The organism is Caulobacter sp. CCNWLW153, from assembly GCF_036889365.1.
GTDB classification, from domain to species: Bacteria; Pseudomonadota; Alphaproteobacteria; order Caulobacterales; family Caulobacteraceae; genus Caulobacter; species Caulobacter radicis.
In genome coordinates, this window is the sequence record NZ_JBAKFV010000014.1 from 114488 (window position 1) to 171196 (window position 56709).

The 56709-nt window shown below is 69.1% G+C and carries 51 protein-coding genes and 2 tRNA genes (2 of these 53 only partly in view); 15 read left to right on the plus strand and 38 right to left on the minus strand.

The features are described 5' to 3' along the window. On the minus strand, positions 1 to 742 hold the 5' portion of the coding sequence (locus tag V6S85_RS20470) for a phosphatidylglycerol lysyltransferase domain-containing protein (protein ID WP_116568423.1). The gene continues 917 nt to the left of window position 1, outside the view; the window shows 742 of its 1659 coding nt (coding positions 1-742); the start codon lies at positions 740 to 742; its stop codon lies off the left edge, out of view. A gap of 191 nt (positions 743 to 933) precedes the next feature. Here V6S85_RS20470 and V6S85_RS20475 point away from each other — a divergent pair, with 191 nt between their 5' ends. The 5 genes from V6S85_RS20475 (at position 934) to V6S85_RS20495 (ending at position 5542) form a co-directional block, all read left to right on the plus strand. Further along, positions 934 to 2157 carry an acyl-CoA dehydrogenase family protein gene (locus V6S85_RS20475; protein WP_334350072.1) on the plus strand — a complete coding sequence of 408 codons (1224 nt, stop codon included), beginning with the start codon at positions 934 to 936 and terminating at the stop codon, positions 2155 to 2157. 31 nt (positions 2158 to 2188) lie between these two features. Further along, entirely contained in the window at positions 2189 to 2800 is a 612-nt protein-coding gene (locus V6S85_RS20480) for a 2-hydroxychromene-2-carboxylate isomerase (protein ID WP_116568420.1), read from the plus strand. Between the two features lies 1 nt (position 2801). Then, positions 2802 to 3935 carry an acyl-CoA dehydrogenase family protein gene (locus V6S85_RS20485; RefSeq protein ID WP_334350073.1) on the plus strand — a complete coding sequence of 378 codons (1134 nt, stop codon included), beginning with the start codon at positions 2802 to 2804 and terminating at the stop codon, positions 3933 to 3935. 85 nt (positions 3936 to 4020) lie between these two features. Beyond that, positions 4021 to 4524, plus strand: coding sequence for a pyridoxamine 5'-phosphate oxidase family protein (locus V6S85_RS20490; protein WP_116568417.1), 504 nt, complete (start codon positions 4021 to 4023; stop codon positions 4522 to 4524). 319 nt (positions 4525 to 4843) lie between these two features. Beyond that, a complete protein-coding gene (locus V6S85_RS20495; RefSeq protein ID WP_243410574.1) occupies positions 4844 to 5542 on the plus strand; it encodes a Crp/Fnr family transcriptional regulator in 699 nt (232 codons plus the stop codon). Between the two features lie 129 nt (positions 5543 to 5671). Here V6S85_RS20495 and pyk read toward each other — a convergent pair whose 3' ends face one another. From pyk to zwf, 10 genes are all read right to left on the minus strand, one after another. Continuing rightward, positions 5672 to 7102 carry a pyruvate kinase gene (gene pyk, locus V6S85_RS20500; protein ID WP_058347870.1) on the minus strand — a complete coding sequence of 477 codons (1431 nt, stop codon included), beginning with the start codon at positions 7100 to 7102 and terminating at the stop codon, positions 5672 to 5674. Between the two features lie 28 nt (positions 7103 to 7130). Further along, the gene (locus tag V6S85_RS20505; RefSeq protein ID WP_334350074.1) at positions 7131 to 9614 is read right to left on the minus strand and encodes a glycoside hydrolase family 3 protein; all 2484 of its coding nucleotides are present in this window, start codon (positions 9612 to 9614) and stop codon (positions 7131 to 7133) included. Between the two features lie 384 nt (positions 9615 to 9998). Continuing rightward, the gene (locus V6S85_RS20510; protein ID WP_334350075.1) at positions 9999 to 11516 is read right to left on the minus strand and encodes a tryptophan halogenase family protein; all 1518 of its coding nucleotides are present in this window, start codon (positions 11514 to 11516) and stop codon (positions 9999 to 10001) included. Positions 11517 to 11612: 96 nt separating this feature from the next. Continuing rightward, entirely contained in the window at positions 11613 to 14576 is a 2964-nt protein-coding gene (locus tag V6S85_RS20515; protein WP_334350076.1) for a TonB-dependent receptor, read from the minus strand. A 306-nt stretch (positions 14577 to 14882) separates the two neighbouring features. Beyond that, positions 14883 to 15146, minus strand: a complete 264-nt coding sequence (locus tag V6S85_RS20520; RefSeq protein WP_334350077.1) for a hypothetical protein — start codon at positions 15144 to 15146, stop codon at positions 14883 to 14885. 137 nt (positions 15147 to 15283) lie between these two features. Beyond that, positions 15284 to 16303: a LacI family DNA-binding transcriptional regulator gene (locus V6S85_RS20525; protein ID WP_116568409.1), complete on the minus strand. Its 1020-nt coding sequence runs from the start codon at positions 16301 to 16303 to the stop codon at positions 15284 to 15286. Between the two features lie 290 nt (positions 16304 to 16593). After that, positions 16594 to 17583 (minus strand): glucokinase, encoded by a 990-nt coding sequence (glk, locus tag V6S85_RS20530; protein ID WP_334350078.1) that lies wholly within the window; start codon positions 17581 to 17583, stop codon positions 16594 to 16596. A 16-nt stretch (positions 17584 to 17599) separates the two neighbouring features. Next, positions 17600 to 19411 (minus strand): phosphogluconate dehydratase, encoded by a 1812-nt coding sequence (gene edd, locus V6S85_RS20535; protein ID WP_334350079.1) that lies wholly within the window; start codon positions 19409 to 19411, stop codon positions 17600 to 17602. Between the two features lie 6 nt (positions 19412 to 19417). Next, positions 19418 to 20104 carry a 6-phosphogluconolactonase gene (gene pgl, locus V6S85_RS20540; RefSeq protein WP_334350080.1) on the minus strand — a complete coding sequence of 229 codons (687 nt, stop codon included), beginning with the start codon at positions 20102 to 20104 and terminating at the stop codon, positions 19418 to 19420. 15 nt (positions 20105 to 20119) lie between these two features. Beyond that, the gene (zwf, locus tag V6S85_RS20545; protein WP_243410573.1) at positions 20120 to 21586 is read right to left on the minus strand and encodes a glucose-6-phosphate dehydrogenase; all 1467 of its coding nucleotides are present in this window, start codon (positions 21584 to 21586) and stop codon (positions 20120 to 20122) included. A gap of 210 nt (positions 21587 to 21796) precedes the next feature. On the opposite strand from zwf, the gene V6S85_RS20550 reads away from it, so the two are divergent. Beyond that, positions 21797 to 22309, plus strand: a complete 513-nt coding sequence (locus tag V6S85_RS20550) for a GNAT family N-acetyltransferase (RefSeq protein WP_116568398.1) — start codon at positions 21797 to 21799, stop codon at positions 22307 to 22309. Between the two features lie 190 nt (positions 22310 to 22499). On the opposite strand, the gene V6S85_RS20555 is transcribed toward V6S85_RS20550, so the two are convergent. The 3 genes from V6S85_RS20555 to V6S85_RS20565 all read right to left on the minus strand — a co-directional run bounded on the left by V6S85_RS20555 (position 22500) and on the right by V6S85_RS20565 (position 24541). Beyond that, positions 22500 to 22652, minus strand: coding sequence for a hypothetical protein (locus V6S85_RS20555; protein ID WP_165828876.1), 153 nt, complete (start codon positions 22650 to 22652; stop codon positions 22500 to 22502). A 62-nt stretch (positions 22653 to 22714) separates the two neighbouring features. Continuing rightward, positions 22715 to 23593 (minus strand): transglutaminase family protein, encoded by an 879-nt coding sequence (locus V6S85_RS20560; protein ID WP_334350081.1) that lies wholly within the window; start codon positions 23591 to 23593, stop codon positions 22715 to 22717. 279 nt (positions 23594 to 23872) lie between these two features. Then, complete coding sequence (locus V6S85_RS20565) at positions 23873 to 24541, minus strand: TetR/AcrR family transcriptional regulator (RefSeq protein ID WP_334350082.1); 669 nt, start codon at positions 24539 to 24541, stop codon at positions 23873 to 23875. Between the two features lie 192 nt (positions 24542 to 24733). On the opposite strand from V6S85_RS20565, the gene V6S85_RS20570 reads away from it, so the two are divergent. From V6S85_RS20570 to V6S85_RS20580, 3 genes are read left to right on the plus strand one after another with little or no spacing between them, the layout of a single operon-like run. Continuing rightward, positions 24734 to 26428, plus strand: a complete 1695-nt coding sequence (locus V6S85_RS20570) for an MFS transporter (RefSeq protein WP_334350083.1) — start codon at positions 24734 to 24736, stop codon at positions 26426 to 26428. Further along, complete coding sequence (locus V6S85_RS20575) at positions 26425 to 27585, plus strand: HlyD family secretion protein (protein ID WP_116568390.1); 1161 nt, start codon at positions 26425 to 26427, stop codon at positions 27583 to 27585. The genes V6S85_RS20570 and V6S85_RS20575 overlap by 4 nt, the downstream gene beginning before the upstream one ends. After that, positions 27585 to 28958: an efflux transporter outer membrane subunit gene (locus tag V6S85_RS20580; protein ID WP_334350084.1), complete on the plus strand. Its 1374-nt coding sequence runs from the start codon at positions 27585 to 27587 to the stop codon at positions 28956 to 28958. The genes V6S85_RS20575 and V6S85_RS20580 overlap by 1 nt, the downstream gene beginning before the upstream one ends. A 107-nt stretch (positions 28959 to 29065) precedes the next feature. Here the strand turns inward: V6S85_RS20580 and V6S85_RS20585 are convergent, their stop codons facing one another. The 14 genes from V6S85_RS20585 to hisD all read right to left on the minus strand — a co-directional run bounded on the left by V6S85_RS20585 (position 29066) and on the right by hisD (position 37666). Then, positions 29066 to 29305 carry a hypothetical protein gene (locus V6S85_RS20585; protein ID WP_133244771.1) on the minus strand — a complete coding sequence of 80 codons (240 nt, stop codon included), beginning with the start codon at positions 29303 to 29305 and terminating at the stop codon, positions 29066 to 29068. 282 nt (positions 29306 to 29587) lie between these two features. Further along, positions 29588 to 29664, minus strand: a tRNA-His gene (locus V6S85_RS20590). Positions 29665 to 29854: 190 nt separating this feature from the next. Further along, positions 29855 to 30595 (minus strand): energy transducer TonB, encoded by a 741-nt coding sequence (locus V6S85_RS20595; protein WP_334350085.1) that lies wholly within the window; start codon positions 30593 to 30595, stop codon positions 29855 to 29857. A gap of 10 nt (positions 30596 to 30605) precedes the next feature. Continuing rightward, complete coding sequence (locus tag V6S85_RS20600) at positions 30606 to 31040, minus strand: biopolymer transporter ExbD (protein WP_058347885.1); 435 nt, start codon at positions 31038 to 31040, stop codon at positions 30606 to 30608. Between the two features lie 5 nt (positions 31041 to 31045). Continuing rightward, positions 31046 to 31954 carry a MotA/TolQ/ExbB proton channel family protein gene (locus V6S85_RS20605; RefSeq protein ID WP_116568384.1) on the minus strand — a complete coding sequence of 303 codons (909 nt, stop codon included), beginning with the start codon at positions 31952 to 31954 and terminating at the stop codon, positions 31046 to 31048. Positions 31955 to 32600: 646 nt separating this feature from the next. Then, positions 32601 to 32676, minus strand: a tRNA-Phe gene (locus V6S85_RS20610). A gap of 101 nt (positions 32677 to 32777) precedes the next feature. After that, positions 32778 to 32948 (minus strand): DNA gyrase inhibitor YacG, encoded by a 171-nt coding sequence (yacG, locus tag V6S85_RS20615; protein ID WP_116568382.1) that lies wholly within the window; start codon positions 32946 to 32948, stop codon positions 32778 to 32780. Then, positions 32945 to 33985 carry a ribonuclease E/G gene (locus V6S85_RS20620; RefSeq protein WP_334350086.1) on the minus strand — a complete coding sequence of 347 codons (1041 nt, stop codon included), beginning with the start codon at positions 33983 to 33985 and terminating at the stop codon, positions 32945 to 32947. Before V6S85_RS20620 ends, yacG begins: the two co-directional genes overlap by 4 nt. Continuing rightward, positions 33982 to 34581, minus strand: a complete 600-nt coding sequence (locus tag V6S85_RS20625) for a Maf family nucleotide pyrophosphatase (protein ID WP_334350087.1) — start codon at positions 34579 to 34581, stop codon at positions 33982 to 33984. The genes V6S85_RS20620 and V6S85_RS20625 overlap by 4 nt, the downstream gene beginning before the upstream one ends. Before the next feature lie 13 nt (positions 34582 to 34594). Then, complete coding sequence (infA, locus tag V6S85_RS20630; protein ID WP_004617696.1) at positions 34595 to 34813, minus strand: translation initiation factor IF-1; 219 nt, start codon at positions 34811 to 34813, stop codon at positions 34595 to 34597. A 98-nt stretch (positions 34814 to 34911) separates the two neighbouring features. Then, a complete protein-coding gene (locus V6S85_RS20635; protein ID WP_116568375.1) occupies positions 34912 to 35373 on the minus strand; it encodes an arsenate-mycothiol transferase ArsC in 462 nt (153 codons plus the stop codon). Next, a complete protein-coding gene (locus V6S85_RS20640) occupies positions 35373 to 35849 on the minus strand; it encodes a UPF0262 family protein (protein WP_116568373.1) in 477 nt (158 codons plus the stop codon). The genes V6S85_RS20635 and V6S85_RS20640 overlap by 1 nt, the downstream gene beginning before the upstream one ends. A gap of 18 nt (positions 35850 to 35867) precedes the next feature. After that, positions 35868 to 36383 (minus strand): hypothetical protein, encoded by a 516-nt coding sequence (locus V6S85_RS20645; protein ID WP_116568371.1) that lies wholly within the window; start codon positions 36381 to 36383, stop codon positions 35868 to 35870. Next, positions 36383 to 37666 (minus strand): histidinol dehydrogenase, encoded by a 1284-nt coding sequence (gene hisD, locus V6S85_RS20650; RefSeq protein WP_334350088.1) that lies wholly within the window; start codon positions 37664 to 37666, stop codon positions 36383 to 36385. Before hisD ends, V6S85_RS20645 begins: the two co-directional genes overlap by 1 nt. Positions 37667 to 37813: 147 nt before the next feature. Between hisD and V6S85_RS20655 the strand changes: the two genes are divergently transcribed. Next, on the plus strand, positions 37814 to 39514 hold the full coding sequence (locus V6S85_RS20655) for an Hsp70 family protein (protein ID WP_334350089.1): 1701 nt from the start codon (positions 37814 to 37816) through the stop codon (positions 39512 to 39514). After that, on the plus strand, positions 39511 to 41241 hold the full coding sequence (locus V6S85_RS20660) for a J domain-containing protein (RefSeq protein ID WP_334350090.1): 1731 nt from the start codon (positions 39511 to 39513) through the stop codon (positions 41239 to 41241). The genes V6S85_RS20655 and V6S85_RS20660 overlap by 4 nt, the downstream gene beginning before the upstream one ends. 4 nt (positions 41242 to 41245) lie before the next feature. On the opposite strand, the gene V6S85_RS20665 is transcribed toward V6S85_RS20660, so the two are convergent. Next, a complete protein-coding gene (locus tag V6S85_RS20665) occupies positions 41246 to 42091 on the minus strand; it encodes an enoyl-CoA hydratase-related protein (RefSeq protein WP_334350091.1) in 846 nt (281 codons plus the stop codon). A 183-nt stretch (positions 42092 to 42274) separates the two neighbouring features. Then, positions 42275 to 43867 (minus strand): carboxyl transferase domain-containing protein, encoded by a 1593-nt coding sequence (locus tag V6S85_RS20670; protein ID WP_116568361.1) that lies wholly within the window; start codon positions 43865 to 43867, stop codon positions 42275 to 42277. Positions 43868 to 43980: 113 nt separating this feature from the next. On the opposite strand from V6S85_RS20670, the gene V6S85_RS20675 reads away from it, so the two are divergent. After that, positions 43981 to 45714, plus strand: a complete 1734-nt coding sequence (locus V6S85_RS20675) for a patatin-like phospholipase family protein (RefSeq protein ID WP_165828883.1) — start codon at positions 43981 to 43983, stop codon at positions 45712 to 45714. 39 nt (positions 45715 to 45753) lie between these two features. Here V6S85_RS20675 and V6S85_RS20680 read toward each other — a convergent pair whose 3' ends face one another. Then, a complete protein-coding gene (locus V6S85_RS20680) occupies positions 45754 to 46527 on the minus strand; it encodes a methyltransferase domain-containing protein (protein WP_334350092.1) in 774 nt (257 codons plus the stop codon). 145 nt (positions 46528 to 46672) lie between these two features. Between V6S85_RS20680 and V6S85_RS20685 the strand changes: the two genes are divergently transcribed. Continuing rightward, positions 46673 to 46822 (plus strand): hypothetical protein, encoded by a 150-nt coding sequence (locus V6S85_RS20685; RefSeq protein WP_158278063.1) that lies wholly within the window; start codon positions 46673 to 46675, stop codon positions 46820 to 46822. A gap of 1417 nt (positions 46823 to 48239) precedes the next feature. Then, complete coding sequence (locus tag V6S85_RS20690) at positions 48240 to 51380, plus strand: TonB-dependent receptor (protein ID WP_334350093.1); 3141 nt, start codon at positions 48240 to 48242, stop codon at positions 51378 to 51380. A gap of 229 nt (positions 51381 to 51609) precedes the next feature. Here V6S85_RS20690 and V6S85_RS20695 read toward each other — a convergent pair whose 3' ends face one another. The 5 genes from V6S85_RS20695 to V6S85_RS20715 all read right to left on the minus strand — a co-directional run bounded on the left by V6S85_RS20695 (position 51610) and on the right by V6S85_RS20715 (position 53583). Continuing rightward, positions 51610 to 52014 carry a DUF1801 domain-containing protein gene (locus V6S85_RS20695; RefSeq protein ID WP_334350094.1) on the minus strand — a complete coding sequence of 135 codons (405 nt, stop codon included), beginning with the start codon at positions 52012 to 52014 and terminating at the stop codon, positions 51610 to 51612. Between the two features lie 14 nt (positions 52015 to 52028). After that, on the minus strand, positions 52029 to 52463 hold the full coding sequence (locus tag V6S85_RS20700; protein WP_116568351.1) for a DUF1801 domain-containing protein: 435 nt from the start codon (positions 52461 to 52463) through the stop codon (positions 52029 to 52031). A gap of 3 nt (positions 52464 to 52466) precedes the next feature. After that, entirely contained in the window at positions 52467 to 52673 is a 207-nt protein-coding gene (locus tag V6S85_RS20705; RefSeq protein ID WP_101719470.1) for a hypothetical protein, read from the minus strand. A 170-nt stretch (positions 52674 to 52843) separates the two neighbouring features. After that, positions 52844 to 53263, minus strand: coding sequence for an SRPBCC family protein (locus tag V6S85_RS20710; protein ID WP_334350095.1), 420 nt, complete (start codon positions 53261 to 53263; stop codon positions 52844 to 52846). Then, on the minus strand, positions 53260 to 53583 hold the full coding sequence (locus V6S85_RS20715; protein ID WP_116568347.1) for an ArsR/SmtB family transcription factor: 324 nt from the start codon (positions 53581 to 53583) through the stop codon (positions 53260 to 53262). The genes V6S85_RS20710 and V6S85_RS20715 overlap by 4 nt, the downstream gene beginning before the upstream one ends. Before the next feature lie 729 nt (positions 53584 to 54312). On the opposite strand from V6S85_RS20715, the gene V6S85_RS20720 reads away from it, so the two are divergent. Continuing rightward, on the plus strand, positions 54313 to 54489 hold the full coding sequence (locus V6S85_RS20720; RefSeq protein WP_334350096.1) for a hypothetical protein: 177 nt from the start codon (positions 54313 to 54315) through the stop codon (positions 54487 to 54489). Here V6S85_RS20720 and V6S85_RS20725 read toward each other — a convergent pair. Both V6S85_RS20725 and spmX read right to left on the minus strand, forming a co-directional pair. Next, on the minus strand, positions 54456 to 55616 hold the full coding sequence (locus V6S85_RS20725; protein WP_334350097.1) for an isovaleryl-CoA dehydrogenase: 1161 nt from the start codon (positions 55614 to 55616) through the stop codon (positions 54456 to 54458). The genes V6S85_RS20720 and V6S85_RS20725 overlap by 34 nt on opposite strands. A 111-nt stretch (positions 55617 to 55727) precedes the next feature. Beyond that, positions 55728 to 56709, minus strand: the 3' portion of a protein-coding gene (gene spmX / locus V6S85_RS20730) for a lysozyme-family localization factor SpmX (protein ID WP_334350098.1). Its footprint extends 293 nt past the window's final position; only the last 982 of its 1275 coding nucleotides appear in the window; the start codon falls outside the window, past its right edge; its stop codon occupies positions 55728 to 55730.

Consider the following 56709-nt stretch of genomic DNA (forward strand, 5'->3'; position numbering starts at 1 on the left):
AGGCCGAGAACAGGAAGCGCTTGTCGCCCAGCAGGGCCAGGTTAGAGGCCGGCTCAGCGGCCTCGGCCTTGGCCAGGATGGCGCGCACGCGGTCGAAGTCGGGGTCGGTGTCGTCGACGACGGGCGGCGTGGCCGGGGTGGCGATCAGCCGCCACACGCCGATGCCCATCAGCACCACCGCCGCGGCGATCGACGAGCGGATGGCCCGGGCGGCCTCGCGGTCGCCCATGATCCGCATCCACGAGCGGTCGGCGTACTCGACGTGGTTGAACATCCACCAGCCCAGGAACGCGGCCCCGCCAATGGCCGCGGCCGCCGACAGCAGCCAGCCGGGCGTGATCTCCATCCGCGACAGGGCCGCCTTGCGCGGGAAGGCCTCGTGGAACGGCAGGATGGCCACGAAGAAGGCGGTCAGGGTCGCCGTCTCCTCCCAGTTCAGGCCCTTGAAGATCGCCAGCACCGCACCGGCGGCCAGCATCACCAGGCTCGCCCACCAGGCTGCGTCGAGGCGCGCGCGCAGGCCGAAGGCCAGCAGCACCAGGACAAGGCCGATGATCGACGAGACGAAGTGGCTGATCTCGATCAGCGCCGACGGGGCGAAGGCCAGCAGGATCGCGAAACGCGTCGGCTCCGACGGGGTCGCGCCGGACGCCAGCAGCAGCACGCCGGCCGAGGCGGCCAGGATGGCGGCGAGAGTCGGTGCGACCGCCAAAGCGGCGGGTCTCAGTTCTGGCGCGGACATCAAGACCCCTGAACGGCGAATCCCGGACCGGGAAACGTCATCGGCGCTTCTATAACGCGTCTGCGAGCATCTCGTCGCGCACGGCGATGCGAACGATTGTTTGAATCGACTTGCTCCCGGCGTTCCGTGGCGTAGTCTGGCAGCCGAAGCGGGCCGCCAAGCGCCCGGCACGATCCAGGGAGAGCCCCGCCATGGCCGACTTCGGCGCCACCGAACTCGACACCTTCCGCGCCGAGACGCGCGCCTGGCTGGAGGCCAACTGCCCGCCGTCGATGCGCACGCCGATGACGGACGAGAAGGAAGCCCCCTGGGGCGGCCGCAAGGCGGAATGGAAGAACCCCGACGCCAAGCTCTGGCTCGACCGCATGGCCGACAAGGGCTGGACCGCGCCGATGTGGCCAAAGCAATACGGCGGCGGCGGTCTCTCCAAGGCCCAGAACAAGGTGCTCGAGCAGGAACTGCGCCGCATCAAGGCCCGCCCCGCCCTGATGAGCTTCGGCGTCTGGATGCTCGGCCCGGTGCTGCTCGAATACGCCACCGAGGAGCAGAAGCAGCGCTTCCTGCCCGGCATCGTGCGCGGCGAGACCCGCTGGTGCCAGGGCTACAGCGAGCCCGGCGCGGGCTCCGACCTCGCCAGCCTCCAGACCAAATGTGAAGATGTTAAGGACGAAAATGGGGGCGACCACTGGCTGATCAACGGCCAGAAGGTGTGGACCAGCTATGCCGACCAGGCCGACTGGATCTTCTGCCTGGTGCGCACCGACACCTCCAAGAAGCACGAGGGCATCTCGTTCGTGCTGTTCGACATGACCTCGCCCGGCGTCGAGGCCCGGCCGATCAAGCTGATCAGCGGCTCCTCTCCGTTCTGCGAGACCTTCTTCGACAATGTGAAGGTCCCCAAGGAGCAGTTGGTCGGCAAGGTCAACGGCGGCTGGGAGATCGCCAAGCGCTTGCTCCAGTACGAGCGCCAGAACATCTCGGCTTCCGGCTTCGGCGGCGGCGCGGGCCTGGACGTGGTCGAGGCGGCCAGGACCCATGTCGGCGTCGACGACCAGGGCCGCATCGCCGACGGCGACCTGCGCGCCCGCATCGCCGCCCACAAGATGGACGCCCACGCCTTCCTGCTGACCGTGCGCCGCGCCGAGGCGGAGTCCAAGACCGGCTCGGGCCCCAGCGCCGCCGTCTCGATCATCAAGTACGCCGCCGCCAAGATGAACCAGGAACGCACCGAACTCTTGGTCGAGGCTCTCGGCCTGCAAGGCCTGGGCTGGGAGGGCGAGGGCTTCACCCCCGACGAGATCGCCGCCCTGCGCGCGATGCTGCGCGCCAAGGGCAACTCGATCGAAGGCGGCACCAGCGAGGTCAATCTGAACGTTGTCGCCAAGCGGGTGCTTGGCCTGCTCGATCACCAGTGAGAGCCTTCCGCCACGCAGCGGAGACAAGGTCATGATCGAGTTCTGGTACGAGTTCGCCTCCACCTACTCCTACCCCGCCGCCATGCGGGTGGAGCACCTGGCCGACCAGGCCGGGGTGGTGGTGCATTGGCGGCCGTTCATCGTCGGCCCGCTGTTCAACGAGCAGCAGGGCCTGACCGACAGCCCGTTCAACGCCTTCCCGGTGAAGGGCGACTACATGTGGCGCGACCTGCAGCGGGTCTGCGACCGCGAGGGCCTGCCGCTGCACCATCCCAGCCAGTTCCCGCGCAACAGCCTGCTGGCGGCCCGCGTGGCGATCTGCGGGCTGGAAGACGGCTGGACGCCGGCCTTCAGCCGCGCGGTCTACCAGGCCAATTTCGTCGACGACCTCGATATCTCCAATCCGGAGGTGCTGGCGCCCTTGATCGCCAGTGTCGGGGCGGGCCCCGAGCACGTCCTGGCCGCGGCCGCCTCGGCGCCGGTCAAGGACCAGCTGAAAGACCACGTGCGCCAGGCCCGCGAGCGCGGGCTGTTCGGCGCCCCTTCCTTCGTCACCGCCGACGGCGAGCTCTTCTGGGGCAACGACCGTCTCGAACAGGCCCTCGACTGGGCCGTCCGCCATCAAGACATGGAGAGCGCCTGACATGGCCGTCCTGACCGAAGAACAGACGATGCTGCGCGACGCCGCCAAGGCCTGGTCGCAGGAAAGCGCCCCGGTCTCGGCCTTGCGCAAACTGCGCAACGAGGGCTCCAGGCAGACCTTCGATCCCGCCGCCTGGAGCGAGATGGGCCAGATGGGCTGGGCCGGCGTGGTCGTGCCCGAAGCCTACGAGGGCTCGGGCTTCGGCTATCTGGGCCTGGGACTGATCCTGGAGGAGACCGGCAAGACCCTGGCCGCCTCTCCCCTGCTCTCCACCGCCCTGATCGCGGCCTCGGCGCTGGAACTGGGCGGCTCCGACGCCCAGAAGGCCGCCTGGCTGCCCAGGATCGCCACCGGCGAGGCCGTCGCCACCCTTGCCGTCGACGAAGCCGCCCATCACAACCCCGCCCGCATCGCCCTGACGGCGACCACCAGCGGCGACGGCTGGGCCCTGAACGGGACCAAGACCTTCGTCCTGGACGGCGAGGCCGCAGACCTGCTGATCGTCGCCGCCCGCACCGGCGGCAAGAGCGGCGACACCGACGGCGTCACCCTGTTCCTCGTGCCGGGCGACGCGCCGGGCGTCGTTCGCACCCACCTGTCGCTGGCCGACAGCCGTGGCGCGGCCCAGATCGCGTTCGACGGCGTCGAGGTCGGCGTCGAGGCGGTGCTGGGCGAGGTCGGCAAGGGTTGGGCGATCCTCGAACCGGTGCTCGACCGCGCCTATGCGGGCCTGGCGGCCGAGATGCTGGGCACGGCCAGCGCCGCCTTCGAGATCACGCTCGACTACCTGAAGACCCGCACCCAGTTCGGCCAGATGATCGGCACGTTCCAGGCCCTGCAGCATCGCGCCGCCAAGTGGTTCACGGATCTCGAGACCACCCGCTCCTGCGTCGAGGCCGCGCTGGAGGCCCTGGACGCCGGCGCCGACGCCCGCGCCCTGTCGTCCCTGGCCAAGGCCAAGGCCAGCGAAGTGCTGCACCTGGCTTCCAACGAGATGGTCCAGATGCACGGCGGCATCGGCATGACCGACGAGCACGACTCCGGCCTCTACATGAAGCGCGCCCGCGTGGCCGAGGCCCTGTTCGGCGGGGCCTCGTTCCACCGCGACCGCTATGCCCGGCTGATGGGTTTCTAGAAGGAAGAGGCGGAGCTCCACCCTAGGAACCGCCTCTCACGCGACCGGTTCTCCTGCCCTAATCCGTGAAGGCAGGAGATACTCCATGAGCACCGATCCCCACGACAAGGCCGACGTCGAAAAGCGCCTCTGGAAGGAAGTCGAGCATGCCCGCTTCGGCATGCTGGGCCTCGTTCACAGCCACCAGCACTACCAGCCGATGACCGCCTTCGCCGAGCCGGAGACCGGCCAGATCTGGTTCTTCACCCGCGACGACACCGACCTGGCCCAGGCCGTGGCGGCCGACGGCGGCGACGCGATGTTTGTGGTCCAGGCCAAGGACGGCGACTTCCAGGCCTGCATCGGGGGCCGCCTGAGCCGAGACCACGACACCGCCCGCATCCAGCGCTGGTGGTCGCCGATCGTCGCGGCCTGGTATCCGGACGGCCAGGACGACCCGCACCTGACCTTGCTGCGCCTCGACGCCCGCGACGCCGAACTGTGGATCTCCAAGGGCGGGGCCATCCGCTTCGCCTGGGAGATCGCCAAGGCCAACCTCACCGACAGCCAGCCCGACCTCGGCGACCGGGCCCACATCGGCATCGCCTGAGTCCGTTCACGGACTTAACCAACGACCAGGGCCGCGCCGCCGACGGCGCGGCCATTTCGTCGGGGCGAACAAGCCGCACCCGTTGATTTCTCTGTAGTTTCAGGCCCCATCAAAACTCTTTGTCGGGAACCCGACATAGCCGAGATAGTAAGAGCTATTCCCACTATGGGAGCCACAATATAGCCCCATCTCGATTTAGGCCCGACAGCGACTGCATTGCGTCGGCTACCTGACAGCGCCACACCTCAGCCTTGCCTATAGCTTGCAACCCTTGCCGCAAGCCGGCGTTCGATTCGCCATGACAGGGCCTCTACATCCCTTGAAGAACCGTCTGCTCGCTTCCCTGCCCCCCGAGGATTTCGGCTACATCGCCGCCCAGCTGTCCCATCAGGACCTGGAGAAGGGGAAGCTGCTGTACGATCCCGGCGATCAGATCGACACGGTCTACTTCCCGCACGACTGCGTCATCTCGCTGATGACGCTGATGGAGAACGGCGCGGCCATCGAGTCCGCCACCATCGGCCGCGAAGGCGGCATGGGACTGATGGCGGCGATCTCGCCGCGCCAGTCGCTGTCGCGCGCCATCGTTCAGGCGCCAGGCGGGGTCTCGCGCATTTCGGCCTCGGCCCTGCGCGAAGGCGTGGAGCGCAGCGCGATCCTTCGCGACCTGATCGAGCGACACAACGACGCCCTGTTCGGCCACGCCATCCAGTCGGTGGCCTGCAACGCCCTGCACGCGGTCGAGGCGCGCTTCTGCCGCTGGCTGCTGGGGTTCCGCGACCGCATAGACGTCGACACCATAAGCCTGACCCAGGAGTTCCTGGCCGACATGCTGGGCGTGCAGCGGACCACGGTCACCGCGGTGGCCGGCGCCTTGCAGGCCAAGGGCCTCATCCGCTATCGCCGCGGCGTGGTCGACATCCTCGACCGCCCCGGCCTCGAGGCCATCGCCTGCGAATGCTACGGCGCGGTTCGGAAGGGATACGAGCGGCTGCTGCCCGAACCGTTCGGGACGTAAAGATCCTCCCCCTTCTGGGGGAGGTGGCCCAGAGGGCCGGAGGGGGGACGTTTTCAGCCGCCGAGGCGCTGGCCGTCCTCCCCCCACCGATCGCAAGGCGATCGCCTCCCCCAGAGGGGGAGGTTCCTGCTACCGCTTCCTCACCGGAAACGGCGCGTGGGCCAGGCGCAGCAGGTTGGCCGCGCCGGGGGCGCCGAAGGGCGTGCCGGCGACGATCAGGATGCGCTCGCCGGGCTTGGCCAGGTCCAGCTCCAGGGCCCGGGCGGCGGCGTCGGTGGTGACGACCTCCAGGCTGTCGGGCTGGGCGCTGACGCGCGGCTCGACGCCCCAGACCAGGGCCATGCGGCGCACGGCCTCGATCTTCGGCGACAGGGCCAGCACCGGCTGCAGCGGCCGTTCGCGGGCCAGCCGGCGAGCCGTGGCGCCCGTGGTGGTGAAGGCCACCAGGCACTTGGTCGAACCCGACTTGGCCGCGCCGGCGGCGGCGACCACCAGCACGTCGGCGTCTTCGTCGACATGCGGCTGCTCGGCCTGCATCAGCTCGGGCCAGCGCGGGTCGCGTTCGACCCGCTCGATGATGCGGTTCATCATCGCCACCGACTCCTCGGGATAGTCGCCGGCGGCGCTTTCGGCCGACAGCATCACCGCGTCAGCGCCTTCGTAGACGGCGTTGGCCACGTCGGAGGCCTCGGCCCGCGTCGGGGTCGGCGAGCTGGTCATCGACTCCAGCATCTGGGTGGCGACGATCACCGGAATGCCGCGCTCACGGGCGGCGCGCAGGATTTCCTTCTGCGCCACCGGCACTTCTTCGGGCGCCATTTCGACGCCGAGGTCGCCGCGGGCCACCATCACCCCATCGCAGAGGTCCAGGATCGGACCCAGGGTCTGGAGCGCCTGCGGCTTTTCGATCTTGGCCAGCACGGCGGCGCGGCCTTCGACGATGCGACGCAGCTCGGCCATGTCTTCCGGGGCCTGCACGAACGACAGGGCGATCCAGTCGACGCCCAGGCGCAGCGCGAACGCCAGGTCCTCGCGATCCTTCGGCGTCAGGGGCGACATCGGGATGATGACGTCCGGCACGGCGACGCCCTTGCGCTCCGACAGCTTGCCGCCGTTGACGACCGTCGTGTTGGCGTAGCCGGGGCCGGCTTCGGTCACGGTCATCCGTAGCTTGCCGTCGTCGAGCAGCAGGGTCGCGCCCGGCTTCATCGCGGTCAGGATTTCGGGATGGGGAAGATGAACCCGCGTTTCGTCGCCCGGGGTCGGATCGGAATCGAACCGGAAGGCCTGGCCGGGCTTCAGCTGAACCGGACCGTCGGCGAACTTGCCGACGCGCAGCTTGGGCCCTTGCAGGTCGGCCAGGATGCCCAGCGGACGGCCGACCACCGCTTCGGCCGCGCGGATGGCGGCGTAGACGGCGGCGTGGGTCTCGTGGGCGCCGTGGCTGAAGTTCAGGCGGAAGACGTCAGCGCCGGCCTTGGCCAGCTTGACGATCATTTCCGGCGAACCCGAGGCCGGGCCGATGGTGGCGACGATGCGGGAACGACGCGCGCGGATCATGCGGCCGCTCCTTTGTCTGTTTGGGGGATTATTTGGGACAGAAAGCGTCGCCCTCGTTGGACGCCAGCTGGATTTCGGTGAGCGAAATCGCCAGCGGCCCCGAGGTGCTCAGGCCGAACGGAGACGAAACGTGCGCCATTTGGGCGCCCGCCGCCTGGAAACAGGAAAGTTTGATCTTGGCGGATCGCCATTCGCCGATTTTCGAACCTGACAACGTTGACGTTACGTCTAGCCTCCCACCGCAGGATTCGCCACAACCGACAGTCAGATAAACCGGCGCAACCGGCGCCTTGTCGACTCGCCACCGGACGAGCACGGCCATGTCACCGGTCGTCTGGCGCGACAGGTCGACCGGCGGGCCCTGCACGGCCAGAAGACCTTCGCCCTCGCCGCTCCAGGTCGCCTGGCGGCCGTTCTCCTGGGCTCCGGCGTCGATCGTCTTGACCGCGCCCGCGCCCGAGAAGCTCAGCATCCACGGGGCCGGCACGCGGCCGGCGACGAAATAGCGGTCGACACTGGCGGCGGTTCCGAGGTCGCCGGCGCTCTCCGACAACTGCCCGACCTTGGCCGGCTTGGCGTAGGACAGGCCGTAGCCATAGGCGAACTGCGGGTCGTAGCCCGGCTGGCCGCGGTTCAGCGGGCCCTGGTCGGCGCGCTTGGGCCAGCTGAACGACAGCTTGCCGGTGAAGTCGCGCCTGGACTTGCCGTCCTTGCCCGCCACCAGCACGTCGGCGACGCCGCCGCCTTCCGAGCCCGGCAACCAGGCCGCGACGAAGGCGTCCGAGGCGTTGATCTCGGGGTTCACCCACAGCGGACGACCCGACAGGAACACCGCCACCACCGGGATCCCCTGGGCCTTGAGCGTCTTTAGCAGCTCCAGGTCGGTCTTGCCGTTCGGCTGATAGGCCAGGTTCGCAACGTCGCCCTGGAACTCGGCATAGGGGTCCTCGCCGAACACCACGATGGCGACATCCGGCTTTTCGCCCGCGAACTTGCCGTCCTTGGCCAGGGTCGCCTTGCCGCCGGCCGCTTCCACGGCTTCCTTCAGGCCGCCCCAGATCGACTGACCGTTGGGGAAGTCGCTGTTCTTGTTGCCCGTGCCCTGCCAGGTCAGGGTCCAGCCGCCCGAGGCCTTGCCGATGTCGTCGGCGTCGCCGGCCACCAGCACCTTGGCGCCGGCCTTGATCGGCAGCACGCCGTCGTTCTTCAGCAGCACCAGCGACTTCGAGACCGCCTCGCGGGCGATGGCGCGGTGATCGGCCGAGCCCAGGCGATCGAACTTGCCCTGCACCTGCGGGGCGACGCGGTCGAACAGGCCCGACTTGACCTTCACCCGCAGGATGCGGCGCACCGCGTCGTCCAGGCGCGCCATCGGGATCTCGCCCGACTTCACCTGCTTCACCGTGTTCTCGTAGAGCCCCTTCCAGCTGTCGGGGGCCATGTACATGTCGAGCCCCGCGTTCATCGCCTGCGGGCACGAGACGTTCGAGCAGCCCTGAAGCTGGCCGTGGGCGTTCCAGTCGCTGACGACGAAGCCCTCGAAGCCCATGCGGCCCTTGAGGACGTCGGTGATCAGGGTCTTGTTGCCGGTGATCTTCTGGCCGTTCCAGCTGGAGAACGAGGCCATCACCGTCAGGATGCCGGCGTCGATGCTGGGCGGATAGCCCTGGGCGTGGACGGCGACCAGCTCCTGCTCGGAAATCACCGCATTGCCCTGGTCGCGACCGTCCTGGGTGCCGCCGTCGGCCAGGAAGTGCTTGGCGCTGCCGGCGATGCGGCCCGGCGCGATCGGCTTGCCGGGGAAAAGCTTGCCTTGCAGGCCCAGGGTCATCGGGCCCGAATAGCTGGCGACGATCTCCGGATCCTCGCCATAACCCTCGTAGCTGCGGCCCCAGCGGTCATCGCGGGGAACGGCCACGGTCGGACCAAAGGTCCAGTCGCCGCCGACCACCGCCACCTCTTCGCCGGTGGCCTGGCCGATGCGCTCGATCAGGGCCGGGTCGCGCATGGCGCCAAGGCCGACATTGTGCGGGAAGATGGTGGCGCCGACGATGTTGTTGTGCCCGTGCACGGCGTCGATGCCGAACATCAGCGGGATCGGCGTGCGACCCGGGCGCTTGGCCAGGGCCTCCTTGCGATAGGCGTCGATCAGGTCGGTCCAGGCCTTGGGCGTGGCGCGGTCGTTGCCGTCGGGGGCCGAGTTGCCGCCGGCCAGGATCGAGCCCAGCGGATAGGTCGCCAGGTCCGCCGGGGTCATCGAGGCGATGTCGCCCTGGATCGTCTGGCCGACCTTCTCCTCGACGCTCATCTTGCTCATCAGCTGCGTGATGAAGGCCTCGGTCTTGGCGTCGGTGAGGCTGGCCGGGCTCTTGGCCGCCGGCCACAGTTCCGGATGGGCCGTCGTCTGCGGGGTCGTCGCGACCAGGCTCGGCTCGGCGGCCAGCACCGGCAGGGCCAGGCCCACGGTCAAGGCCAGCGACGAGGCGCGAAGGAGCGGACGGCGAAGGTTCATGACGGGGCCCTTGAAAGCGAGAAATCGGAAAAGATCGGCGCGGCGAGCCCGCCGCGCCGTAGTGGGAGCAACCCCTTGCAGGAGGGGCCTCCAGCTGACGCCAGCGGCCGGAGGGGGGACCGACGGCCGAAAGCGGCATCCCATCGACGAAACAGCGTCGACGCTGGAGCGGGATGAGTGGCGATGGGTGACGACAAGGCCCCGGCGCGGTCGCGCGCCGATCGGCCCGAAGCGGTTTCCTTCCCTGGTTTCGTTGCGCGACCGGCTCGCCCGCCGCCCCTTCGAGGCGCGTCGCGATAGCGGTCACATCGATCAGACACCATTTATTGACAGCGCTGTCTATCCTCTTTTTGTATCGTTTCGTTTCGCGGGTCAGCCCCGTGCTCAGGCCGCCGGTCGCCGCCGGCCAGCCACCACGTCCAGGGCCGCATCGTGCAGGGAAGAAGCCTGGACGATCTCGGCCACGCGTCGCCGCCAGCCGGCCAGGCCCTCGCGCACCTGCGACAGGTTGGAGAGGTCCACCAGCGGGTCATAGGCGTCCGGGCGCACGCCCATGCCTTCCAGCACGTAGAACCACGACGGCTCGGTGAAGAGCTCGGTCGGCCGGTGCGGGATGCGCCCCGTGCCGCGATAGAGCGCCAGGCGTTCGGCCAGGTCCGCCGGCAGCGCCGCGGCCGCCCGCTCGCGCCAGAACGGCTCGTCACGTCGGGTGGGCTGATAGTGCAGCACGATGAAGTCGCGCGCGGCCTCGTACTCGGCGATCAGCGCCTTGTTGTAGTCGGCGATGTTGGCGGCATCGAAGTCCTTGTCCGGGAAGTGGTCGAGCAGCTTCATCAGGCCGCTGGTGACGAAGTGGATGCTGGTCGACTCCAGGGGCTCGATGAAGCCAGAGGCCAGGCCCAGCGCCACGACATTGCGGTTCCAGAACGCCCTGCGGCGGCCGCCGGTGAACTTCAGCACGCGCGGCTCGGTCAGCAGCTTGCCGGCCTCGCGCTCAAGGTCGGCCAGCGCCTCGTCGTCGCTGACATGGGCGCTGGAATAGACGTAGCCGTTGCCGGTGCGGTGGCGCAGCGGGATCCGCCAGCGCCAGCCGGCCGGCCGCGCCGCGGCCTGGGTGAAGGGCGGCGGATTGGCGTCGCGCGCGGTCAGGCCGGCCACCGCCCGGTCGCAGGGCAGGAAGGCGCTCCAGTCCTCGTAGCCGGTCTTCAGCGCGCCTTCGATCAGCACGCCCCGGAAGCCCGAACAGTCGATGAAGAAGTCGGCCGCCAGCCGCTCGCCGCCGTCCAGCACCAGCGCCTCGACGAAGCCGTCGTCCTTCAGGGTCGCGCCCTCGACGCGCCGCTCCAGCCGGCGCACGCCGCGCTGTTCGGAATAGGTCCGCAGGAACCGGGCCACCAGGCCGGCGTCGAAATGCAGGGCGTGGCGCATGCCGCCCAGGGGCCCTGCTCCCCTCCCCTCGCCTTGCCCGTCGGCGAAGGCCATGCGGCCGGCGTCGCCCAGGGCCGCAGCCAGGCTGTAGGCCTCGACGCGGGGATCGTCGCCCGCCGCTCGCAGCCGATGCCACATGTGATGGAAGGGCCGGCGGTCGACCGACGGCCCGAAGGTTCCGAACGGGTGCCAATAGCGCTCGCCCAAGACCCGCCAGTCGTCGAAGCGGATGCCCAGCTTGAAGCTGCCCTCGGTGGCCGCCATGAACTGGCCCTGGTCGATCTCGAGCAGCCGCAGGAAGTCGATGATCGGCGGGATGGTCGCCTCGCCCACCCCGACGGTGGGGATCTCGGCGCTCTCGACCAGGGTGATGGTCGTCTTCGTTCCGCGCAGCACCTGGGCCAGCACGGCGGCGGCCATCCAGCCGGCGGTGCCGCCGCCCAGGATGGCGATCGAGCCTATGGCGCGATCCATGGCGTTTCCTCCCCGTTCGCGCCCTCTGGCGGAGCGCGTGTCAGGAAAAGAGCCGGCGGCGGGCTCGCAGATCGTCCGCCGCCGGCGTGAGAGGCCTTACATGCCCAGCTTGAACCGCGCGCCCAGCACGATCCGGCGATCGGCCGTGGCGTAGCGGAACGGCAGGTTCTCCCACTGCAGGTAGCGGCCGGTGGGCTCCTCGGTCAGGTTGATGCCCTCCAGCACGACCTTGATCGCCGGGGTCACCTGGTAGCCGACCTGGGCGTCGAGCTGGCCATAGGCCCGCTCCCACGTACCCAGGCTGTGGCGGTCCGCGCCCGAGCCGAACGAGAAGTCGCCCTGGTAGCTCTTGTCGCGCCAGGCATACGAGACGCGGGCCTCGAAGCCGTGGCCTTCATAGAAGCCTTGCAGGTTGAAGGCGTGCTTGGCCACGCCCGGGATCGGCAGGTTGTCGTCATAGTCGTTCGACTTCGAGGTCTCGGAGTCCGAGAAGGTGTAGTTGGCGTTGAAGCCGAACCCGTTCTCGAAGGCGTACTGCGCCGCCAGTTCGATACCCTTGATGCTGCCGCCGTCGCCGTTCACCGGCGCGGTGTAGACGCCCAGGGTCGCGCCTTCGACCGAGCCGTCGGCGACGGTGCGCGGCACGGTGTCGGTCTGGATGAACGAGTCGACGCTCTTGTAGAAGAACGCGCCCGAGATGATGCCGCTACGACCCAGGTAGCGCTCGTAGGCGATGTCGAACTGCGAGGCGCGGTACGGGTCGAGGTCCGGGTTGCCGCCGCTGCCGTTGGTGTAGAGGAAGCGGTTGAGGTTCGGACCCGGCGTCGAGCTGCGGGTGAAGTTGAAGGCCGAGCCCTGGCCCAGCTGGAACAGGTCCTGACGCGACACGACCCGGGCCGCCGACACGCGCACCTTGTCGCTGTCGTTGACGTCGAACACCGCGCTCGCGCTGGGCAGGACGTCGGTATACTCGCGGGTGGTCTTGATGGCGTCCGGATTGCCGATGACGCCGTTCCAGCTGTCGGTGCCCCAGTACCAGGGCGAGGTCGGGGTGCCGCTGGAGTCGATGGTCAGCTCGGTGCGGACCACGCGGACGCCGGCGTTGACGTGATAGCGATCGTCCGAGCCGCCCAGGTCGACCATGCCGTAGCCGGTCGTGGTGCGCTCCTTGATCCGGAACGACTGGATCGGATCGGCGAACTTCTTGAACGGCGTCGAGGAATAGAGGTTCGACAGCCAGGCGACCGGGTTCTCCATCTGGCTGCGGTTCTGGAACAGCGCCGTGATGCCGCCGACCGTCAGGGTCTCGAACCGCTCGGGGTTCGACGCCGCCGTCTGGTAGGGCGTGATCAGGGCCGGCGAGGCGCCGAAGCGGCCGTCGTCGGTGGCGGTCTGACCGCAGTTCGGACGACCCGGCGTGCCGGCCGGCAGGCCGCACGACTTGAAGCCGATGGCGCCGTCCTGGAAGTAGCCGTACGGGGTCCAGTCCTGGCCAAAGGAGCGGCCGTTCAGTTCGCCCTTCCCGGAGTAGTCGGCCAGCAACTGCCAGAACTCAGAGTCGATCTTGCGCTCGGCGTAGCGGAGGCCGGCGCTGATCACCAGGTCGCCGCTCTCGCCGAACTCGGGCCGCCACTTCAGGTCGCCGCGGATCGAGGTGTTGTCGATCTGGGTGTCCTCGCCGAACACCCAGTGCGATTTGGCGAACACGCTCGACGGCGTGGTGAACTGGGCGGCGTTGGCCGGCGTGAAGCGCGGGTTGTCGCCGTTGGCGTAGCTGTAGGTGAAGGTCGCCGGCGCGGTGGCGTTGGGCACGAGGCCCGCGGCCGTGCCGTTGCGCACGGTATACTGGGTGTAGCGCACGTCGTTGTTGGCGCTGGCGCTTTCATAGTCGGCGGTGGAATAGGCCGCGCGCACGCTGCCGGTCACCCGCCCGCCGTTGTCCCAGTTCAAGGCGACCTGGAAGTTGTCGGTCTTGGCCTGCGAGTCCTGCAGGTACGAGGTGCCCTCGGCCGAGTTGGCGGTGACCGTGCCGCTTTGCAGCACGCCGTTGCTGTCGACGCTGGCGCCGGGCGCGTAGGTGGCGTTCTCGTTGGCGAACGGGAACTTGATCGAGGCTTCGCTGGTCTTGATCTTCAGGTCCGAATGGAACCAGTCGCCGGTCAGCTGCAGCGACTCGGTCAGGGCGAAGTCGAGGTTGATCGAGGCGCCCAGGCGCTTGCGCTCCTGGTCGCGATAGGTGGCGTAGCGGTATTCCGGCGACCACACGTCGAGGGTTCCGCCGCCGACCACCGGCCGGTCGTTGAACGCCCAGCCGCCGCGGTTCTCGCCGCCCAGAACGTCGGTGTGCAGCTCGGTCTTGTCGTAGGACAGCGTGCCCAGCACGGCGAAGCGGTCGCTGAACTTGTAGCCCAGCACCAGCGAGCCGGTCGGGTTCCAGTCGGTCTCGCCGGCCTTGTTGCCGCGCAGGTCGCCGGCGATCGTGACGTCGTCGCGCAAGGACCGGGCGTTGCGGGTCTTCAGGTTGATGATGCCGCCCAGGCCGCCTTCCAGCAGCGAGGCGTCCGGCGACTTGTAGACGTCGACCCCGCCGATCAGTTCGGACGGGATGCCTTCCAGCGAATTGGTCTGGTTGATCTTGCCTTCGCCGAGCCGGAACAGCTCCATGCCCGAGACGAAGATGTCGTTGTTCAGGACGGTGACGTTCTGGTCGAGGCCGCGGATGCGCACCCGGGTGCCCTGGCCGTTCTCGCGGTCGATCTGCACGCCGGGCAGGCGCTGCAGCGACTCGGCGATGTTCTGGTCGGGGAACTTGCCCATGTCCTCGGCGGTGACCGACTCGATGATCAGGTTCGAGTTCTTCTTGGCCGACAGTGCGCTCTGCAGCGAGGCGCGGAAGCCGGTGACGATCACCTCTTCAACCGCAGATGGTTCCTGGGCCGAGGCCGGAGTCGCCGCGTCGGTCGCGGCGGTCTGGGCCAGGGCCTGGCCCGCGCCCAGCAGAACGACCGAGGACGCCGCCGCCATCAGCGCGTACCGGGTCGCGTAAGTCTTCGAAATCATGAGCATTCCCCTAGGTTACGGCCGCAGAGAGCCGATCTCCGCCGACGGTGTCGACGTGAGCAAGTTCGCCAGTTTTGCGGGATGCCTTGCGCATCCTCCCTTGTTCTCCGACCCTTCTCGGGGGTCGGCGGATGCAACCTAGGAGTAACGCGACAGCGCTGTCAATGGACAACGCTGTCAACCACGTAACAAAATTCGATTTCGATATTTGTGTGATTTATCGGCTGAAAGCCGCGAAGCCTTGCAGGAAAAGGCTTCGCGGCGCCGAGCATGCGGCCGGCCTAGCGCCGGCCGCGAGGGCCGTGATCAGCCGATCTGTTCGATGATGTGTTCGCGCAGTTCGGCGCGGGTGAGTCCCGGCCACGCCCACTCGGTGCGGGCGGGCGGCGTCACGGCGCGCGAATGCGGTTGGGTGCGGGGCTTGCGCTGAGCGGCGGCCGCACGGGCGGTATTGGTGTTCATATAATTCCAGACAGGGCTCGGCGCATCGCCGAACCAAAAGTTCAACAGAGGGTGGAAAGCCCGAAGGCGGCGTTCGAAACGCCGCGCGAGATGGGCGATGGAGCGCATCGCACGGCCTGCATGAGAAGCAGGGGGCGATCAGCTCTGACGCTCATATGGTGAGCCGATCGCAATGTTCAACCCCGCCGCAAGCAGCGGCGAGCAGATTCTTTCATGAAGACGAAACAGGGAGCGACAGTCGCCCCCTACTCCGCCGCCGGTCCGGTGCTCTCGCGCACCACCAGTTCGAAGTCCAGAAGTCGCGAAGGCGCCACGCCGTCCTCGCCCTTCAGCGCGCCGCTGAGCAGCAGGTCGGCGGCGGCGGCGGCCATGGCCTGGATCGGCTGGCGCACGGTGGTCAGCTGCGGCCAGACGACCTTGGCGCCGGGCGTATCGTCGAAGCCGGCCACCGACAGGGTCTCGGGAACGTTCAGCCGCAGGCGGTTGGCCACGGCCATGACCCCGAGCGCCATGTCGTCGTTGGAGGCGAAGATCGCCGTCGGCCGGTCCTCGCCCGCCAGCAGGGTCTCGGCCGCCTCGAAGCCCGAGCGGAACGAGAACCAGCCCTGGGCGACGCGATCCTCGCGCACGATCAGGCCGTGCTCGGCCATGGCCTTGGCGTAGCCTTCGTAGCGCAGGTGGGCCGCGCCGTGGTCGGGGTGGCCCTTGATGAAGGCGATGTCCTTGTGGCCCAGCTTGATCAGGTGGGCGGTCATGTCATAGGCCGCGGCCACGTCGTCCATCCGCACATAGGCCGAGCGGTCCAGATCCCTGTCCGGCGACAGGCGCACGTACGGCACGCCCTCGGCGTCCAGCACGTCCAGCACGCGCACGTCGTCGCAGACCGGCGGGGTGAGGATCACCCCGTCCATGCGCAGGGTGGCCAGCATCGGCGCCACCTGCTCCTCGACGTCGCCCTCCGAATCGAGCGGCTCGACGATCAGGTGATAGCCCTCGGTCCGGCACCGGCCGATCGCCCCCAGTTGCACGTCGGTGACGTAGGCGGGGCTCGGGTTGTCGAAAAACACCCCGATCAGATAGGCCTTGGAGCCCGCCAGGCTGCGGGCGGAGATGTTGGGCCGGTAGTTCAGCGCCGCCACGGCCTCCTGCACCCGGTCGCGGGTGTCGGCCTTGACGTTGGGCTCGCGGTTCAGCACCCGCGACACGGTCTTGATCGAAACGCCCGACATGCGGGCGACGTCGTGGATCGTAACCTTGGCGTTCAAGAAATGGCCTCGCGCGGCGTTGATTCAGCCTTCAAGCGAGACAACAAGCCATGACAACCTTGTCAAGGCGACCCCTTTTTGAACGAAGGGACTGAAAGCGGAGGTCCTAGCGGCGACTTCCGCGGCGGAAACCTCGTCCTTCGACAGGCTCAGGATGAGGTTTCTATACGTCCCGAACGCCGGCCACGGTCCTCATCCTGAGCTCGTCGAAGCATGCCCTCGGGCGGGCCGCGCCAAAGGCGCGAACCGATGGGGACGAGGACCACGCACCGGCGCCAGGAAAACCAGCCCTACGAAATCGACGCCTGACCGTCCGGCGTCATCGCCACCGCAGCCCCGATCAGGGCGGTGTGCGGGTGCAGGATCACGTGGGTCGGGATGTCGCGCACATAGTCGCTCAGCCGGCCCTTGGCCTCGAAGCGCTCGCGGAAGGCGCTGGCTTCCAGGAGGTCGATGATCCGGGGAGCGATGCCGCCAGCGATGAACACGCCGCCGCGCGCGCCGAGCGCCAGGGCCAGGTCGCCCGCCACCGAGCCGAGAATGGCGCAGAAGCGCTCGACCGTGGTCTTGCAGCATTCGCGGCCCGCCACGGCGCCTTCGGTGATGGCCTTGGCGGCCAGTTCCTCGACCGGGCGGCCCTCGATCTTGGCCAGGAGGACGTGCAGGTCCTCCATGCCGGGGCCAGCCAGGATGCGCTCGACCGACACGCGGCCGTACTTGGCCTGCAGGCCGCGCAGGATCTCGATCTCCAGCTCGTCGACCGGGGCGAACGAGATGTGGCCGCCCTCGGTGGTCAGCGGGGTGTCGCAGCCGTGGCGGCGCACCATGCCCGCGGCGCCGAACCCGGTGCCCGGGCCGATGATCGCCAGGTCGCCCTCGCCCGAGGTCGGCAGCGGGCCGATCTGGCGCAGGTCCTTGGGCGAAAGGCGCGGCGCGGCCAGGGCCTGAGCCGTGAAGTCGTTGATCAGGCGGGCGCTCCGGAAGCCGCCCGCGCGGCGCAGGCTGTCTTCCGACAGGCGCCAGTCGATGTTGGTGAAGTGAACGGCGCCATGCTCGATCGGGCCCGCCACCGCGACCACGGCCTGGTCGGGGTGCTTGACCCCCACCTTGGCCAGATAGTCCTCGATGGCGTCCTCGGCCGTGTCGTAGTCCTCGCCCTTGTAGGCGGTGGGCTCGATCAGGCGAGGATCCGGACCGTCGAAGTCGACCAGGGCGAAGCGCGCGTTGGTGCCGCCGATATCGCCGACCAGACCCAGCCCGTGTGCGTTGGCGCCGTTCATGGGTTTCCCGTTCCCTTTAAGCAAACAGCACGGACGCGCCGACGTCGGCGGCGCCGACCCCGTGTCGCATCCAGCTGAACAGTTCGCGCCCGAAGCCCGGCTTGGACGCCGGGACTGGTGCAGGCGTGCGGGCGAGGAGCTGCGCCTCGTCCACATGGATGAAAAGCTCGCCGGTGTCGGCGTTCATGGTGATCACGTCGCCATCCTGGACGTAGGCCAAAGGCCCGCCCTTGGCGGCTTCCGGCGTCACGTGGATGGCGGCCGGGGTCTTGCCCGAGGCGCCCGACATGCGGCCGTCGGTGACCAGGGCCACCTTGTGGCCGCGGTCCAGCAGCACCGAGATCGACGGCGACAGATTGTGCAGTTCGGGCATGCCGTTGGCCGACGGGCCCTGGAAGCGCACCACCACCACGACGTCGCGGTCGAGCTCGCCGCGCTTGAAGGCGGCGATGAAGTCTTCCTGCTCCTGGAACACGGCGGCCGGCGCGGTGATCACGTGGTGCTCGGGCTTCACGGCCGAGATCTTGATCACGCCGCGGCCCAGGTTCCCGGCCAGCAGCTTGAGGCCGCCTTCCTTGCTGAAGGGGTTCTCGACCGGGCGCAGGATGGCCTCGTCGAGCGAGGTCTCCGGGCCTTCGCGCCACTTCAGCTCGCCGTCCTCGAGGTAGGGCTCCTGGTGGTAGTTCGACAGGCCGGGGCCGGCGATGGTCAGCACGTCCTCGTGGGCCATGCCGGCCTTCAGCAGTTCGCGCACCACGAAGGCCATGCCGCCGGCGGCCTGGAAGTGGTTCACGTCGGCCGAGCCGTTTGGATAGACCTTGGCCAGCAGCGGCACGGCCTTGGAGATGTCGTCCAGGTCTTCCAGCGTCAGGATGATCCCGGCCGCCCGGGCCATGGCCACGATGTGCAGGGCCAGGTTGGTCGAGCCGCCGGTGGCCATCAGGCCCACGACGCCGTTGACCACGGCCTTCTCGTCGATGACGCGACCGACCGGGATCCACTCGTTGCCCTTGTGGGTGACGGCGGCCACGCGGCGGGCGGCTTCCTTGACCAGGGCGCTGCGCAGCGGGGTGTTGGGATGCACGAAGGCCGAGCCCGGCAGGTGCAGGCCCATCAGCTCCATCAGCATCTGGTTGGTGTTGGCCGTGCCGTAGAAGGTGCAGGTGCCCGGGCCGTGATAGCTGGCGCTCTCGGCGGCCAGCAGTTCGTCGCGGCCGACCTTGCCCTCGGCGTAGAGGGCGCGGATGCGGGCCTTCTCCGAATTGGGCAGGCCCGAGGTCATCGGACCGGCCGGCACGAACACCGCCGGCAGGTGGCTGAAGGTCAGGGCGCCGATCACCAGGCCCGGAACGATCTTGTCGCAGACGCCCAGGTACATGGCCGCATCGAACGCGTCGTGGGTCAGGGCGACGGCCGTGGCCATGGCGATGACGTCGCGCGAGAACAGCGACAGCTCCATGCCCGGACGCCCTTGGGTGACGCCGTCGCACATGGCCGGCACGCCGCCGGCGAACTGGGCGGTGGCGCCGGCCTCGCGGGCGGCCTCCTTGATCAGCGCCGGATACTCTTCCAGCGGCTGGTGGGCCGACAGCATGTCGTTATAGGCCGAGACGATGCCGAGGTTCGGCGCGTTCGGGTCCAGCGCCCGCACCTTGTCGGCGGCGGGCGAGGCGGCGAAGGCGTGGGCCCAGTTGGCGCACGACAGCTTGGCGCGACCCGGCTGGGCCAGGGACGCGGCCTCCATCTGGGCCAGATAGGCCTCGCGGGTCGGACGGCTGCGATCGATGATCCGCTGGGTGATCGCGGCGATGACGGGATTGAGGGCCATCAGAACTTACTCCGCCCAGAGGATGCGGACCGGGGCGCGGTCCTGCTTCAGGATCCTGGCGATCGGCAGGTCGGGATCGACCTCGCCGGCCAGGAGCTCACGCTTGGCCTCGCCCGTGACCAGCAACACGATCAGCGACGCCTGAATCAACGCCTGGAAGGTCAGGCTGATCCGGGGCAGGTCGGGGGCCGGCTCGCCTTTCGGCACGGCCACGACCAGGCGGTCGGTGTCGGGATCCAGGCCCGCGGCCAGGGCCGGGTTGCCCGGGAACAGCGAGGCGAAATGGCCGTCGGCGCCGACGCCCAGCAGCACCACGCCGAACGGCAGGGCCTGGGCCACGCCTTCCTGCGCCTTGGCCGCCGAGGCTTCGTGCTCGACGCCGTCGAAATAGAGCGGCGCAAAGGCGGCCTTGGCCGCGTCGCCCGTCAGCAGGTGACGGCGCACCAGGGCCTCGTTGCTGCCCGGGTGGTCGATCGGCACGAAGCGATCGTCGCTGAGAGTGACGGTGACCTTGTCCCAGGGAACGGTCAGGGTCGCCAGGCGGTCGTAGACCGGCGCGGGCGTGGTGCCGCCGGTGGCGGCGAACCCGGCCTTGCCGTGGGTGGCCACGGCCGTGGTCAGGGCGCCGGCGATGGTCGAGGCGGCCGCGTCGTACAGGGCTTCGCGCGTCGGGAAGACTTCGATCTTGGGCATGTTGCGGATACCCCCTTACGACTTCCAGCCGCGGCCTTGCGGCGCGATCAGCGAGGCCGCGCTGGGCGGCCCCCAGGTGCCGGCGGCGTAGGTCGCCGGTTCGATGCCCGCGTCGGCCCAGGCCTTGGCCACGCCGTCGACGAACCGCCACGCGGCCTCGACCTCGTCGCGACGGACGAACAGGGTGCGGTCGCCGCGGAACGCGTCCAGCAGCAGCTTCTCGTAGGCGATCCGGCGACGGGCGCCCGGCGCGGCCATGTTCAGCGACAGCGGCAGCGACTGCAGGCGCATGCCCTCTTCCGACAGGCCCGGACGCTTGGTCATCACCGACAGCGAGATGTCTTCTTCCGGCTGCAGGTCGATGACCAGGCGGTTGGCCTGCATCTCGCCCTGGGTCACCTGGCCGAAGATGTTATGCGGCACGGGCTTGAACTGCACGACGATCTGGGTGCGGCGATCAGGCAGGTTCTTGCCGGTGCGCAGGAAGAACGGCACGCCCGCCCAGCGCCAGTTGTCGATGGCCACCTTCATGGCCACGAAGGTCTCGGTCCTGGACGGCTGGCCGACCTCCTCGGCATAGCCGGCGCGCGCCGTGCCCTCGACCACGCCCGCCACGTACTGGCCGCGGACGGTGTCGTGGGCCACGTTGTCCTTGGTGAAGGGCCGCAGGGAGCGCAGCACCTTGACCTTCTCGTCGCGGACGGCGTCGGGGTCGAAGCCCGAGGGAGCCTCCATGGCCACCAGGCAGAGCAGTTGCAGCAGGTGGTTCTGCAACATGTCGCGCAGGGCGCCGTACTCGTCGTAGTAGGGCCAGCGGTCGCCGACCTTCTCGGTCTCGGCGATGGTGATCTGGACGTGGTCGATCGACTTGTTGTCCCACAGCGGCTCGAACAGCACGTTGGCGAACCGCAGGGCGGTGAGGTTCTGGACCGTCTCCTTGCCCAGGTAGTGGTCGATGCGGAAGATCTGGCTCTCGTCGACCACGGCGCCGACGGCGGCGTTGGTGGCCTTGGAGCTTTCGAGGTCGCGGCCGATCGGCTTTTCCAGCACCAGGCGCGTCGACGGGCCGGTCAGGCCGGCGGCCTGCAGGGCCTGGCAGGCGGACGGATAGAGGCTGGGCGAGACGGCGAAGAACACCGTCAGCTGGTCGTGGCCGCCGATCTTGCCGGCCAGGGCCTTGGCCCCCTCCTCCTTGGTGATGTCGACCGAGAGGTAATCGAGGCGGGCGGCCAGGCGCTCCCAGGCGGCTTCTTCGACATTGGCGCGCTTGCCCAGGTGCTCGCGCACAAGCTTGCGGTAGCCCGCGCCGTCCAGGTCGCCGCGCGCGACGCCGAAAATGCGCAGGTCGCGCGGCAGCAGCCGGTCGACTTCCAGGAAATACAGCGACGGCAGAAGCATCCGCAGGGCCAGGTCGCCGGCGCCTCCGAGCAGCACCAGGACGTCGCGGCCCGTCTCACCGTTCTCGGCTTTTTTCTTGGTCAATTTCGTCCACCCTATGACAACGTTGTCATGACATGCCCGTGCGCGCTTGGCAAGCATGGGGGTCGGTCCGGCCCGAGGCCGACCCCAAAAACCGCGCTGTGGCGGCCCCTACCTAGGCCCTTTGTCGGTCGGTCGCCATAAGACCAATCGCATTTCAAGAACGCGTCACACGGCTTGTCCGCACCGCCTTTTTCGAGGCATCACCTGCCCATGAGCACGACCCTGCGCCGCGCCGTCCTCGGGGACGCCGAGACCCTGTCCGCCCTGGGGGCGCGCACCTTCACCGAGACCTTCGCGCACCTGTATCCGCCCAAGGACCTGGCGACCTTCCTGGCCTATGCCTACGGCCTGGAGCGCACCTGCCGCGACCTGGCCGATCCCGAAAAGGCCAGCTGGATCCTCGAGCACGACGGCCAGGCGATCGGCTACGCCCTGGCCGGTCCCTGCGATCTGCCTCACCCGGACGTGGAGCCGGGTCATGGCGAGCTGAAGCGAATCTACGTGCTGAAGGAACACCAGGGCGGCGGCCGCGGCTCGCTGCTGCTGAACACCGCGCTGGAATGGCTGGAGCAGGATGGCCCGCGCCCGCTGTGGATCGGCGTCTGGTCGGAGAACTTCGGCGCCCAGCGCCTCTACGGCCGCATGGGTTTTGCCAAGGCCGGCGAATACTTCTTCCCCGTGGGCGAGATCCAGGACCTGGAGTTCATCCTGCGGCGGGGGTGAAGTTGCGAGCGCTCCAGGAACCGTCGCCTCATCAAAAGTCCGCTTTCCTCGCCCTTGTGGCGAGGACCCATCGTTTAGCCTGCTCAAACCTTTCGCGGATGTCCGCCATCTGAGACATCGCCGCCATGGACCCTCGCCACAAGGGCGAGGGAAGCGATGCAGGGGGCCGTGGAAAGCGTAGCGGACGCCCTCAATGCCCCGGGCGCGGCTCGAACGAGCGCTTCTCGTCCTTCAGCTCGACGCATTCCTTGTCGGGCTTCTGGCCGTGCTGGGCCTTGGGCTCCGATTTCGGGACCGCGTAGTTGGTCATCGGATTCTGGTGCTGGAACGGCTTGGTCATCATGGCGGCGCCTCCCGTCTGAACATCACTCTACGCCTTATGGCGGCGTTTTTCATTGATCGGCCTCAAGCCGCCTCGCACAGCGCATCGAGCTGCTGCACGTCGACGGCCACGCTGAGTTCCGAAAGTCCCGGATCGCCGAGCACCGTGCCCGAAACCGGCAAGGCCTCGGCCGGGGTGCGCGTGGCGGCCACCCGGATCAGATCCTCGGACTCGGCCAGGCCGTTGGTCGGATCGAATTCGGTCCAGCCCAGGTCGGGCAGGAAAACCTCGCACCAGGCATGGGTCGCGCCCGCGCCCCGGATGCCGCCATGCGCGGAACTATAGATGTAGCCGGTGGCGAACATCGCCGCGTAGCCCAATCGCCGCAGCGCCTCGACCATCAGCCAGGCGAAGTCGCGGCAGGTGCCCGCCCCGCGCGCCACCGTCAGGGCCGGGCTCTGGGTGCCCTCGGCGGCGCGGGCCTGGTATTCGAACTGGTCGTGGATCGTGGCGTTCAGGCGCAGCAGGAAATCGAGCGCCGGCTCGTCGGGCCGCTCCATCTGCTCGCGCAGCCAGCGCAGCAGCACCCGGTCGGCGTCTTCCGTGGCCGGGCGGATGAACGGGTCCAGCACCGCCCGGTCCTCGCGGCCATAGACGATCGGCGAGACCGTGTGCGGGTCGTCGATCGCCTGGTCGCTCAGCGGCGCGGGAAAGCGGTCTATGATCAGGCTGCTGGTGATGGTCAGGAAATCGGCCTGCCCCTCCGGCTGGAAGGTGCAGACGCAGTTGCCGCTGGCGTCATAGCTCCAGCGCGTCTGGCCGGGCAGCGAGGTCGCAAGCCTGGCCTCGACGATGCGGATGGCGTGGCTGTCGCGCGGCCGGATCAGCAGCCGGTGCGGCCCGAACGCCACCGGGCGCTCGTAAGCGTAACGGGTCTCGTGAGTGATGCCGAGCCGAGCCATGGGGCCACCTTAACCCTCAGGCCCGGCGATCGTTCCTCACATGCCGGTGATTCGTGCAGGTGATCGGAAGTTGAGTTGGTGCGCGCTGGTTACAAGGCCCGCTTCGCGCATTCCTTTTAAGCGCCCGTCATTCCCGCCCTTGTGGCGGGAACCCCTGGTGCCGTTCGCGCGGGAAGAGCCTGCGGCGTGCTGAGCACGCCGCCCTAGCCGCCCTTGCGGCTGACAGAGGGGTTCCCGCCACAAGGGCGGGAATGACGGGATGCTAGGGTGGAGCCGACCTCAAGCCGCGAACCCTGCTTCGGCGAAGGCCAGCATCCGCTCCAGCAGCGAGACCACGTCGGCCTCGCTGGTCTGGCCTTCCGACAGCACGTTCAGGCGGTCGAACTCGGCGAAGCGGTTGTTGTGCAGCATGCCCAGGGTGAAGTGCAGCCGCCAGTAGACGTCTTCCGGCGACAGGTCCGGGCGGGCCTTGAGCAGGGCGTCGGAGAAGCGGCGCAGGTGCGAGACGTCGGTCTTCAGGACCTGGCGGATCTCGTCGGTGCCCTCGCTGCGGGCGCGGATCAGGAACTGCAGCGAGATCCGGCGCTCGTGGTCGGGAGCCAGCCAGCGCAGCGGCGGGGTCAGCAGGGCGGCCAGGATCTCGCGCACCGGCGGGCCCCCCGCGTTGCGGTCGTTGGCTTCGTGCAGCATCCGGGCCCGCTCGCGGTTGAGCTCGGCCGTACGGCGCTTGAAGATCTCGAACAGCAGGGCGTCCTTGGAGCCGAAGTGATAGTTCACCGACGCCAGGTTCACGCCCGCCGCGGCGGTGATGTCGCGCACCGACACGTTCTGGAAGCCGTGCAGGGCGAACAGCCGCTCGGCCGCCGTGAACACCAGGTTCTTGGTGACGGCTTCGGTTTCCTGCGCCTCGGCGTCCTGGCCGGCGGCGATCTCGGTGGTCGAACTCAAGACTTCAATCCCCTTTACCCCTAGGGAACCCTTACAAGCGTTCGAATTTGGCGCAAGCGTCAAGATGCGCCGAGGTCTGAGGAATTTCGTTCAAGACGCATGGCGGCCACGCCCCCAAGCCTGCGTCACCGACGACATTTGACCGACGACGCGGCGCATCCCACAGTGACGTCGTCAGCATCAAGAGGCGCGATGCCCCGGCACGGCGAGACGATCGGCCAGATCCCGGATTGGCTGCCGCACGAGCGGCCGATGATGCCCGGCTCGCCCTCGACGCCGGACTTCCCCCTGCCCTTCCGCGTCGTCCACGCCCTGATCTCGGTCCTGATCGGCGTGACCGGCTCGCTGGGCACGGCGCTGATCTCGGTCAACCTGCCGGCCATCCAGGGCTCGCTGGGCCTCACCCCCACGCAGGGGGCCTGGCTGACCACGATCTACATCATGACCAACATCTCGATGAACCTGCTGCTGGTGAAGTATCGCCAGCAGTTCGGCATCCGCCGGTTCACCCTTGTGTTCCTCAGCCTCTACACGGTGGCCGCCTTCGCCCACCTGTTCCTCGACAACTATCCGATGGCCCTGGCCCTGCGGGCGATCAGCGGCGTCGGCGCCGCCGCGCTCAGCGCCCTGGCCATGTTCTACATGCTGCAGGCCTTCCCGGCGTCGTTCCGGATGGGCGCTCTGGTGCTGGGGGTCGGCGTCTCGCAGCTGGGCGCCCCGCTGGCCCGGGTGATCTCCACCGGCCTGCTCGACGCGGCCTACTGGCACGGCCTCTACGCCCTGGAAGCCTGCCTGGCCGCCGCGTGCCTGGCCGCCGTTCTCCTCTTCCGCCTGCCGCACGGCGTGCGCATCCACGTCTTCGAGAAGACCGACGCCCTGACCTTCGCCCTGCTGGGCGGCGGCCTTGGCCTGATCGTCGCCGTCCTGGGCCTTGGCCGCATCGTCTGGTGGTTCGAGGCGCCGTGGCTCGGCTGGTGTCTCGCCGCCGCCGTGGTGATGATCGCCATAGCCTCGCTGGTCGAGCACGGCCGCGTCCACCCGCTGATAGACACCCGCTGGGTGGCCACCGGCGCCTTCCTGCGCTTCTGCCTGAACATCGCCCTGGTGCGCCTGATCCTCTCCGAGCAGAGCGTCGGCGCCGCGGGCCTGATGAACGCCCTGGGCCTGGCCGCCGAGCAGCAGCGCCTGCTCTACGGCGTCGTCCTGCTGGCCACCATCGCCGGCGTCGTGGTCAGCGCCTCGACCCTCAATCAGAAGACCCTGGCCCCGCAGTTCCTCGGCTCGATCCTGCTGATCGCCGTCGGCGCCTTCCTCGACGCCCGCGCCACGGTGCTGACCGCGCCCGTGAACCTGTATCTGAGCCAGGCCCTGCTGGCCTTCGCCGCCGCCATGTTCCTGGGGCCGGCCTTCATGTTCGGCATCGGCCAGCTGCTGACCCGGGGCCTGGGCTCGATCATCACCTTCTCGGTGATGTTCGGCGTCGCCCAGAACCTGGGCGGCCTGTTCGGGGCCTCGCTGCTGGGCACGCTGCAGACCGTGCGGGCCCAGCATCACGCCGTCTATCTGGCCGAGCACCTGACGGGATCCGATCCGGCCGTCGCCGCGACCCTGCAGGCCTATGGCGGGGCCTATGCCGCCACCCAGGCCGATCCGGCGTTCCGCGCCGCCGACGGCGTGGCCCTGCTGACCCAGCAGTTGATCCAGCAGGCCAACATCCTGGCCTTCAACGACGTCTTCCGGGTGATCGGCATCATCGCCGTCGCCCAGTTCTTCTACGCCGCCCTGCTGTTCGTGTTGCTGGCCGTGCGCATGAAACGCCAGGGCGCCCAGGCGCCCGCGCCGCCGTCTCCCCCGACATCATCCAAGCCCGCCTCGGAACCCGCATGACCGACGCCGCCGCCCCGCCGCCGCCCGCCAATCCCTCGCCTCAGCCGCCCCCGCAGCCGGAAGACCGCGCCGCCGCGGCCGCCCCGCCTCCGGCCCGGCCCAAGCCTCCGGGCGTGCGGGCCATCGTGCTGACGGCGGTCGTCACCCTGGCCGTGGTGCTGCTGATCCTGTTCCTGTGGAAGCTGCCGCCCTTCGCCGGCTCGGTGCAGCGCACCGACAACGCCTATGTGCGCGGCCAGGTGACGGTGATCGCGCCCCAGCTCAGCGGCTATGTCACCAAGGTGCTGGTGCAGGACTTCCAGAGCGTGCGCGCGGGCCAGCCCCTGGTCGAGATCGACCGCCGCATCTATGGCCAGCGCCTGGACCAGGCCCGCGCCACCCTCGCCGCCCGCGAGGCGGATCTGGCCAACTCGACCCAGGCCCAGGCCTCGCGCGAGGCCGCCCTGGCCGCGCGCCACGCCGACATCGGCTCGGCCCAGGCCCAGCTGGAGCGGGCTCGCGCCGACATGGCCCGCGTCGCCGACCTGGCCACCGACGGCTCTGTGTCGCTGCGCGAGCGCGACCAGGCCCGCGCGGCCCTGCGCGCCGCCGAGGCCCAGGTGGTGGCCGCCCAGGCCGGCCGCGACATCGCCCGTCAGGACGTCCGCTCGGTCGGCGTTTCGCGCCAGGGGCTGGAGGCCGCCGTCGCCGCCGCCCGCGCCGCACTGCGCCTCGCCGAGATCGACATGGACAACACCCTGGTCCTGGCCCCCGCCGACGGCCAGCTGGGCCAGATCGGCGTGCGCCAGGGCCAGTTCGTCACCGCCGGGACCCAGCTCGTCTCGCTGGTGCCGCCGCAGCGCTGGATCATCGCCAACTTCAAGGAGCGCCAGGCCGGCCGCATGCGCCCGGGCCAACCGGCCAGCGTCACGGTCGACGCTCTGGGCGACCGCCGCTTCCATGGCCGCATCGAGCAGATCTCGCCGGCCACCGGCTCGGAGTTCAGCATCCTGCCGGCCCAGAACGCCACCGGCAACTTCACCAAGATCGCCCAGCGCCTGCCCGTGCGCATCGTGCTCGACGCCGACCAGCCCGACCTTTCCCGCCTGCGCCCCGGCATGTCGGTAGAGGCGCAGGTTGACCTGGCCAAGGCGCCGCGCGAGCGGGAGCGCCGCTGATGCGCCTGGCCCTTTCCGTCGTGACGACTGCGCTGCTGCTGGCCGCCTGCGCCACGCCCGGTCCGAAGACCGCGCCGCCTTCCGAAACCGCCGTGGCGCCCCCCGCCGGCTGGCGCGCCGAGTCGCCCGCCGGCCAGGAGACCGTCGCCGCCGACTGGTGGAAGGCCTTCGGCGATCCCCGGCTTTCCGAACTCGTCGCCGCTGCCCTCGCACGCAACGCCGACCTCGGGATCGCCGAGGCCCGGGTGCGCGAGGCCGAGGGCCTGGCCGCCCAGTCGCGGGCCGCGCTCTTGCCGACGCTGAACGCGACGGGCGGACTGCAGAAACAGCGCGAACTGTCGGCCTTCGGCACGCCGGCCGAGCCCCTGGCGGGCCAGGGCCAATTGCAGGCCGCCTACGAGATCGACCTGTGGGGCCGCCTGCGGGCCGGCGACGCCGCGGCCCGCGCCAGCCTGCAGTCCAGCCGCTACGGCCGCGACGCCGGCCGCCTGTCCGTCGCCGCCGCCGTCGCCCGCGCCTATGTCTCCCTGACCTCGCTGGACGCCCAGCTGGCCACCGCCCGCGCCACCCTGGTCTCGCGCCAGGAAGCGGCTGGCCGGGCCCGTCGCCGGGCCCAGCAGGGCCTGACCTCCAATCTCGAACTGCGCCAGGCCGAGGGCGAGTTGGAGGCCGCCGCCCAGCGCGTGCCGGCCCTCGAACTGGCCGTCCGCCGCCAGGAGGCGGGCCTGGCCCTATTGACCGGCCAAGACGGCGCGGGACCGATCGCCCGGGGCGGGCTCGACGCCCTGGCCGTGCCGCAGCCGGCTGCTCCCCTGCCCTCGGCCCTGCTGGAGCGCCGGCCCGACATCGCCCAGGCGGAAGCCAGCCTGGCCGCCGCCGACGCCAGCCTGGCGGCCGCCCGCACCGCCTTCCTGCCGCAGGTCAGGCTGTCGGCGGCCGCGGGCGGACTGAAGGTGCTGCACATCGATCCGCTGACCACCTGGAGCCTGGGCGGCAGCGTGCTGGCCCCGATCTTCGACGGCGGCCGCCTGCGCGGCGCCTCGGACGCCGCCGCCGCTCGCCGCGACCAGGCCGCCTTCGCCTATCGCAAGGCGGCCCTGACGGCCTTCAACGAGGTCGAAAGCGCTCTGGAGGGCCAGGGTCGGCTGGCCGAGCAGGAGGATCACGCCCGCCTGCAACGCACCGCCGCCGCCCGTACGCTGGACCACGCCCGCAAGCGCTACCAGGCCGGCTATGTCGCCTATCTGGAGGAACTGGACGCCCAGCGCGGCCTGCTGGCCACCGAGCTCGCATTGTCGCAGGTGCGCGAAGCGCGGCTGCTCAACGCCGTGACGCTCTACCAAGCCCTGGGGGGCGGCTGGACCACACCATAGAAGGCCAGCGCTCCGGGTTTGCAGAAGCGCCGACGATTCCGGCCGCAAGGCCGGGAATGATGATTGTATGGTCGGCCTAGGGTAGCGCCGGCGCCCGTTGGGCGCCTCTAGTCCTGGCTCAGGAACAGCACCGACTCTGGGGCGATGCGGTCGCCGCCGGGCTCGACGCCCAGCACATCGGCGGAGATCACGCGCACGATGGCGTTCAGCACGTCCAGCTTCTCACCGCCTTGCGCCGCGGCATAGGCCGGCAGCAGGTCGGCGAATCCCAGCAGCCCGGCCACGTCCAGCGCGGCGGCCGCCAATTGCTCTTCCGTCGGACCGATTCCCATAGCGCCGTCCGCCATTGCTTCCTCCCGATCTCGCTCCGCGTCGCGCGCGGGCCCGCTCAAGCGGCGGTGTCGTGAGCGTCACCGTACGCACGTTGCACGCGACTTGGCTATGGTCCGTGCAAATGCGCGACGATCGGCCTCACAAGACCCTGTCCGCGACCGGTAATCCCATGGACCGCCAGGCCTTGCCATGCGGCGCTCCGCCGCCGCGACGCAATGGCGCGGCCTTGAGGGGCGGGCGCCAGGGCGCGGAAAAGAAAAAGCCCGGCGTCGCCGCCGGGCCTGTTCATCGTCTCGTGGTACCACCTCTCGGGCTCGAACCGAGGACCTCTAGATCCACAATCTAGCGCTCTAACCAACTGAGCTAAGGCGGCTCCGCGAGAGGCGTGTTCTTAGTCGGACCCGCCCCCGGGATCAAGCGGCGAAAAGGCGTCCGGCGGGGAAATTTTCACGCCTCGAACAGGCCTTGATGCCGCCGCGCCTTCGCCCGCCGTTACGGGCAAAGAAAAACGCCCCGGAACCGGAGTTCCGAGGCGTCTTCTTGGGATCGTCCCAGGCCTGCCGCTATTGCGGGACCTGGAAGGTGATCGGCACCGTGATCTCGCCGCCGTCCACCGGAGCCCCGTCGAGGGTCTTCGGCTTCATGCGGAAGAGGCGCGACAGCTTCAGGGCCGCGTCGCCGAAACCGTAGTCGGCCGGAGATTCCGACACGACCGAGCAGTTCTCGAGCGAACCCTTGGCGTTCACCGTGCAACGGATCGTCGCACGACCACCGACTTCCATCCGCTGCGCACGGTCCGGATAGTACCGGGCCATGTCGTCCGAGTTCGGCTTACGCGCCCAGTCGGGACGCGTCACGACCGAAGCGCGGGCCGGCGGAGCCGTCACCGGCGCCGGCGGAGCCGACGAGATGATCGGCGGCGCCGTCTGCTCGACCCGCTCCTTGACGGGCGGGATCGGGAGCGGCGGCGGCGGCGTCACGTCCGGCGGCGGCGCGATCGGCGGCCTCGGCTGCACCACCGCGGGAGGCGGGGGCGGAGCGTTGGTCGGCGGCGGCGGCGGCGGCGGAGGAGGCGGCGGCGGAGGCGGCGGAGGCGGAGGCAGCTCCACGTCCACGGCTTCGTCGCTGTACTCCTTCAGCACTGCTTCGAACTTCTGCTTCGCCAGGTAGGCGAAGAGAGCCGCGTGCAGGCCGATCACGATGATCGTCGCGACGCCGAAGGTGCCGATGCCCTTCTTCCGGCGCGGGCCTTCCGAAGTCAGCGGATCGTAGTGGCGATGCTCGGGCGTTTGTTGTTCAGCCATGCATCACCCCTCAGCTGTTCTCATCACGGCCCACGAGAGCCACGCTGTAGAACCCATTGTCCTGGAGGGTGTTCATCACCTCCATGAACGAGCCGTAGCGCGTCTTTTCGTCAGCACGGATGAAGATGCGCTCCTTCGAAGGGTCGCGTCTGCCGATGTTCTTCGTCAGGTCCTCACCCATCGTGTCAATCGAAGTGCGATCGTCGCCGATGTACAGCTGACCGTTTGACTTGATGGAGATGTAGACCGGTTTCGGCGGGTTAGGCGATGCTTTCGCTACCGCCGGCGGCAGGTTCACTTCGATCGACACGGAGGCCAGCGGGGCCGCCACCATGAAGATGATCAGGAGGACCAGCATGACGTCCACGAAGGGCGTGACGTTGATCTCGCTGTTCTGTTCGACGTTGAACCTGTCGCCGCCGCCGCCCGAAAGTTTGGCGGCCATCGGTCTTACGCCCCCTTGTCGAGCTGACGCGAGATAGCGTTCATCAGTTCAGCAACGAAGCCTTCCGAGCGGGTGCCGTAGGCCGAGATGCGGGTTTGGAAGTAGTTGTAGAAGATAACGGCCGGGATAGCGGCGAACAGACCGATACCGGTGGCGAGCAGGGCTTCAGCGATACCCGGGGCCACGACGGCGAGGTTGGTCGTGTTGGTGTTCGCGATGCTGATGAACGAGGTCATGATCCCGTACACCGTACCGAACAGACCGATGAACGGACCGCCCGAACCGACCGAAGCCAGGAACACCATGCCGCCCGACAGACGCTTGGCGAGCGAGGCTTGCACGGCGTTGATGGCGTAGGTGGCGCGGGCCAGGGTCGAGTCGCGGTGCTCGCCGCCGACTTGCAGGCCGGCTTGACGCGACAGTTCGACTTCTTGGGCGGCCGCGGCGGCCATGTCGGCCAGCGGGTTGCCTTCGAATTCTTCCGACGAGCCGATGCGGGCGATGTCCGAGATCGAACGGGCGCCGCGGAAGGCTTCCAGGAACTGGTCGGTCTGCTTGTTCAGGCTGGCGAACTCGAGGAGCTTGGTGATCAGCAGCACCCACGAGAAGATCGAGGCCAGGATCAGGCCGATCATGACGACCTTAACGACGATGCCGGCGGCCAGGAACATGCCGACCGGGGTCAGCGAGTGCGACTTCATCTTTTCGGTGGCGGCTTCACCGGCGTCCTCGGCGGGAGCGGCGTCAGCGGCCGGGGCCGGGGTTTCAGCAGCCGGGGTGGCGGCCGGAGCGGCGGCTTCGGTGGTGGCCGGCGCGGGAGCGGCGGCGTCCTGAGCGAAGGCCGGGGCGCTCGCCATCAGCGCCATGGCGCCGACGAGAGCGATGAGGGGGGTCTTCCGTTTAATGTCGAGCATCTGTCGCCAGTTCCTGATTGGTCTAGCACGTTTGGACCGAGGGTCGTCGCGCGAGAGCGTCTCCACCCTAACTTGAAAAGCCCGCTTTCCCATCCGATCTCTCGGAAGGTGGGCGAACCCGCTTCGCTGCGCTCGACCCGTTACGCCCGCCGCGGAAGGCTCATGCCCGCCGTGAAGGATCGTTTCGAAGCGCGAGTGACCGGAGCTCCTCTCGAAGCCCAGGCCTTACCGCAATGTTAGAATTGCGGCATGGGTCCTTTGGCAACCCCTTTTCGCACCGTCAAGGGGGCCGCTTGGGCATAAATTTACGACAGTCACCCCCGGTGAACGCCCTTTGCTGCACCGCACAAATGAGAAATCAGGAATTCGAGGCGGTTTTTCCCTATCAAAGGGAATATTGGCGCCGCAGCGCAGCATGCCGACAAAACAGCGATCTTCCGCCGAGTGCGCGCGAGGTGGTCAGATGTCCCTCAAACGAGGCGCCTCAGAATCTCTGAGCCCGCTCGCAAATGTCCTCATCGGACAAGAATCCGTCGCCCTGCCGACTTACCGGTAAGCTTGGGTGAACGCCCCTATCCGCCGAGAGGACGACGCGAAAGGTCGACCGCCCATCATCGGCGTCGATCTGAACGGCATGAAAGGAAGGTGGTGCCTGGGGCCGGAATCGAACCAGCGACACGCGGATTTTCAATCCGCTGCTCTACCAACTGAGCTACCCAGGCCCTTGGGCCTTCGAAGCGGTGAAGGCCGCTTCTGGCCTCGCCCGGCGGCGAGGAGGGGGTCTATAGGAGAGCCCGCTGGGCTTGTCCAGCGCCCTTTTCGACTAATTGTCGAAGTCTGTGGATGGAGGGTTTTCCTCGTCGTCCTGGGCGCCTGGCACGACGTAGCGATCCGACAGCCAGCGTTGCAGGTCGACGTCCGCGCAACGCTTGGAGCAGAACGGACGCGTGGCGTCCTGGGCGGGCTTGCCGCAGATGGGGCAGGCGCTGCTCATGCCGCGGACACCTCGATACGATCGTTGCTCCAGCCGGGCTCGGCGGAAACGGTGAAACGGCGACCCAGGCGCTCGGCGAGGCCTGCGTCGAGTTCGGCGAAGGCCTCCAGCACGGCCGGGGCGCAGCGGGCGGCCAGGCGGCCGCCGGGATCGGCGCGCCCTTCCCGCTCAATGGCGCGAGCCAGGCGACGAGCGGCGTAGGGGGCGGTCCAGCCGCCTCGCGCGTCCACCAGCCGCTCCATGACCGGCCGCGCGCGACGCGGCAGGGCCATCTCCAGCGCCCCGAACTTGCTGATCGCCCCGACGGCCACGCCCGGATTGTCGGGCGCGAAGGCGTTGCGGGCGGCCACGGTCAGGGCCTGGCCGTCATGGCCGCGCCCGACGAGGTCGAACACCACCAGCCCCCCGAGGCCCTTCAGGCGCATCACCCGGGCCGAAACCCCGATCGCGGCCATGTTGGCCTGGCGGGCGGCGCGCTTGGCGTCGCCTTCGCGACCGCCCAGGTCGACATCGACCGAGGTCAGGGCGCGGGTCGTTTCGATGGCGACGTCGCCGCCGCCCGGCAGGGCGAAGACCGTTTCCAGAATGTCGGCCTCGGCGGCTTCCACCGCCTCGAGGGCGCGCTCGCCCGTCGTCGGCGAGCCGGCCTTCACATAGTGGCGCAACTGCTCATCGAGCGTCGGGGCGGCGGCCAGCACGCGCGGCTCCCCCTCGCCTTCGCCGATGAAGCGGGCCACGGCGGCCTTGTCGGCGCGCGAAGCGGTGCGGATCTCGATCTCGACCAGACCGCCCTGCACCAGCTTGGGCATGTCGGGCTTGATCGGCAGCAGCACGTCGCCGCCGCCCGGCAGGGCCACGAAGGCCGCCCCGAAGGCGCGCTCGATGGATTTCACCCGGGCCACGCCACGCACGCCCTCGGCGTCCAGCGGATCATCGCCCGGCCACTGCACGATCAGGCGCTCGGGCCGGCCGTCCAGGGTGACGACGCCGACGGTCTCGCCGACGCCCTTGTAGAGATAGGCGCGACGCTCGCTCATGCGGCGGCCTCGCGACGGGTCCAGCCCTTGCCGTCCAGCATGCACAGGGTCTCGTACAGCGGCAGACCGACCACGCTGGGATACGAGCCCTGCAGGTCGACGATGAAGCCGCCGGCCACGCCCTGCACGCCGTAGCCGCCGGCCTTGCCGCGCCAATCGCCGCTGGCGACGTAGGATTCGAGTTCGGCGTCGGACAGGCGCTTGAACACCACCCGCGTCTCGATCACCCGCGAGCTGATCGTTCCGTCCGGCCCGATCAGCGCGACGCCGGTCAGCACCTTGTGGGCGCGGCCGGTCAGCAGCTTCAGGCAATAGCGGACGTCGGACTCGGTCTCGGCCTTGGGCAGGATGCGGCGCCCCACGGCCACCACGGTGTCGGCGGCCAGCACGAAATCGCCCGGCGAGCGCGCGGCCACGGCGCGCGCCTTCTCCTGCGCCAGGCGCAGGGCATGGCGGCGCGGAGCCTCGTCGCGCAGCGGCGACTCGTCGATGTCGGCGGGATCGACCCGGTCGGGGGTTACGCCGACCTGGGCCAACAGGTCCAAGCGCCTGGGGCTCGCACTGGCCAGGACCAGCGAAGGCTGGGCGACCGTCATGTGCGCGCCCGGCTTACTTGAAGCGGTAGGTGATACGGCCCTTGGTCAGGTCGTAGGGCGTCATTTCCACGAGCACCTTGTCGCCGGCCAGCACGCGAATGCGGTTCTTGCGCATCTTGCCGGCGGTGTGGGCGATGATCTCGTGATCGTTCTCGAGCTTCACGCGGAAGGTGGCGTTGGGCAGCAGTTCGCTGACCGTACCGGGAAACTCAAGCAGTTCTTCCTTAGCCATCAGGCCTCTCAACAGGGGTTCAATAGCAACGCGGCCCGCGCGACCCGTGGGCGAGTCGTGACGCGAGCCGCGGCTGCGAGGCGGGGCTTATAGCGCATTCACCCCCCGAACGTCGATGGTGTCCCGAAACGCGCGCGGATCGCGGCCGAAAGCGTGTCGCGAACCTCACGATACGCGGCCAGCATCGCCTCGCGCGAGCCGTCGTTCACCAGGGTCGGATCGTGGGTCGGCCAGTACTCGATCTCGACGGCGCGGTCGCGCGACAGCTCCACCGCCCGGTGCTGGGCTTCCGGCGTCAGCGAGACGACGACGTCGAAGCTGTCGTCCTCCAGTTCGTCGAAGGTCTTGGGCCGGTGGGTCGCGACGTCGACGCCCATCTCGTCCATCACCGCCACCACGAAGGGGTCGATCCCCTCCCCGGCCGGATCAGGCTTCAGGCCGCACGAGTCGACATACGACCGGGTTCCGTAGAACCGCTTGAACAACGCCTCGGCCATCGGCGAGCGCACGCGGTTGTAGTTGCAGGTGAACAGCACCGCATCGGGCAGATCGACCACGATCAGCCCCGCCAGTGCAGCGCGCAGATCAGGGTGAAAAGGCGCCGGGCCGTGTCGAGATCGGTCTTCACCTTGCCGTCCAGCCGCTCGCGCAGCAAGGCCGAGCCTTCGTTGTGCAGCCCGCGCCGGCCCATGTCCAAGGCCTCGATCTGCTGCGGCGTCGAGTTGCGGATCGCCTGGTAGTAGCTGTCGCAGATCATGAAGTAGTCGCGGATCACCCCGCGGAACGGCGACAGCGACAGCAGGTGCCGCTTCTCGTAGCCGCCGCCGACGATGTCGAGCGCCAGGCGGTTCTCGATCAGCGACAGCTTCAGGTCATAGGGCCCGCCCTGCGCCTCGGCCGGTTCGAAATAGTTCTCGTCCAAGAGGTCGAAGATCGCGACCTGGCGCTCCTGCTCCTGGTCGCGCGAGGCCGCGGCCAGCGAATCCTCGTCGATGGCGATCGTCTTCAGGAAGTGCTTGCTGGCGTCGTCGGACATCGAAGGGAGATTTGCCTGTCAGGACGAAGATGGCAATTGGCGAGCCGCGTCGAGATCCGCGCGAACGCCGTTTAGGAGGGCGACGGCCTGGCACGTTTCGGCGCCGGGTTCGCCGGCGGGAGCGGCCGCGAGCAGCGCCTCGGCCTCGTGCAGCCGCCCGGCCCTGACCAGGGCCAAGGCCTGATTGCCTCGAAACACCGCGAGATTGGCGTTGCTCTCGATGCCCCGGCCGGTCTCGAACGCCCGGATCGCCTGATCGTAGAGGCCCGCGTCCGACAAGGCCGCGCCGAACAGAGACCACAGCATGGGCGCGTTGGGCGCGCGCCGCACGCCTCGCGCCAGAATCGCCCGCGCGGCCAGCGGTCGCCCGAGACCTTCATAGGCCTTGGCCCGGATCTCATAGGATCCTGAGAAGCGCAGGCGATAGAGGCGCAGACCGGTCTTCCAGGCGGATTTGAAGCGGCCACGAGCCAACTGCCCGTCGGCCTTGGCCATCAGGGCCTCGACGCGCCGCTGCGTGCGCTCGTCCGCCATCAGCCGCCGGAAAGCCGGATGGACGCCGACAAGGCGTGGGCCGGCAGCCCCTCGGCCTGCGCCAGCGCCGCGGTGTGCGGCCCCAGGATCCCGAACGAGGCCGCATCGCACTTCACGATCGAGGTGCGCTTGATGAAGTCGTAGATCGACAGGCCCGACTGGAAGCGCGCCGCGCGGCTGGTGGGCAGCACGTGGTTGGAGCCGGCCACGTAGTCGCCGATGGCTTCCGGCGTCAGGCGGCCCAGGAAGATCGCTCCGGCGTGGCGCACGCGGTCGGCCAGCCGTTCGGGCTCGTCCAGGGCGAACTCGACGTGCTCGGGGGCGATGGCGTCGACCAGGGCCGGGCTCTCGTCGAGCGGGGCGATGATCACCGCGCCGTGGTCGCGCCACGAGGCGGCGGCGTCCTCGCCGGTGGCCAGCGTCTTGAGGCGTTCGGCCACGGCCGCCTCGACGGCGGCGGCGAAACCTTCGTCGTCGGTGATCAGGATCGACTGGGCGGCCGGGTCGTGCTCGGCCTGGCTCAGCAGGTCGGCGGCGATCCAGTCGGGATCATTCTTGGCGTCGGCCACCACCACGATCTCCGACGGACCGGCCAGGGCGTCGATGCCGACCACGCCGTACAGGCGACGCTTGGCGGCGGTGACATAGGCGTTGCCGGGGCCGACGATCTTGTCGACCGGCTGGATCGGACCCGCGCCATAGGCCAGGGCGGCGACCGCCTGGGCCCCGCCCACGCGCCAGATCTCGGTCACGCCGGCTTCCTTGGCCGCTGCGAGCACCGCCGGCTGAAGCTTGCCGGGCGGGGTGACCATGGCGATGCGGTCGACGCCGGCCACCTGGGCGGGCACGGCGTTCATCAGCACGGTCGAGGGATAGGCCGCGCGGCCGCCGGGCACATAGACGCCCACGGCCTCCAGCGGCGTCCAGCGCCAGCCTAGCTCGACGCCGGCCTCGTCGGTCCAGGCCTGGTCGGCCGGACGCTGGCGGCTGTGATAGGCGCGGATGCGGGCGGCGGCGAAGGCGATGGCCTCGCGCACCTCTTGCGAGCAATCGGCCGCGCCCGCCTCGATCTCCTCGGCGGTGACGCGCACGGTGTCGGGCGTCAGCTCCACCTTGTCGAAGCGGCGGGTGTAGTCGAGCACGGCGTCGAGACCGCCGTGTCGCACGGCCTCCAGCACATCCGCGGTCGCGGCGTCGACGTCGGCGGGCGAACCGCGGCGCTCGTCGAGGAAGGCCTTGAAGGCCTGGGCGAAGTCGGGGCTGGAAAAGTCGAACCGGCGCATGGGGCCTAGATGCGCGTTTTTACGGCGGGAGCAAGGGGATAAATCCCCCGTCCGCCCGCAGCTCCGCTCCCACCACCCACGCGCCCTTGGTTCTCGACGCCGGCGAGGCTAAACCCAAGCTTGAGTTTGCGTACGGGGGAGCGTCGCGTGATCATCGGCATCGATCTGGGAACCACCAACAGCGCCGTGGGCGTCTGGCGGGACGGCAAGGTCGAGCTCGTGCCCAACAGCCTGGGCGCGGTGCTCACCCCTTCGGCCGTGGGCCTGGACGACGACGGCGCGCTGCTGGTGGGCCTGGCCGCGCGCGAGCGGCGCTCGACCCACCCGCACCTGACGGCGACCACCTTCAAGCGCTACATGGGCACGACCCGCGCCACGCGGCTGGGCGACAAGTCCTACAGCCCCGAGGAGCTGTCGGCCCTGGTGCTGGCGCGGCTCAAGACCGACGCCGAGGCCTATCTGGGCGAGCCGGTGCGCGAGGCCGTCATCACGGTCCCGGCCTATTTCAACGACAAGCAGCGCAAGGCCACCCGCCGGGCCGGCGAACTGGCCGGGCTGAAGGTCGAGCGCCTGCTCAACGAACCCACCGCCGCCGCCCTCGCCTACGGCATCCACGAGCTGGCCGACGAGACCCGCTTCCTGGTCTTCGACCTCGGCGGCGGCACCTTCGACGTGTCGGTCCTCGAGATCTTCGAAGGCGTCATCGAGGTGCGCTCTTCCACCGGCGACAACCGGCTGGGCGGCGAGGACTTCAACAAGGTGCTGGTCGACCGCATGCGGGCCGCCCACCGCGAGGCCTTCGCCGCCGACCTGCTCGGCGAGGCCCTCACCACCCGCCTGGAAGCGGCCGCCGAGAAGGCTCGCCGCGCCCTGACCACCGCCGACCGCGCCGAGATGACGGTCACCTGGAAGGACCAGGCCTACACGCTGGAAGTCACCGCCGAGGACTTCGAGGCCGCCGCCGCGCCGCTGCTGGCCAAGCTGAAGGAACCCGTCACCCGGGCCCTGCGCGACGGCGGCCTGCGCCCGGACGACCTGAAGGAGATCATCCTGGTCGGCGGCGCCACGCGGATGCCCGTGGTGCGCCGCACGGTCACCCGCATGTTCGGCCGCTTCCCCTCCACCGCCGTCCATCCCGACGAGGCCGTGGTGATCGGGGCCTCGATCCAGGCGGGCCTGAAGAGCCGCGACGTCGCCCTCAAGGACGTGGTGATGACCGACGTCTGCCCCTACTCCCTGGGCGTCGACGTCGGCGAGCACGGCCCGGGCGGGGTGCTGCGCACCGGCATCTTCTCGCCGGTCATCGAGCGCAACACGGTGGTTCCGGCCAGCCGCTCGAAGATCTTCAGCACCATGCAGAACGGCCAGCGCAAGGTGCTGTTCGGCATCTATCAGGGCGAGGCGCGGATGGTCTCCGAGAACGTCCGCCTGGGCGAGGTCGAGATCCCCGTCCCGCCCGCCAAGGCCGGCGAGATCGCGCTGGAATGCCGCTTCAGCTACGACGTCAACGGCCTGATCGAGATCGACGTCCTGGTGCCCCAGACCAACGAGCGCCGGCAGCTCGTCATCGTCGACGAGGACGACCGCAACGCTCCCGACCTGGAGGTCCGCCGCGCCGCCCTGGCCGCGCTGAAGGTCAATCCGCGCGACAACGACGCCAACCGCGCCGCCGTGGCCCGCGCCCAGCGCTGCTACGAGATGTTCCTGGGCGACGTGCGCGAGCATGTCGGCATGCTGCTGTCGCAGTTCGAAGGCGTGCTCGACGGCCAGGATCCGCGCCAGATCGACGCCGCCCGCCAGCAGCTGCTGGCCGCCCTGGACGAACTGGAAGGCGAGAGCTTCCTGTGAGCCACGACATCTGGGACGTGCTCGGCATCGCCCCGACCCGCGACCGCGACGCCATCCGCCGCGCCTATGCCCGCAAGCTTCGCGTCACCAATCCCGAAGACGACGCCGAGGGCTTCATGCGCCTGCGCGAGGCCCACGACGAGGCGGTCGCCCGGATCGGCTGGGACTGGATGTGGGAAGAAGACGAGGGCGGCGAAGGCGACCATGACGCCCAGGCCGGCGATCCGTACGCCGCCGCGCCGACCCTCGCGCCTGTCGCCCTGGCGACGCTGGAGCGCGCCCCTCCCGCCTCGCCCACGCCGCTGACGCCCGAGGCCGAGGAGCTACAGGCCAGGATCGAGCGTCTCGAACTCCTGCTGCGTGGTCACGAGATGGCGCCTGCGACCGAACTCGAGGCCGCCTTCCACGCCGTCCTGAACGCCGAGGCGCTGGAGCAGATCGCGGTCGCCGACGAGGTCGAGACCCGGATCTCCCACCTGCTGCTGGAGGCCGCGCCGCGTTCGGACGCCCTGCTCGCCCCGGCGGTCGACGCCTTTCGCTGGCGGCGCGACGACCTGCACTTCGAGCCGTCGGACGTCGTCCAGGCGATCATCCAGCGCCGCGACTTCGTCGAGCGCCGCGACCGTCTGGTGCGCAACGACGAGCAGGCGCGCGCGGTCGTCGCCGTGCTGCAAGGACCGCCGACGGCCAAGGTCTCGCTATGGCGGCGCCTCAATCCGCGCTTCGAGATCGTCATGAAGACCCTGCTGGAGCGCCTGGGCGACGGCCACGAGGTGCTGATGGCCGGCTTCGACGCCCAGACGGTCGCCGCCTGGCGACAGCGGTACGCGCGCCCCCGGCTGAGCTCGGGCATGATCTGGTTCACGCTGGGCGCGCCGCTGCTGGCGCCGCTGATCGCCGGCGTCGCCGGCCTGTCGCCCGCGGCCATACTGGCGGCCTATCTCGCCACGGCCGCCGTCATCCTGGCGGCCCAGCTCTTCTACCTGCAAGGCTACCTGCGCCTGAAGACCGCCTGGGAGGTCCACCGCTCCTGGCGCGCCGGCGCCCTGGAAAGGATCGGCTGGGCGCCGCTCAGCCTGCTGCTGCTGCCGGTCTCGGCGCTGCTGCCCGACACCCTGTGGAGCCCGCTGGCGGTGGCGGGCCTGGGCGCCCTCCTGCTGGCCTGGACCTTCACCACCACCGATCCGCCGTCAGGGCTGGCCCTTCCCCTGCACCAGCGGCTGCTCGGCCAGGCCGTGCCCTTCGCATGGGCGCTCACCCTGCCGCTGTTCGACGTCGACGTCGTCACCCCGTCGATGCTGGCGGCCCTGGTCGTGGCGGCGGCCGTCGACTTCCGCGGCGGCGCCCAGACAATCCAGGCCTGGCATCTGGAAATGGGCAGGACCCCGCGTCTCGTCGGTTCGCTGGCCTTCCTGGCGGCGACGATCGCGGCCGGCGTGGCGGCGTGGCGGATGGTCGGCGAGACGCCGCCGTCCTGGGCGCCGCTCTGCGTCGCCAGCGTGCTGGCCCTGGCCATCGGCCACAGGCTGCCCACCGCAGCCCTTGGCGAGGCGCTCGCCAAGACCCGCTACTACGGCATGTTCGTGCTGTTCTGGCTCAGCCGAGGCCTCGACGCCGTGGTCGACTCCTGGCTGGTCACCAGCACCCTGTGGATGCTGATCGGCATGGCCGTGGGCGTGATCCTGTCGCTTATCATCGAAGTGCGCGACAGGACCCCGGCCGGCTAGGCGGCTAGCCCTCGGCTATCCAGCTGGGCTTGCGCTTGGCCAGGAACGCCCGCACGCCTTCCTGCCCCTCGTCGGAGACGCGGCGGCGGGCGATGCGGCGGGCGCTGTCGTCGATCAGGCCGCGATCGATCTTTTCGAAGGCGAAGTCGTTGACCAGGGCCTTGGCGTCGCCGATCGCGCCAGGCGCGCAGACGATCACCTCCTCGATCAGCGCCTCCTGGGCGGCGACCAGACCCTCGACGTCGTCAAACACCTCGTCGACCAGGCCGTAGCTCCAGGCCGCGTCGGCGTCGAACACCCGGCCGGTGGCGAACAGGAGCTTGGACGTGCGCGGACCCAGGGCGGCGATGACGTAGGGGCTGATGGTGGCCGGCGTCAGGCCCAGCTTCACCTCCGAGAAGGCGAACTTGGCGTCGGCCGTGGCCAGCGCGTGGTCGCAGGCCGCGACAAGGCCGGCGCCGCCGCCGAAGGCCGCGCCCTCGACCAGGGCCACGGTCAGGGCCGGGATGTCGTGCAGGGCCTTGAGCATCCGCGCCAGTTCCAACGCGTCGTCGCGGTTGTCGTCCTCGTCCCACTCGGCGGCGGCGGCCATCCATTCCAGGTCCGCGCCGGCGCAGAACGTGCCGCCCGCGCCGCGCAGGAACACGATCCGCACGCCCTCGGCCCCGTGCAGGGTCTCGAAGGCCTGGGCCAGGGCGGCGATGGTCGCCTGGTCGAAGGCGTTCTTCTTCTCCGGCCGGTTGATCCACACCGTCACCGCCCCTTCGGGCGTGGAGTCCATGTGGACCAGCGGGCTCATGGCGTCGGTGTCCGGCACCTCGACGATCGGGTCGGCGATGGGGTTGGTCATGAGCACGCTCCTTGTTGAAGTCAGCCGTCACACACTGGGGCGAAAACCTCGCCCTTCGACAAGCTCAGGATGAGGTTTTTCTACGGTCCGCGCCTTGGACCTCACCCTGAGCCTGTCGAAGGACGGGGTCCACGCACGGCCCTCGTCAACGATACGCCCAAAGCCGAGGTTCCGCTTGCACGGTCACATCCTGAAGACGCCGAAGGTCGTCTCCGGAATCGGCGCGTTCAGGCTGGCCGATATGGCCAGGCCCAGCACGTCGCGGGTTTGAGCCGGATCAATGATCCCGTCGTCCCACAGCCGCGAGGTGGCGTGGTACGGGTTGCCCTCGTCCTCGTAGCGCTGGCGGATCGGGGCCTTGAAGGCCTCGGCCTCGTCCTGCGTCCAGGTCGCCGCGTCGCGGTGCACCGTGGCCAGCACGCTGGCGGCCTGCTCGCCGCCCATCACCGAGATGCGCGAATTGGGCCAGGTGAACAGGAAGCGCGGGCTGTAGGCCCGGCCGCACATGCCGTAGTTGCCGGCCCCGAAGCTGCCGCCGATCAGCACCGTGAACTTCGGCACTTCCGCGCTCGCCACCGCCGTCACCAGCTTGGCGCCGTCCTTGGCGATGCCGCCGGCCTCGTACTTGCCGCCGACCATGAAGCCCGAGATGTTCTGCAGGAACACCAGCGGGATCTTGCGCTTGCAGGCCAGTTCGATGAAGTGCGCGCCCTTCAGCGCGCTTTCGGAAAACAGCACGCCGTTGTTGGCCAGGATCGCCACCGGCTGGCCCCAGATGCGGGCGAAGCCGCAGACCAGGGTCGTGCCGTAGAGGGCCTTGAACTCGTCGAACTTCGAACCGTCGACGACGCGGGCGATCACCTCGCGCACGTCGTAGGGCGCGCGCACGTCGGTCGGCACGACGCCGTAGATCTCTTCGGGGTCGTAGAGCGGCGGCTCGGCGTCGGCGACCACCGCCTCGTGCCGCTTCTCGGCGTTCAGGTTGGCGACGATCGAGCGGACGATCTCCAGCGCGTGCTCGTCGTCGTCGGCCACGTGGTCGACCACGCCCGAGCGGCGGCCGTGGGTGTCGGCCCCGCCCAGTTCCTCGGCCGAGATGACCTCGCCGGTGGCGGCCTTCACCAGCGGCGGGCCGGCCAGGAAGATGGTGCCCTGCTCGCGCACGATGACGGTCTCGTCGCTCATCGCCGGCACATAGGCGCCGCCGGCGGTGCAAGACCCCATGACGCAGGCGATCTGGGCGATGCCCCGGGCGCTCATCCGCGCCTGGTTGAAGAAGATGCGGCCGAAGTGGTCGCGGTCGGGGAACACCTCGGCCTGGTGGGGCAGGTTCGCGCCGCCGCTGTCGACCAGATAGACGCACGGCAGGCGGTTCTGCTCGGCGATCTCCTGGGCGCGCAGGTGCTTCTTCACCGTCATCGGGAAGTAGGCGCCGCCCTTCACCGTTGCGTCGTTGGCGACGATCATCACCTCGCGGCCCGACACCCGGCCGATGCCGGCGATGATCCCCGCGCCCGGCGCCTCGCCCTTGTAGAGGTCGAAGGCGGCCAGCTGGCCGATCTCCAGGAACGGCGAGCCCGGATCGAGCAGGCGCTCCACCCGCTCGCGGGGCAGGAGCTTGCCACGGGCGGCGTGCTTCTGGCGGGCGCTCTCCGAGCCCCCGAGAGCCGCGGTCGCGACCCTTTCGCGCAGTTCCTCCACCAGGGCCGTGTTGTGGGCAGCGTTTTTCGCGAACGAAGCGCTGTTCTTGTCAATAAGCGTGTTCAGCTTCGGCATAGGCGAGGCATAGCCTTTTCCGTTTCCATCCGAAAGCGGCGATATTTCACCCTCATTGGCAAAGCTCGCCGGTTCCGTTTAGCGTCCGTCTCGTGGTCACCCTACCCGACTTCATGGCCGACTCGGCCCTGGCCCGGCTGTTCGCGCGCGAAGGGCGCGAGGGCGACGCCGCCTGGTTCTCCCTGCCCGGCGGCTCCCTACTCTATGCGCCGGGCGAGGCCTCCGACCACCTCTACTTCCTGCGCACCGGCCGCCTGGGCGCGTTCAGGCGGGAAGAAGGCCAGGAGCCGCAGTTCCTGGGCGTGATCCGCCCGGGCGAACCGGCCGGCGAGATGGCGATGATCGCCGGCGCCCCGCACTCGGCCCACATGGTCGCCTTGCGTGATTCCGAGGTCCTGGCCCTGCCCCGCACGGCCTTCTTCGAGGCGGTCGAGCGCGACCCCGACGTGATGATCGAGCTGTCGCGGCTGATGATCCGCCGCGCCCGCCAGGCCGGCGCCCACGCCTCGATCGGCGATCCGTCGGTCTACGGCTTCATCGCCGCCAGCGACGGCCCGCCGATCCGCCCGATCATCGAGCGCATCGCCCGCTGCATCGCCTCGCTGGGCTACGCCGTCACCGTCGAGGGCGGCGAGAGCCTGCTGGCCCCCACCGAATGGTTCAGCCGCGTCGAGCGCACCCACGACTTCGTGCTGTACGTCGCCGAGATGGGCGAGACGGCCTGGAAGCACGTGGTCGGCCGCCAGGTCGACCGCCTGTTCCGGGTCGGTCGCGGCGACCACCGCCCGCCGGTCGAACTGCCGACCTACGCTTCGCGCCCCCTCCAGGCCCAGCGCCTGATCGACCTGATCCTGATCCAGCCGCCCGGCGCCAAGCGGCCGCGGGGCTCGCAGGCCTGGCTGGAGGCCACCGACGCCGCCCGCCTGTTCCATCTGCGCGAAAACGGCCTGGCCGACGTCGAGCGGCTGGCCCGGGTGCTCACCGGGCAATCGGTGGGCCTCGTCCTCTCCGGCGGCGGCGCGCGGGCCTACGCCCATGTCGGCGCCGTCCAGGCCCTGCGCGAGCGCGGCGTGCCCATCGACTTCGTCGGCGGCGCCTCGATGGGGGCCATCGTCGCGGCGGGCCTGGCCATGGGCTGGGACGACGGCGAGATGGAGACCCGCATCCGCCAGGCCTTCGTGGAGTCCAGCCCGCTGGACGACATCGCCTTTCCCCTGATCGCCATGACCCGGGGCGAGAAGGTCAAGGATCGCCTGCACGAGCACTTCGGCGACATCGACATCGCCGACCTGTGGCTGCCGTTCTTCTGCGTCTCGTCGAACCTGACCTCCGGCGCCTATCACCTGCATCGCACGGGGCCGCTGCACCAGGCGCTGCGGGCCTCGATCTCGCTGCCCGGCGTGCTGCCGCCGGTGACCGACGGCGAGGCCGTGCTGGTCGACGGGGCGGTGATGAAGAACTTCCCCGCCGACGTCATGCGCGCCTTCCAGCTGGGGCCCATCATCGGCGTCGACGTCACCCGCGGCCGCAGCATCACCGCCGACGACATCGTCACGCCGCCGTCGTTCTGGCGCTGGCTGTGCTCGGGCGAATGGCGCAAGGGCCCGCCGATCGTCGCCCTGCTGATGCGCGCGGCCACGGTCTCCACCGGCCGCGACCTGGCCGCCAGCCGCGAGGCCAGCGACGTGCTGATCACGCCCAAGCTGGAAGGCGTCGACATCCGCGACTGGAAGGCCTTCGAGCCGGCCGTGGCGGCGGGCTTCGAGGCGGCGGCGCTGGCCCTGGACAGCCTGGAGGTTCCGGTGACGGAGCTTAGGCGAAGGAAGAGCCTGGCGGAGATGGGGTAGTTTTTTGATCCCTCTCTCGAAGAGAGGGATCAGTAACGTCTACCGCCGCGCCACCACGAACAGACGCGTGAACGGCAGCAGCGTGATCCCGTCAGCCCGCCTGGGATAATCCTCGGCCAGCCGCTCGCGCCACGCCGCCAGGAACGCGGCCGTTTCGTCACCCGGCCCAAGCCGCTCCAGATAGGGCCGGAGGCTCGTTCCCGAGGTCCAGTCGACGATCGGGTCGTCGCCTTCCAGGGCGTGGACATAGGTCGTCACCCACACGTCGAGGTCCGAAGCCAGCGGCGAGAGCCAGTCGTGATAGGCGCGCGGGTCGTGGCCCTGGCGCACGCCGTCCAGCGCCGCCAGCCTGCCGGCCCACGGACCGTCGGCGGCGACCTCGCGCAGGCTGCGCCGCCAGCCCGCGTCCTCGACCTGCGGGATCTGGCAGGCCAGCACCCCGCCGGACGCCAGGCTTTCCAGCAGGCGCGGAAACAGCGCCTCGTGCCCGTCCAGCCACTGCAGGGCGGCGTTGGTGAAGATCAGGTCCGGCGCGACGGCGGGGCGCCACGACCCGATGTCGCCCAGCACCCAGTCGACGTCCGCGCCCTGCCCTCTTGCGCGCTCCAGCATCTGCGGGCTCGAATCCAGGCCGTGGACCACCGCCCCGGGATGCCGCGCGGCCAGCAGGGCGGCGTGCTCGCCCGGCCCGCAGCCCAGGTCCCAGATCTCGCTCGGATCAAGGTCGCGAGGGATCTTCAGCATCAGGTCCAGGGCCGGCCGGTCGCGATAGGCGCGGTAGCGGGAATAGACGTCCGGATCCCAGGCGGGCATGGCGCGACTCTCTGCGACAATTCGCGCACGACCATGCAGGGGCGCGTCGGTTTTGTCGCATATGAAACCATCGACCGGCTTCCTATCTTAAGAGGGTAAGAGCGACGCACGCAGCGTCGCCCAGCCATCCAAAGGAACCATCGCCGTGACCCGCACCGCCGCCACCGCCGCTCCCCACGCCCAGCGCCCGCGCGCCGTGGCCCTGGCCGCGCGCGTGAACGGCCCCCGCGTGGCGGCCCTGGCCCTCAACCTTGGTCTCTGGACCCTGATCCTCCTGGCCTGGCGCGCCCTCTAGCCAGTTTCCAGGAGCGCGGCCCCGGATCGCGCATCGCCCCCCCTTTGCGCGACCCGGGGCTGCCCCCACTCTGCTCGCCGAAACACCTCCGCACCGCCCCGTCGCCCTGCGACGTCGCGCCTCTTGCCAACGACGCGCGCGCACCCAACCTTAGTGTTGCGTCAGGTTGTGGCGCGCAGCCGAAAGGAGGTGATCCAGTGTCTCATTTGTCGATCGCGAACGCGCTGGAACGCTCCGTGAAGACCATGGGTCAAATCTGACCTCCAGCGCCTTTTGCGGACAAATGCCGTTCTTCGACCCCGCGCCCGAGCGCAGGCCGTGAACGGATCGGGAGCCCCGGACCAGTTCCGGGGCTTCTTCGTTTGCAGTGATGTTTCGGGAATAGAAAATCTCGGTGCCCGCGCGCCTCGCTCGCGCCTCCACGAAGCGCGGCCGACAGACTCGCCAGGCGCATCGACGCCCGGCGGAGCCCCCCAGGAAATGGAATTCGCCCCGCCCTCTGCAGGACGGGACGGTCAGTGCTTTCCGGCGCGCCCGCAACCCCTTGCGAGACCCGCCTTCCGGAAGCGTCGACCACGGCACGCACACACAACGCCGAGAAACGCGACCACAATCTGTAGTGACTAAAAGACCGCTATAGACACCGGTATCCTCGTCGCGCCTGAGCCGTCTTCCGATGGCTCCGGGCGCGCCGCCGAAGCGACCGGTGGGATGACTGTCCCTCCTTGCTGACTACCCCAGACGGCAGGCGGTTCGGGCGGGGCGGTTGGAGCTTGGGAAGGGCCGCTTGGGCATCTCCTGTCGCTTCCTCTCAATCCCGATCTTGCCGTCGGCCGGGCGCGCGGACGCGCCGAATGTCGCCACACTGAGCAGGATGAGCGCCAAAATCAAGCACTAATCCCGATTGTTGCAAAAGCATTCCACCATATGGGAACAAAGTGCTTTAATTGTCACATGAATGGGGCTACGGGCCTCACGAACGTAATTTTGTCTCCCGACCGTTGACTCGACGCTTCGGTTTGGAAATGGATGGATACGTTCCGTACGCAGAGACCAAAGGTTCGCGGCGGGACGACAGACCGCCTTAGACAGTGCCGCGTGCCCGCAACACGCGCACGATCGCAGAAGATCGAGATACGGACCGGCGCAGCGTTTCGCCGCCGGCCGTCGAGGCGTCAGCTCCTTACCCCAGGCCCGCCGTCAGGACTTGCCCGCCAGAGCGCACAGCGCCGCCGGGTTCGTCCTGTCCTCGACCTTCGCGCATCGCAACGGCCCGGGCCCGGGGACTTCCGATTCGACTGCCGGTCTTCGTCGGACGCTCCCGCCGCCCAGGCTTCCATCTCACGACTTTAAAGCCGGCCGCCTCGAGAGACGCCGCTGGCCCGGGCGGTTCGCCGCCCACGCTTGGAGGAATACTATGAAGGTCAACACCAAGGTCCGACGCGATAACGGACTGCTGCGCACCACGGGCATGGCGGCCATCCTGCTGATGATCGGCGGCGGCTCGGCCCTCGCCCAGACGGCTCCGGCCCCTGCCCAGGACACCGGCGCGTCCACCGAGACCGCCGTCGAGGAAGTCATCGTCGTCGGCACCCGCGCCAGCCTGCAATCGGCCATGGGCCGCAAGAAGCGCGCGAACACCGTCTCGGACTCGATCGTCGCCGAAGACATCGGCCAGTTCCCCGACAAGAACGTCGGCGAGGCCCTGGGCCGCATCACCGGCGTCCAGCTGGCGCGCGACTTCGGCGAAGGCAACGCGGTGTCGATCCGCGGCGTCGAGCCCGACCTGAACCGCGTCGAGATCAACGGCGTGGGCGCCCTGTCGACCGCCGGCAACCTCAGCGTCTACGGCGGCGGCGGCCGCTCGAACGACTTCCGCGAGCTGCCCTCGGAACTGGTCAAGTCGATCGACGTGTTCAAGGGCTTCACCTCCGACATGACCGAAGGCGGCGTCGGCGGCACCGTTTCGGTGACCACCAACAAGCCGCTGGACTTCAAGAAGCCGACCTTCTCGATGACCGCCTCGGGCCAGAAACTCGACACCCAGGGCGGCTGGAAGCCGCGCGGCAACCTGTTCGGCGCCACCCAGCTGTTCGAAGGCCGCCTGGGCCTGATGGGCAACCTGACCTATGACCGCGTCATCACCCGCGGCGACTACTACGACGGCAACTCGTGGGCCCGCCTGGCCGACTTCGACAACACGGCCGAGAAGACCGTCGAGTACTACAACCCGGCCTACAACCAGACGGTCAACGACTACCTGCGCGGCTTCAACACCGAAGCCAGCTGCGCCAGCGTCGTCACCCCGGACTCCTCGGTGCTGTCGAACGCCCAGGCCCGCACCGCCTGCGAAAGCCAGTGGTACGACTACAGCCCGCGCGTGCCGCGCTACCGCGTCTGGGACCGCGACTCCAAGCGCTCGTCGGCCGAACTGACCGCCCAGTACAAGTTCACCGACGACCTGACGGCGTACGTCACCTATCAGCGCAACAAGCGCGAAGACGTGATGAACGACATCAACTACGGCACCGGCCTGACGTCGCTCGACGCCCTGAACTACGGCCCCGGCTGCGCCCGCGTGACGCCGGCCACGGCCCAGAACGTCCCCGGCGTGAAGGTCGACGCCAACCACAACGTCACCGAATTCGTCATCGGCGACTGCCTGGGCACCGCCAACCGCGGCGGCAACAACGCCTTCAGCATCTCGTCGCGCGACTTCACCTACGAGACGGACTCCGAGTACGTCACCTACGGCTTCAACTACCAGAACGACCGCTGGAAGATCGACTTCGTCGGCTCGAACGCCACGACCGAGACCATCAGCGAGACCAACAACGCCTCGGTGTCGTTCAACACGCCGGGCCTGAAGGTCACCCTGGCCGACGGCACCTCGGCGCCGATCTTCACCTTCGCCCCGGGCTTCAGCCCGTCGGACGCCGCGGCGGTCAACCAGTACCAGATCCAGTACCGTCCCTCGCAGTCGGCCAACTCGGAAGACCAGTACAAGATCGACTTCGAGTACCGGACCGAACTGCCGATCATCAAGTCGATCAAGTTCGGCGGCCGCTACTCCAACGCGGCGATCTCGGGCTACGGCTACGGCGGTCGCGTCATCGACGGCGGCGCCAACCCGACCAGCGCGCTGGACGACATCGTCATCTACGCCAACTCGGTCAACTCGACCGCCACGGTGGTCAACGGCCAGGCCGCCGACCAGACCAACCCGGTGCTCGGCAACGCCTACCAGACCAGCTACTGGAACTCGACCGAGAACTGGTCGCGCGCCTTCTCGAACCAGGTCTTCGCCGCGGCGATGACCGACCTGCCGTCGAACTTCTACTATGCCGGCAACGGCCTGCCCTCGACCTGGAAGTATCCGACCTTCGCCGGCATCTCCCAATACCTGGACACCAGCCACTTCAACCTGAACAACCTGTATCAGGGCGTCGGCAACGACGGTAAGACCTACGACCAGATCCCCTACAGCATCGACGAGAAGACCAACGCCCAGTACCTGCGACTGGACTACGGCTTCGACCTCGGCGGCCGTGAGGTGCTCGGCAACTTCGGCCTGCGCCGCGTCTACACCGAGACGTCGTCGACCGGTCAGGTGACCCGCAACGAAACCCGCCTGGTCAACGGCGTCGCCTCGACCAACACGGTGTCCAACACCCAGGCGACGTTCAAGCGCGACTACACGATCTGGCTGCCCAGCTTCAACATCCAGACCTGGCTGATCGACAACCGCCTGAGCGCGCGCGCCGGTTACGCCCAGCTGATGGCCCGCCCGCTGGGCAACTTCATCATCCCGAACGTCACCTGCACCATCAACTACACCAACGATGGCACGGCCGAAGACGGTCCCGACAGCTGCTCGGCCGGCAACCCGGGCCTCAAGCCCTATCGCGCCGACCAGTACGACCTGTCGTTCGAGTGGTATCCGGACACCGACACCCAGCTGTCGGCCGGCTTCTTCTACAAGGACATCAAGTCGTTCTACCTGTCGCAGCGGACCAACCTGGGCCAGCAGGACATCTTCGGCGACGGCACGCTGTACTACTACAACACCTACATCAACGGCGACGGCGCCAAGATCTCGGGCCTGGAACTGACGGCCAAGACCGCCTTCACCTGGCTGCCGGGCCTGCTGTCGGGCTTCGGCGTCGACCTGAACTACACCTACCAGAAGGCCAAGGACGTCGGCGTGTTCAGCTCGCTGGACGGCTCGTCCCTGCCCTATCCGGGCCTGTCGGAGCACAGCTACAACGCCACGCTCTGGTACGATAAGGGCCCGATCAACGCCCGCCTGGCCTACAACTACCGTTCGGAATACCTGGTCACGGCCGCGGACCAGTCGGGCAACCCGATCTTCCGCGACCCGACCGGCTACCTGGACGGCAAGATCACCTGGCGCACGCCGGTGAAGGGCCTGTCGTTCTTCGCCGAGGGCAAGAACCTCACGAAGGAAGACGAAACCAGCTGGGCCGGCGATATCCGCCTGATCAACACCGGCTACGCCGGCCGCCGCTTCTTCATGGGCGCCACCTTCAAGTACTAAGGCGTCGCGAGAGCGAAACGAGAAAGCCGTCCCGGGCGACCGGGGCGGCTTTTTTGTTCCTCGGTCCCCCCTCCCCCACCTCCCGTCATTCCCGCCCTTGTGGCGGGAACCCCTCTGTCAGCCGCAAGGGCGGGAGGGGCGGATCGCCAGCGATCCGCTGGCGTCTCACGTGCGAGCGGAACCAGGGTTTCCCGCCACAAGGGCGGGAATGACGGGAAGAAGGAAGGGCTCAGCCCTTCTTGCTCAGGTTCAGCTCCACCGCCGCCAGAAACAGCGCCTTCAGCGCCGCCGCGTCGATCGCCGCGCCCTCGTGGATGTCGATGGCCCGGCGGGTGTTTCCCTCCAGGCTGGAATTGAACAGCCCCTTCGGATCGGGCAGCGACGCCCCCTTGGCGAAGGTCAGCTTGACGTAGGCCTTGTAGGTCTCGCCGGTGCAGACGATGCCGGCGTGCGACCACACCGGGGTGCCGCGCCACTTCCACTCCTCCAGCACGTCCGGATCGGCCTCGTGGATCAGGGCCCGCACCCTGGCCAGGGTCTCGCCGCGCCAGTCGCCCAGCGAGGCGATGCGCTCGTCGATCAGCTTGCCGGCTTCAACGCCGCTTTGGGGCTCGCCCGTGGCTCCCGCCTTCATCGCTTCTTCCTCCCTCACATCTTCTCGCCGGGCAGGGCCGCGGCCTGTCGCACCCAGTCGGCGAACCGGGCCTCGTCCCAGCCCCCATCGCCCAAGCTGTCTTCGTAGACGTCGAGATAGCGGACATTGGCCTGCTTCGACGGCCCCGGCGGCGGCGGCTCCAGGGCCGCGCCCTTGAAGAACGCCACCTTCACGTAACGGGTCATGCAGTGCAGGCTGAGGAACCAGCCCTCGCCGTCCGGCGCGCCGTAGAACGGCGAGTTCCACTTCACCGCCTTGCGCGCGCCGGGAACCTCGCGGGCGACCACGGCGTCGATCCGCTCGCCCACCTGGCGCTTCCAGCCCGGCATGGCGGCGATATAGGCCTGAACGGGTCCGTCGCCGTCGCCCTTGGGAATCTGCGGATTGCCGCCCGAAAGCAGCTTCACCGGCCCGGTATCGCCCGTCATGGCTCAGCCCTTCCTCCGCCAGCGCAGCACGTAGGGCAGCGCGAACAGATAAAGCCCCGAGACCAGCAGCAGGATCAACGGGATCAGGGCCAGCAGCCCGACCCAGGCCGCCGGCTGGCCGCGCGTGCTCATCACGACGATGTAGGTCAGCACGCCCAGGGTGAAGGCGATGGAGAGCCAGCGATGGCTCTGGCGGATGAAGCCGCTCATGGTGTCCTCCCTTTGTTTCTACGGGGCCACCCCCGACTTTCCACCGAGCTTCCCCGCGAAGGCGGGGATCCAAGCCGAGCCGGGCCCTGACGCGCGGCCGCGCCTCCCCATGAAAGTCAGCTTGGGTCCCCGCCTTCGCGGGGAAGTACGGATCTTGAAACGCCCGTCCCCTACCCTTCCTTCGCCAGCAGTCCGTCCAGCTTGTCGAAGAAGGTCTTCCAGCCGGCGTGGGCGCCGCCGTAGGCCTGCTTCTGGTCGGGGCGGAAGCCGGCCTGCTCCATGCGCAGGTGCGTGCCGCCGGCGGTGGGCGTCAGTGTCAGGGTCACGATGCTCTTGAGGCCGTAGGCCGGGTCCTCGTGCTCGAAGTCCCAGCGGTAGGCCAGCACGCGGCCCGGCTCGACGGTCAGGACCTCGCAGTCCAGCGTCCCGCCCCACTCGCCCTTCAGCTGGAAGCGGTGGCCGATCTGGGGGGCGAAGTCGTTCTTCATCAGCCATTCCTCGATCAGGTGCGGCTGGGTCAGCGCCCGCCACAGCTTTTCCGGGGGATGCGAGAATTCCCGCTCGACGACGGCGGTGCGCGTATCGGTCATTGGTCCATCCTGCTCAGCAGATCCTCGAGGGCGTCGAACCGCCCCTCCCAGAACCGCGCCATCTCTTTCGTCCAGTCCGCCAGCGGCCCGAGAGCCGCCGTACGGGGGCTGTAGTGGGTCTGCCGGCCCTCGTGCCGGTCGGCGACCAGCCCGGCCGCCTTCAGCGCCGCCAGGTGCTTGGACACCGCCGGCTGCGACACCCCCGCCGTCGCCGTCAGCGCCCCCACCGTCTGCTCGCCCTCGCGGCACAGCCGCTCGAACAGGGCCCGGCGGGTGGGGTCGGCCAGGGCGCGGAACAGAAGGTCGGTCTGGGTTTCCATGGGGACAATCAATAACTCAAGAGTTATGCGATTTCTATAACTTTTGAGTTATGATTTGGTCAATAGGGACCCGCCGGCCCGTTCATCAAGATGCTCCCCCTGAAGGGGGAGCTGTCGCGGAGCGACTGAGGGGGAAGAAATTGCGGCGCAAGCAGACGCTCCAACTCATCAGGGACTTCCCCCTCCGGCCCTCCGGGCCGCCTCCCCCTTCAGGGGGAGGATCCAGAGCGCCCGCCCCACGCAACACTCTTCCGGCCGTAAGCCGCTGAAAAGCCTCACCCTCGCTCCGCCATACCCCCGCTTGCTCCCCTCGCCCCATACTCGCCGGGTCTCGAAGCGATGGGGAGGGCGCGCGGCCAGCGACCTTCGCGGTTTGGGGATGCTGTCGAGCGGGATCGAGTCCGGCCGGGAAAGCCGGACGCTCGGGACCTGGCGCTGGCCAGGCCCGCCCGCCATCGGCTTCGCCGGGGATAGACGGGAGAGACGCTCCTACCCAGGACCCTCCCGCCCCGCGGCGCGCCATTCGGGAAACCGCAAGGCGCGATCCGGCAAGGCGTCAACAGCGCCGCCGGCCGGAGGCTGATGGAAAACGGCGGCGCGGAGCGTTCGGGCTTCGTCGAAACGGTATTTGCTCAAACAGCTTCCGGGCGTGGCCCGGCGCTCCGCCCCCTCCCCGACCCGAGCGCCCTTCGGCGCCCGGCCGATATCCCGTGCCCGTCAGGAGACCCCATGGCCGGACCCAAGACCAGGAAGCCGGCTCCTCGTCGGGGCCGCTCGCGCCGCGCCCGCGAGAAGGAGGCCCTGGCAGCGGCCGTCACGGCCAAGATCGAAAAGCTCGTCGAACAGCTACGCGCGCGGGACGCCGATCCCCCCTACGCCCCGACCAGCTCGCGGCCGATCAGGTAGCGGCGGATTTCGTTGGTGCCGGCGCCGATGTCGTAGAGCTTGGCGTCGCGCAGCAGGCGCTCGACCGGCCACTCCTTGGTGTAGCCGGCGCCGCCCAGGGCCTGGATGGCTTCCAGCGACACCTTCACGGCGTTCTCGCTGGCCATCAGGATCGCGCCGGCGGCGTCGAAGCGGGTGGTCTTGCCGGCGTCGCAGGCGCGGGCCACGGCGTAGACATAGGCGCGGGCCGAGTTGAGGGCCACGTACATGTCGGCGACCTTGCCCTGCATCAGCTGGAACGAGCCGATCGCCTGGCCGAACTGCTTGCGGTCACGCACATAGGGCAGCACGTAGTCGAGGCAGGCCTGCATGATGCCCAGCGGACCGGCGCTGAGCACGGCGCGCTCGTAGTCGAGACCGCTCATCAGCACCCCGACGCCGCCGCCCACCGGGCCCATGACGTTCTCTTCCGGGATCTCGCAATCCTCGAAGACGAGCTCGGCGGTGTCGGACCCGCGCATGCCCATCTTGTCGAGCTTCCTGGAGACGCGGAACCCCTTCATGCCCTTCTCGACGAGGAAGGCGGTGATGCCGCGGCTGCCCTCGCCCGTCTTGGCGTAGACCACCAGCGTATCGGCGTGCGGGGCGTTGGTGATCCAGAACTTGGTCCCGTTCAGCACGTAGCGGTCGCCGACCTGCTCGGCGCGCAGCTTCATCGAGACGACGTCCGAGCCGGCGCCGGCCTCGCTCATGGCCAGGGAGCCGACATGCTCGCCGCTGATCAGCTTGGGCAGGTAGCGCTGCTTCTGCTCAGGCGTCGCCCAGCGGCGGATCTGGTTGACGCAGAGATTGGAGTGCGCGCCGTACGACAGGCCCACCGAGGCCGAGGCGCGGGAGATCTCCTCCATGGCCACCACGTGCTCAAGATAGCCCAGGCCAAGGCCGCCGAACTCCTCCTCGACCGTGATGCCGTGCAAACCGAGGTCGCCCATCGGGACCCACAGCTCGCGCGGGAAGGCGTTGGTCTCGTCGATCCGGGCCGCCAGCGGCGCGATCTTGTCGGCGGCGAAGCGGGCCGTGGTTTCACGAATCGCGTCGGCCGTCTCGCCGAGCGCGAAGTCCATCGAGGGTGCGGTTTGCAGCGTCATGCCCGCAGGCATAGCACAAACGCCCGCCGATCAACGAGACCAGCGGGCGTTCATGCTCTTTTCTTCAACGATCCGGGGTCCGACCGGCCTTTCAGCCACGATGTTCGACGATCACGCCTCGTCGAGATCGGGGCCGCCCAGCTTGCGCAGCAGCAGATAGGCCGAGACCGCGAAGCAGATCACGCCGATGACGCTGGCGCCCCAGCCGAACATGCGCACGGCCGTCAGGCCGGGGTCGGAGGCCACCGACAGGTTCCACAGCACGCCGCCGCCGAACAGGGCCAGGCCCAGCAGGCCCAGGCTGACCAGCAGGCTGCCGTTGCCGAACACCGGCTGCTCGGGCGGGTTCAGCGGCACGTCCAGGGTCTGGATGTCGACCTCGGCGCCGCTGGTCGAGAAGCCGCCCAGATTGAAGGGCGAGCGGGCGGGTTCGCGGGCGGTCTCGAACAGGGTCGGCTCGACCTGCGACGGGATTGGGGCCGGCGCGGCCGGCGGATCGGGCACGAACAGCGGGGCCTGGGCCGGGACCGGCTCTTCCGGCGTCAGGCGGAAAGGCTCCAGGGTCGGCGCGGGCTCGACGGGCGCGTGCAGCACCGGCGCGGGCGCGGCGGCGGGAACCGGGGCGACCGGAGGCTCCGGCATGGCCAGGTCCTGCACGGGCTTGTCGATCGGGCGAACGACCGGCTCGTCGGCCAGGATGGCTTCCAGGCGGGCGCTGACGGCCGCGGCGGCCTGCTGGCTGGCGCTGGGGGCGTCCTCTTCCGGGACGGCCGGGGTCAGCGGCGCGGGGCCTTCCTCGCGCTCGGCGACGGCCTTGTCGCCCTCCAGCCGGGCCGAGACGGCGGCCGGGGTCTGTTTCGGAACGGCGCAGCTGGCGTCGTAGTCGACCTTGGGCCGCAGCACCGGGCTGGGCGCGGGCACCCACTGGCCGTCGGGCGGGGTCAGGAACAGGGTCTTCTCGGCCGCGCGGCGGCGCACCAGGGCGTCGATGACGATCCGCTCGCCCTCGAAATCGGCCTTGCGCCACATCTCCATGGCGCAGGCGGCCTGCAGCAGCGAGCCCTCGTTGATCCGGCGCAGCACGCCCGAGCGC

Bases quoted from the DNA above. Each gene is read 5' to 3' on its own strand.
- hisD (WP_334350088.1), bottom strand. From the start codon at position 37,666: ATGCGCCGGTTCGACTTTTCCAGCCCCGACTTCGCCCAGGCCTTCAAG.
- V6S85_RS20550 (WP_116568398.1), top strand. From the start codon at position 21,797: ATGAGCACGACCCTGCGCCGCGCCGTCCTCGGGGACGCCGAGACCCTG.
- V6S85_RS20570 (WP_334350083.1), top strand. From the start codon at position 24,734: ATGCCCCGGCACGGCGAGACGATCGGCCAGATCCCGGATTGGCTGCCG.
- V6S85_RS20485 (WP_334350073.1), top strand. From the start codon at position 2,802: ATGGCCGTCCTGACCGAAGAACAGACGATGCTGCGCGACGCCGCCAAG.
- yacG (WP_116568382.1), bottom strand. From the start codon at position 32,948: ATGAGCAGCGCCTGCCCCATCTGCGGCAAGCCCGCCCAGGACGCCACG.
- V6S85_RS20700 (WP_116568351.1), bottom strand. From the start codon at position 52,463: ATGACGGGCGATACCGGGCCGGTGAAGCTGCTTTCGGGCGGCAATCCG.
- V6S85_RS20720 (WP_334350096.1), top strand. From the start codon at position 54,313: ATGGCCGGACCCAAGACCAGGAAGCCGGCTCCTCGTCGGGGCCGCTCG.
- V6S85_RS20710 (WP_334350095.1), bottom strand. From the start codon at position 53,263: ATGACCGATACGCGCACCGCCGTCGTCGAGCGGGAATTCTCGCATCCC.
- V6S85_RS20475 (WP_334350072.1), top strand. From the start codon at position 934: ATGGCCGACTTCGGCGCCACCGAACTCGACACCTTCCGCGCCGAGACG.
- V6S85_RS20645 (WP_116568371.1), bottom strand. From the start codon at position 36,383: ATGGCGGACGAGCGCACGCAGCGGCGCGTCGAGGCCCTGATGGCCAAG.
- pgl (WP_334350080.1), bottom strand. From the start codon at position 20,104: ATGCCCAAGATCGAAGTCTTCCCGACGCGCGAAGCCCTGTACGACGCG.
- V6S85_RS20515 (WP_334350076.1), bottom strand. From the start codon at position 14,576: ATGATTTCGAAGACTTACGCGACCCGGTACGCGCTGATGGCGGCGGCG.
- V6S85_RS20605 (WP_116568384.1), bottom strand. From the start codon at position 31,954: ATGCTCGACATTAAACGGAAGACCCCCCTCATCGCTCTCGTCGGCGCC.
- V6S85_RS20555 (WP_165828876.1), bottom strand. From the start codon at position 22,652: ATGATGACCAAGCCGTTCCAGCACCAGAATCCGATGACCAACTACGCG.
- pyk (WP_058347870.1), bottom strand. From the start codon at position 7,102: ATGATCCGCGCGCGTCGTTCCCGCATCGTCGCCACCATCGGCCCGGCC.
- V6S85_RS20625 (WP_334350087.1), bottom strand. From the start codon at position 34,581: ATGACGGTCGCCCAGCCTTCGCTGGTCCTGGCCAGTGCGAGCCCCAGG.
- V6S85_RS20670 (WP_116568361.1), bottom strand. From the start codon at position 43,867: ATGCCGAAGCTGAACACGCTTATTGACAAGAACAGCGCTTCGTTCGCG.
- V6S85_RS20665 (WP_334350091.1), bottom strand. From the start codon at position 42,091: ATGACCAACCCCATCGCCGACCCGATCGTCGAGGTGCCGGACACCGAC.
- V6S85_RS20690 (WP_334350093.1), top strand. From the start codon at position 48,240: ATGAAGGTCAACACCAAGGTCCGACGCGATAACGGACTGCTGCGCACC.
- V6S85_RS20510 (WP_334350075.1), bottom strand. From the start codon at position 11,516: ATGGATCGCGCCATAGGCTCGATCGCCATCCTGGGCGGCGGCACCGCC.
- V6S85_RS20620 (WP_334350086.1), bottom strand. From the start codon at position 33,985: ATGAGCGAGCGTCGCGCCTATCTCTACAAGGGCGTCGGCGAGACCGTC.
- V6S85_RS20725 (WP_334350097.1), bottom strand. From the start codon at position 55,616: ATGACGCTGCAAACCGCACCCTCGATGGACTTCGCGCTCGGCGAGACG.
- V6S85_RS20715 (WP_116568347.1), bottom strand. From the start codon at position 53,583: ATGGAAACCCAGACCGACCTTCTGTTCCGCGCCCTGGCCGACCCCACC.
- V6S85_RS20695 (WP_334350094.1), bottom strand. From the start codon at position 52,014: ATGAAGGCGGGAGCCACGGGCGAGCCCCAAAGCGGCGTTGAAGCCGGC.
- glk (WP_334350078.1), bottom strand. From the start codon at position 17,583: ATGAACGGCGCCAACGCACACGGGCTGGGTCTGGTCGGCGATATCGGC.
- V6S85_RS20520 (WP_334350077.1), bottom strand. From the start codon at position 15,146: ATGCGCTCCATCGCCCATCTCGCGCGGCGTTTCGAACGCCGCCTTCGG.
- V6S85_RS20600 (WP_058347885.1), bottom strand. From the start codon at position 31,040: ATGGCCGCCAAACTTTCGGGCGGCGGCGGCGACAGGTTCAACGTCGAA.
- V6S85_RS20580 (WP_334350084.1), top strand. From the start codon at position 27,585: ATGCGCCTGGCCCTTTCCGTCGTGACGACTGCGCTGCTGCTGGCCGCC.
- V6S85_RS20505 (WP_334350074.1), bottom strand. From the start codon at position 9,614: ATGAACCTTCGCCGTCCGCTCCTTCGCGCCTCGTCGCTGGCCTTGACC.
- V6S85_RS20575 (WP_116568390.1), top strand. From the start codon at position 26,425: ATGACCGACGCCGCCGCCCCGCCGCCGCCCGCCAATCCCTCGCCTCAG.
- V6S85_RS20560 (WP_334350081.1), bottom strand. From the start codon at position 23,593: ATGGCTCGGCTCGGCATCACTCACGAGACCCGTTACGCTTACGAGCGC.
- infA (WP_004617696.1), bottom strand. From the start codon at position 34,813: ATGGCTAAGGAAGAACTGCTTGAGTTTCCCGGTACGGTCAGCGAACTG.
- V6S85_RS20595 (WP_334350085.1), bottom strand. From the start codon at position 30,595: ATGGCTGAACAACAAACGCCCGAGCATCGCCACTACGATCCGCTGACT.
- V6S85_RS20640 (WP_116568373.1), bottom strand. From the start codon at position 35,849: ATGTCCGACGACGCCAGCAAGCACTTCCTGAAGACGATCGCCATCGAC.
- V6S85_RS20675 (WP_165828883.1), top strand. From the start codon at position 43,981: ATGGCCGACTCGGCCCTGGCCCGGCTGTTCGCGCGCGAAGGGCGCGAG.
- V6S85_RS20490 (WP_116568417.1), top strand. From the start codon at position 4,021: ATGAGCACCGATCCCCACGACAAGGCCGACGTCGAAAAGCGCCTCTGG.
- edd (WP_334350079.1), bottom strand. From the start codon at position 19,411: ATGGCCCTCAATCCCGTCATCGCCGCGATCACCCAGCGGATCATCGAT.
- V6S85_RS20480 (WP_116568420.1), top strand. From the start codon at position 2,189: ATGATCGAGTTCTGGTACGAGTTCGCCTCCACCTACTCCTACCCCGCC.
- V6S85_RS20585 (WP_133244771.1), bottom strand. From the start codon at position 29,305: ATGGCGGACGGCGCTATGGGAATCGGTCCGACGGAAGAGCAATTGGCG.
- V6S85_RS20680 (WP_334350092.1), bottom strand. From the start codon at position 46,527: ATGCCCGCCTGGGATCCGGACGTCTATTCCCGCTACCGCGCCTATCGC.
- V6S85_RS20705 (WP_101719470.1), bottom strand. From the start codon at position 52,673: ATGAGCGGCTTCATCCGCCAGAGCCATCGCTGGCTCTCCATCGCCTTC.